This window comes from Microvirga sp. BF8 (assembly GCF_059888585.1).
In genome coordinates, this window is sequence record NZ_CM187619.1 from 3,800,092 (window position 1) to 3,857,762 (window position 57,671).

Genomic DNA, 57,671 nt, shown 5'->3' on the forward strand with positions numbered 1-57,671 from the left:
GTCCGAGCGAGTCGAAGCGGCTCCAGCGCAGGTAGCGCCGGATGGCCGTAACCTGCATCGGACCGGCCTCGGCGAAGCGCCGCTCCAGCGCGACAACCTCCCCGGTCGGCAGGTGTTCGAAGCGCGTGTCGGCGGGGGCGTTTCCCTCCTTTGTGCTGCGGATGATGCGGCCATGACCATCGCTCTCGAGCCGGGCGAAGGCGCCCGCGTGGGGACTCCCGGTCTTCACGTTCTCGGCATCCCAGACGTCCACCGTCAGTCCGTGGTGGTCGCGCCGCAGCAGAACCTCCCCCATGTTGCCGCGGCTGATGGCTCCCAATCGACCGAGCTCGTACGATGCCACCAGGGCCGCAGGCGCCCCGATCGTGCCCACGGGGAAGGCGCCGGGCGCTCCGTTGTAGAACCAGGGCCGGAACCAATGATCAGGCCTGCCGAGTAGATCGCGCGTGGGTCCGGGATCGGCGATCCAGGGGCCGGCGTCGCCGGCCCCTGGATCTGCCTGTGTGAGCGTCACAATCGGCTGCCCGAGGCTGTTCGCGTAGTGCCAGCTTTCCCGGTTGCCGGCGTCCGCCGACTGACGGGTGACCTTGACCCAATGGACCGGACCCTTGGGAACCGCCTCATATTCATAACTGACCTCCGGCAGGGTCGCCTGCGGGGTGGACGGGTCGGGTCCCTCGACCCCGGAGACGCGGCCGAGCAGGTCGTACCGGAAGATCGACCGCGACAGGCTTGGACTCGTCACGGACGTGAGCGCACCGAGCCCGCGGTCATAGTCGAGCATCGTCACCAGGGCGTCCTGCATCGCCCCGCAGCCGCTGACGAACCGCGTGCGTGACTGCGGCAGATCCATGTACGGTTGCGAATACGCGATGCGCTCGCACTGCCCGTCGGCCCCCTGGCTTTCAGTGACATTTCCATACGGGTCGTAGTCGAGGGTGAGGAGCGTGTGGGTCACGCCGTTGGTGGCGGCGCTGGCCGGCTCCGGCGCGATCGGGGTCGCCGAGCCGGACTCGTGCCAGCGCTCCAGGGGCAGCGCTCCGGACAGTGGTGCCTCGACCTTCCTCAGGCGGCCCGCGGGATCGAACGTGAACTGGACCTCCCGTGCGGGTCCGTCGGGTACGAGCGAAACGACCTGGCCTGTACCGTCATAGGCCGTGCGCTGCTTCGAGGGGCGATGGACCCCGGCACCCGCCACGAACTGCCAGTCGACATGGCTGAGGATCGGGCGATCGACCGGGACTGAGGTGGTCAGGACGACGCGCCCGTCATCCCACACATCGGTGAGGTTTCGCTCGCCGTCGTACGACTGCCGCTGCCTGAGGCGCACCGGCTCCGCGCGCAGCAGGACGGTGTCCGAGGTCGGCGGGAGCCGCGGGCCATGGTCGACGACGTTGATCGGCAATGGTTTTGGCGCTGGGACAAACGCCGCCGTGTCATAGAGGAAGGTGTTGACCTCCTGCGCATAGGTGAACACCTGCGGGGTGGCCGTGACGGAGCGATCATCGGCCCGGTAGGTGTAGCGCGTGGTCGAGGCATACTTGACGGGGTTGAGGTGCTCGACCTGGATCGGCAGGCCCTGCAAGGCGTCGCCCTTGTCGGTCTCCGGGTTCGCGCACGGCCGGCTCCGCGGCGTCTGGGGAAGCGCGGGCTCCCACCCGTCCGGGGCGAGGCAGCCGCCGAAGAGGAACTTGGTGTCGACGGAGTCGATGTCGACGGTGCTGCGGACCCGGCGGAATCCCCGGAAGCGCCCCCTCCAGGTGTCGAAGACCGGCTCGCGGTAGGCGAACGTGGTCTGGCTCCAGGTATCGTAGGGGCTGGGCGCGTTCGACTGGGTCGTGATGCGGGTTACCACCCGCAGAGGCATCGGCGAGTGGTAACGCCAGTCGCCCGTGTCAGGATCGTTTGGATCCTTGGGCCACACCGGAGCGGCGCCCGCCGCTCCGGCCTCAAGGCTCGCGACCGTGTCGTACCAGTACTCGGTGGTGGCGCCACCGCCATGGTTGATCCGCCGGAGGAGCCCCGGGGCCGGCCCGCCCCGCAGGCCTGGCCGGGTGACGCCTTGGCCTTCGGCGAAGTCGAACCCCTCGAGGTCGAAGAAGTACGCCTTGCTGGCGGACGGGTGGGGCACGCTGTTGATCAGCACGATGTCGTCGACGCCGTTGCCGTTCATGTCGGCGAACAGCAGCCGCCGAATGGGCTGCACGAACTGCGGGTTGTCGGGATAGAGATCCAGGCGGGCGTGGCGCAACGTCCGGCCGTCGAGGTTGAGGAAGACGTCGATCGCGGTCCCGGAGCTGGCCGAGATGAACGAGACCAAGTCGGCGCGGCCATCCCCGTTGACGTCGTGGAAGAAGATGTCATTGGCCCCGTTCTGGTACAGTCTGGGGAGGATGGGGTCCCCGGCGAAGCCTTTCAGGCGGACCTGCTTCAGGGCCGTCCCCGTTACGGGATTCCGGCCGGGCGGGGCCGTTGCGTCCTCGCAGCCGGTGTCCGGAATATCCTCGCATCCGAACGTCCCGTCGCCGCGGCCCGGCAGGTAGACGAAGTCGCCCGGATCGGCCGCTGGGTCGTGCGTGGTGACGTAATCGAGCAGCCCGTCGCCGTTCATGTCCGCCAGGGCGGCGTACCGCGGCGCGGGCCACTGCGACGAGGAGGCGTCCCCCACGCCCAGGGCGAGATTGCTGTCCACCTTTTTCGAGAAGGCCGCGACGGTTCCATCCACGTTCCGCAGCGAGAGCGTGGCCTCCGTTTTGATGGGTTTACCTATCTGGCTCGTGACGAGATGAATGGCATCGACGAGTCCGTCGCTGTCAAGGTCGCCGAGCAGATGGGGCGGAGGCAGCTTGGACGGCAGCGTGGGCGCACTGGGCGCGGTCGGTCCGGTTATCTTCCATTGCGGGGTACCGCCGACCGGCTGGTCCGGCACGATCCGCCGGAACTCCTTCGGGAAGCCGTCGTCGTAGGCTGCCGGCCCCCCTTTGCGCCGCAGGAACGTAAGCGGCCAGTGCTCGCCCCAGTACCCGAACGCCGTCAGTCCCTTCACCGGCGCGAAGGGGGAATCCTGGTTGAGGCCCAGCGCGGCACAGCTCATGTCTCTGTCACCGCTGACACCGTTCTGGGGCTTGTTCAGGAAGATGGGGTTCCCGGTGTAGTGCGACTGCACGATGTCGGCGAGCCCATCACGGTTGATGTCGATGAGCGCGACATCCTCCGCCCCGAGGAGGGGTTGATGACTGGGATGGGGGCAAGTCCACGGCAGGCGCAGCTCCTGTTGCCGGAAGCCGCCGAGAAGGATGCCGTCCTGGTAGGGCGGATAGTCCCTGAAATGCGCCTCCTCTGTGTAGTCGAACGTCGTGGGGGGCAGGTCGGCGCACGCGGTGTTGTCCTGGGGGAGCTGCCAAACATCCCGGTCATCCCCGATCGGCTGCTCGTGCACCCGTGTGCCGCATCGACCCCAGAGCTTGATGCCTGCCAGAAAGGGGCGTCCGCGCATCTTCATGTGCTCGGTGTGGTAGAGGAGCTCGTAGACGCGCACCCTCTGACGAGGCTCGTTCACGTCCCGGTCGCGGCTGGCGATCGCGATCCGCCTCAGGCGGGCGTCGGGCGCCCGCAGGGCCATCGGCGGCTGCACCTGCAACGGGATTCGCCGCTCATCGTAGTTCAGGTGGATGTGATGCGCGTACTCGTCGGTGCTGGTCAGGCTGCCCGCGGTTGGGGCGGTATAGTAGACGTCCTCCAAGCGGCCGCGGTCCTGGTCCTCGCCCGGGAGCTTGTGCTTCCAGACGTAGCGGACGACGTTGCGCGTGCCGGCCGCCGCGTCGGACTGGCCGACGATGTTCCAGCGCACGGCCCACTGGGATCGGCGATCCACATCGAGGGCGCGGTGATCGGCGGTCTGGGGCGGCACGCCGAATTCCGTGAAACCCCCATCTGGTTGAAGCACCCGCCAAGTGAGGGCGTCTGCCGACCTGAGCACCTTTGTCGAGGTGCGCTCGACCTGGAACCTGTAAAGCACCCATCCATCGGCCCAGGACGGGTTCCGGTCCGTGCGGCAATCGTCCGACGTGGAGATGGCTGGCGCCACCACCGTGCAGATCTCCGCCAACTGCGCGCCGGAGAGTTCGTAGTGATCGGACCCATCGAAGCGCGGGGGACGGCCTGCGATGCCGCGCAACTCGATCGCGGGGAGGCCCAACGACCATCCCTCGCCGGCCACGTCCGGCCCACGCGTGTGGACGTAATGGAGTCCGAGACTGGGCTGCACGCCGCCGCGGCCGGGCGGAAGCGCGAAGGGATAGGAGGCGGTGGCCGTGCCTGTGACCGAGTCCACGGTCCCGGAACCCGCGCCGCCGAAGGTCCCTTCGTCTCCGGTGATGGGGGCGCTGCCCATGATGTCGGCACGAACGGATGCGACGGTGCCTACCAGGCACACGAGCGCCCCGAGGGCGAGCTGCGTGAGAGCGGGTCGCGTGGAGCCCATCCCGCCTCCAGTCCAGGCGCTCAACGGTCAGGCACCCGGTCTTCGTCGGCTGAGGCTCAAGCTTACCACATTGTGCGCGACGAGACATGGTGGCCATGGGCTTCGCGGCGTTCATACCTCGCATGATCCAGCAGGATGTCGACCATGCTGTGATTGCGGATTACCCACGGGGTGTGCTGACCAGATGTTCGGCACAGGCGTTCGGGCAGATGGGTGAGCCTTATTGCTGTCTTTCCCACTGAAAGGTCCGGATCGGGTCAAACTCGGCCCTTAATCGCTGCCGTGTACAGGTCTGCTCGCCGCTAAAGTGCGGACGTTTGAGCTACGTCAGGGACATGCTGATGCTGCACTGGAAGCGGGTCCGGCGGGACGTCCGCGTCCCTGCCGGGGGCCGCTCCCATCCCGCCTATTTCGACGGCAGAGCGTGACCCAGCGTTAAATCAATCCGACATCTGCATGCGCCGCGGGCCGAGCTCCGGGAAGCATATTGCTTCAGGGTGTTGATCCACTGGGCCGCATGCTTAGAGTTCTTCCAGCTGGCCTTGTATTCGGCATAGACAAGCTCGGCGGCCTCGGCGAACGTCGGGATTCGAGCCTGTGCCTTGCGCTCGGCCAGGGGATCGCAACCCTCACGAGCCATTTTCCGATATGCCACGGCCTTCTCACGTGCGTCAGCGAGAGTGACCAGTGCAAGCCCTCCAAGACCGATATCGCGCCTTCTGCCGCGAACGACGGTGCGGAGGATCCAGCGCTTGGCCCCGGTGGGCTCAACGACAAGATAAAGACCATTGCCATCGGCGTATCGGCCCGGCTTGCTCAGCTGCCGAACACGGACTGCCGAAAGCGCCTTGTCTGGATGCCGCCCTGCCCGCTTCAACCTACGCCCCACAATCCAGCCCACAAACGTTACCGGATTGTACAGGACAGAATGAACAGCTTCGAACAGCCTCCAGCGCCTAAATTGCTAATATCTCTCAGGGATTTCGGACTGTATCGGACGGTATCGAACTGTTTGCAGGCGGACCCCCTCTCCGCCATTTCCCTCCAGAAGCCTGGTCCCAGCCTCAGATCCAAGCGCAGCTAGGATCCGTAACACTCTCCTGGTACAGAGAGGTGGTACAGAATGGCTCTCCCCATGGACCGTCTCTGGAAGTATCCCGCCCCTGGAATCTCCTTGCGCGAGTGGAGCCCTCTCGTCCACCGGCCGATCCTCGGAAGGGCGGTGGAGAAGAGCCGTTTCGGGGCCAGGGAACTGCAGGCCACCAAGACAATGCAGAGACAGGTTGCCGCCCCGGTCCAGGCCAAGTGGAGGCACAAACCCAGGACCGCCGCGACGTCCCTCGCTCACGATCGGATCCAGGTGCCCATAGAAGGAGCCGCCACCACGGCTGCCCACAGGGATGAGGCAGGTGCCATCGCGCGGCGGGCGTTCGGGTCCGATCAGGACCGCTTCGCCGCCCGGTCCGTTCCTTGCAAGCCGGACGTTTCCAAATGGCCCGATCTGAGCGCAGGAGGCCGTCATGAATGGCAATGAAAGAACAACCGGAGGCTTTCCGGTCTCAGCAGGCATCCTGTTCGGGCTCGGCCTCGGCGGGTTCTACGATGGCATCGTGCTGCATCAGATCCTGCAATGGCACCATATGCTCACCAGCGCCGGCTACCCGCCGGAGAGCGTAGAGAACCTAAAGGTGAACACCCTGTGGGACGGCCTCTTCCATGCGGGAACCTACGTCTTCACTGCCCTCGGACTTTGGATCCTGTGGCGTTATTCCCGCACCAACCATGTCCGGTGGTCGGGCAAGCTTCTGGCCGGCACGTTCCTGATGGGCTTCGGCCTCTTCAACCTCGTGGAGGGCATCATCGACCACCAGATCCTCGGCATCCATCACGTCAACGAGACGGCGCCGCGGGAGCAGTGGATCTACTGGGACATCGCATTCCTCGCCTGGGGTGCCGTGATGCTGATCGGCGGTTGGCTCCTGCTGCGGTCGGGTCGCAGGGAAACCGCTGACAGAGCCGCAGCCCCAAAACACCGTTCGACCTAACCGGTGCCACTACCGCCGGAACACGAGGCTGAGATTGTTGGCGGGCATCGGGATGCATTCCACGAGGTCGAGCCCGTGGGCGCGGGCATGCTCCGCCACCTCATCAAGATCGCGGACGCCCCACTCCGGGTTCCGCCGCCTGAGGTCCTGATCGAAGGCCTCATTGCTTGGAGCCGTGTGGGCACCGCTCTCCTTGTAGGCCCCGTAGAGATAGAGCACGCCTCCAGGCGGGAGCACCCGCGCTGCCCCAGCCAACAGCCCCAGTGTTGCCTTCCAGGGTGAGATGTGGACCATGTTGATGGCGACGACGGCGTCAGCCCCCGTGACCGGCCACTCCGGAGCGGCGGCATCGAGGGTGAGCGGCTCGAGAAGATTGGATAATCCCGAAGCGGCTCGATGGGCAGAGATGCTGTTCAGAGCCTGCTCGTCCTGGTCGGTGGGCTGCCATGTCAGGTGCGGCAACGCGGCGGCGAAATAGACGGCATGTTCCCCGGTCCCACTGCCAATCTCCAGAACCTTTCCGGCTGGAGCGAGGACACGTCTCAGGACGGTCAGGATCGGATCGCGGTTGCGCGCCACCGATGGTGACTCCAAAGCCTGGCTCGGGTTGTACGGGGTCGTCATCGCGGCCATTCCCTTCCGATCTGTATCAGAGCTGTCAAGTTCCCGCTCCGGACGCAGAGTGCCAAGTTCTCCCGTAGCGTAGTTCTACGTTGAGTGAGGGACAACAGTTCGAGTCACTGGCCGCTAGCTGGTTTGCAGGGCAGTTTCCGACGATTCCCACTCCAAGCCCTCTGCACCAGCGGCGGCGCATGAGGCGATCCGTTGTCGGACTGAACGGGCACAAGCCCGTCGAGACTGGCGACCGTCACCATCCCAATCTGGCCACCTTCGGCACGAGCCAATCCCGAAAGGCCTCCATTCCTTGGGTCAGGGCCCTGGACTTGAGCCACGTCAGCCAATAGGAGCCGGCCAAAACCTCGACCTCGAAAGGTTGCACGAGCCGCCCAGCCGCAAGAGCGCGCTGGAACATGCAGACCGGAACGAGAGCAACGCCCAGACCCTGCGCGGCAGCCTCCGCCATCGTCACGGAACTGTCGAACATCGGCCCGCGGATGGCAGGACATGGGGTCTCCGCCATCCCGAACCAGAGAGGCCATTCCTCAACACGGTACGAGCGCAGCAGAGTTTCACGTGCGAGATCCGAAGGATGGCGCAGGCGCTTGGCAGTCGCAGGCGCACAGATTGGCGAGAACGGTGTCGACAGGAGATGAACGGCTTCTGTTCCGTGCCATGATCCGTTGCCAAATCGGAGAGCGAGGTCCAGTCCATCGCCTGCCACATCGACCCGGTTGTTGTTGATCAGCAGGCGCAGGTCGATGAGGGGATGCCTGGCTCGGAACTCGTCCAGGTGCTGGAGCAACCATCCGTTCGCGAAAGTGCTGTTGCACCCGACCGTGACGACCTCCTCGATCTGGCCGTGTTCCAGCCGACCAAGGGTCGCACCGATCCGTTCAAACGCTTCCGTGAGCACAGGCACGAGCACCTGCCCTTCGTCCGTCAAAGCAAGACCTCGCGGCAGTCTGCGAAAAAGTGTGACGCCCAGCATTTCCTCAAGGCCTTTCACCTGATGGCTGATCGCGGCCTGCGTCACGCGCAATTCAAGCCCTGCACGGGTGAAGCTGAGATGCCGGGCGGAGGCTTCGAACGCCCGCAAAGCATTGAGGGGAAGATGCGGTCGGATCATGCCGAAGACCAAGTTTTTCTAATGGCTTCATCGAGAATTCCTCGTTTGTGGGAATCCGGTGCATTGGTCAAGTTCTGCCGGTCAATGGAGGAACTGCCATGATCACACGGCGATGGTTTGGAAGTCTTGCAGCCGCTTCCTTGTTCTTCGGCCCAGGGGTCCATGCCTCTGAGAGCGGCAGCCAGGATCGTCTCGTGCAGATCGTGAATGAAGCGATCCGGGCCGTCATGGAAGAGAACAAGGTGCCGGGCATGGCCGTGGCGGTCACGGTCCACGGCAAACGCCACTTCTTCAATTTCGGCGTTGCCTCGAGGGAGAGCGGGCAGAAAGTCACCGAGGATACGCTTTTTGAGATCGGTTCGATCAGTAAGACGTTCACTGCGACTCTCGCATCCTATGCGCAAGTGACGGGAGCCCTGTCATTTTCGGACAAGGCGAGCCGATATATGCCCGCTCTGGCGGGCAGCAGCTTCGACCAAGTCAGCCTTCTCGATCTCGGCACCTATGCGGCGGGTGGCCTGCCCTTGCAGTTTCCCGATGGCGTTACTGATCGGAACACGATGATCGCCTATTACCGAAGCTGGCGCCCGACCTATCCGGGCGGCACCCATCGGCAATACTCGAATCCCAGCATTGGTCTGTTCGGCCACCTCGCCGCCAGCAGCATGGGCAAGCCCTTCGACGACCTGATGGAACGCATGCTCTTCCCGGCGCTCGGCCTGAAACGGACTTACATCAGGGTCCCCCCGGACAGGATGGACGACTACGCCTACGGCTATTCCAAGGACGACAAGCCGATCCGGGTGACGCCTGGCATCTGGGACTCGGAAGCCTATGGCGTGAAGATATCGGCAGCCGACCTCATGCGCTTCGTCGAGGCGAATATGAATGGCTCGAGGTTGAACGAGACCATGCAACGCGCGATCGTGGCAACGCATACCGGATACTATAAAGTCGGGGAGATGATTCAGGGTCTGGGATGGGAGATGTATGCCTATCCGATGGATCTCGGCCGGCTGCTTGCGGGGAACTCCGTCCAGGTGATGTTCAAGCCTAATGAAGTCCGCAGGCTTTCGCCGCCACTGGCGCCTCAGGAAAATGTGCTGATCAACAAAACCGGATCGACAAACGGCTTCGGTGCCTATGTGGCTTTTCTGCCTGCCCAAAGTATCGGCATTGTGATGCTGGCGAACAAGAACCTCCCCGTCCCCGCCCGTGTGAAGGCCGCGCACCGGATCCTGACCGCGCTGGACAGCCAGTCCGGCGTGACGCGCCCGCACTGAGATCGCCCGCCTTTTGCAACTGTCCGAGAGGCGATGAAAGGTGCACGCCACGCGCATTGCATGCGCGTGGCGTGTCTGCGTGGTTTCTGAAGTGCGGGGATGCATGCCCGCGGGAGACGCCAGTTGGGACAATCGGCCCTATCGCATCGGGCCGGGCGGCCAGAACAATCCGTCGAGTTGCTCAGTAAGGACAGCTGATGAGACATATGGTTCAAATAGGGTTTGCTGCCCTCCTCACGCTGGCGGCAGTCATCCCGCCGGTCCAGGCCGTATCGGGGCGAGGCAGACTGGACAAGGGGCCGTTCGCGCCTGCCGAAATGATTCCGGAGAGACCCGCCCGCTGCCATGAGATCAAGGATGTGATCCAAAACGTTCCAAATCCGCCTGGATTGGATCGGGTCGACTTCAGCGCGGTCGGCGCTCTCAGCCTCGTGCACTTCGACGGGGTGCTCGCCTATATGGGAATCTGCACCGAGCCGGACGCGAAGGTCCTCTGTGTAACCTACAGTACGAACGACCTGAAGGTCGGCGATACCGTGATCATGACCGGAAGCTATCGCAAGATGGCTGCGAACTTTGTCATTCTTGATCCGTGTCTCACGAGTCGACCAGAGCCATAGATCACCGCCCGGAACAGCTTGGCACACAGTCCGAACGGCCGCTCTGACGAGATCGCCGCGAACTGCGTCGCGTCAGGAGGCAATGATCATGGCAATGGAGAAAGCTGCGATAGGGCTTGGCTGTTGGATTGTCCGGCGGATCAGTGGCTGTAAGAGGCACCCGGAGATGCGCCGTGTCCTGTTGACAGAGGATTCTTGCCTGTCCCGAGCAGAAAGACCAAGCTCAGGAACTGCGACGAGAAGGATGGTTCAAGCTCCACGACGGGTTCATTCTGTAGACGGGCGCTGTCGAAATCACGCGGCGGCGGAACTCGAACCGAATGCGACCCTGTGTGAGGAGCGGCCGTAACCCGCGCAGGATGTCGTCGCCAAGATCAAGCGTATCCCGCAGATCCGCCAGAAGTCGCTGTGCATGCTCGGTCCGGGCAGTCCCGGACGTGGTATTCGCGAGAGCCTCAATGTCCCGAAGCAAGGTGAGGAGACACGTATAGAAGCAGGCCACCTGCCGTGGAAGCGGGGGGTCGAGGCGATCGAGACGATCGGCCGTGCTTTCGTAGAGCGTCGCTGGCGGCAGGATCAGGACGGGGAGATTGCTCCCGACCTCCCCGTGTGCGATCCGTTCGAGGTCGGAGACGAGGTCATGCATCTCGATAGCCCGCAGGATGGCGGCGATCCCGCCGACCAGGGCGGAGGCGAGTCCCCGTCGACCCTGGCGGTTCCCCCCGACATGCAGGCTCCAAAGGCAGGCCAGGATCAGGCCACCTCCACCCAGCACCAGGGCTGCCATCGCGCTCATAGCATCTGCCTTCCGCCCCCGGCGCAGCATCATAGCACGAAGGTCACTTGCGGCCGCACCGTTGACGTTCACGGCACGATTTTCTACCTTTTCCAGGACAGGTCGAAGGGGATGGAGTCCCCCAAAACCGCCCATCCGGGCTGATGACTCCTGCCGCGTGGCGACATGCGGTGGGGATCAGCCATTAAACCCGCCGCCAGCGGGTTTTTTCACGCCGCCACGCACCCACTGGATCCGGCCACAGGCCGAGAGGAGAGGTGCAATGGAAAACGTCTGGCTGGATGCGCACGTCGTCGATAACCTGCTGGTCGCGGGTTACATGAGCCATTCTGCGCTCTGTAACCGTATCATAGGCCGCGCCACGGTCCGCCTCATGGAACTCGCGCCGTGTCAGGTCCTGGTGATCAAGCAATGATCGTCCCGCTCGGCCGGGGCAAAAGGGGGGCATGCCCATGATGTATCTCTATGTCATGGTGGGGAGCGCCCTCGGCGGCGGGGCGCGATATTGGTCCTCGGGCTTCGTCGCCACCCATTTCGGCGAGACATTCCCCTGGGGCACCCTCATCGTCAACGTCGTCGGTTCCTTCATCATCGGGTTCTTCGCGACGATTACGGGACCCGACGGCCGCCTGTTCGTCAGCACCGAGACCCGGCAGTTCGTCATGGTCGGCTTCTGCGGCGGCTACACCACCTTCTCGTCCTTCAGCGTCCAGACGCTCGCCCTGATCCGGGACGGCGAGGTCGGACGCGCCGGGGGCAATATCGTCCTCTCCTTCTTTCTGTGTCTGGTGGCGGTCTGGCTCGGCCATATCGCCGCTTCGTCCCTCAACCAGCTCAAAGGTGCCTGACCATGCAAATTCCCCGGAACGCGATGCTGCTGCGAATCTTCATCGGCGAGGACGACAAGTGCCAGGGCCGCCCACTCTACGAGGCCATTGTGCTGAAGGCTCGCGAGATGCACATGGCAGGTGCCACGATCCTGCGCGGTCCGATGGGCTTCGGGCATTCGAGCAGACTTCATACGACCAGGATCCTGCGCCTGTCCGAGGACCTTCCAATCGTGATTGAGATCGTCGACAGCCAGGAGAAGATCGATGGCTTCCTGCCCGCCCTGGACGAACTCATGGGAAGCGGGCTCGTCACCCTCGAGAAGGTGCAGGTGCTCCAGTACGGCACGGACGGCAACCTGACCGCCGGCACGCCTCCGACATCCGGCCCCAAGCCCTGATCCCATTCGTTCCGCAATGATGGAGAGGAGGATCGCCGTGGCGAGGTCGGCAGGACTCGTGCATATCTACGCATCCGTAAGCAATGCACTGAAGGGCTGGAGCTGGTCCGGATTTCCGAAGGTGGGCGCAAAGTTTGCTCGCATGGCCCGCCCGTACAGGTGCCTATGACATCTCTGCGATAGACTTGCGGAATCTTGCCAGAGAGAAGCTGAATAAGGCCGCGCCCAAAATCAGGAGCGCCAGGAATTGTGGCCAGACCACGGATAAGCCTGCGCCGCGATACAGGATGGCCTGCGCAAGCATGACAAAATAGGTTGTCGGGGCGATGAGCATAACATACTGGACAAGTTCCGGCATGCTCTCGCGCGGAGTTGTTCCGCCCGACAGCATCTCCAGCGGGATCATGACAAGGATGAGCAACATTCCAAATTGGGGCATGTTGCGAGCGACCGTGCCCAGGAAGATTCCCATCGATGTGGTGGCGAACAGATGTAGGAAGGCGCCGACCAGGAAAAGCGCAACGGAGCCTTCAATCGGAACCGCCAGAAGGCCCTGTACAATAAAAGCCAGCGAGAAGGCACAGGCTACGAGTACGACCAAGGCCATCGCCCATACCTTGCTCGCCATGATTTCAAGCGGCGTGACGGGCATGACGAGCAAATGCTCGATAGTGCCATGCTCACGCTCGCGGATCAGAGCGGCGCCGGTCAGTATGATCGACAACATAGTTACCTGATTGATAACCTCGATCACCGAACCGAACCAGGATTTCTCCAACTGCGGGTTGAACCGGGCCCGAAGAGCGAGGTCGACGGGAAGGATCGGCACGGAACGGTAACCCTCGGCAAAGGCGTTTATCTCGCCGTTCACGATAGCCTGTATATAGCCATTGCCCGTGAAGGCCTGACTCATGCGGGTCGCATCGACGTTAAGCTGAATCGCTGGCTGACGGCCGGCCAAAACATCTCGCTGGAAATTGGGTGGAATGTCGAGGGCGAAGGTATCCAGTCCAGCATCCATGCGAGCGTCCATCTCCGCCAGCGTAATCAATTCGGGCGGCAGAAACAATGGGGGATAGAAGGCACCGACAATGCGTGCCGACAGGGGTGAGCGATCCTCATCGACTATGGCGATGGGCGCCTTGTTCAGCGTCTCCGGCATCGCAGTGGCCCCGGCATAGACTGCGAACGTGAACGAATAGACGATGAGGAAAAGCATCATCGGATCGCGGGAAAGACTGCGCAGTTCCTTGATTCCAAGATTCAGGATGTTGGAAATGCGCATAAGTCAGGTCTCCTGCTTCTTCAGGAGCAGGACGCTTAGTCCTATGAGGACCGGCATGGCGATCAGCAGCGGCCAAAAGGAGCTCTGCAGATCGCCCAGACTTAGCGCCTTCGAGAAGGTTCCGCGGGAAATAGTCAAAAAATGCGTGGTCGGATAGATCCGGCCGATCAGGGCACCTGCACCTTCCAGCGAGGAAACCGGATCAATCATGCCAGAATATTGAACGGCAGGAATCAGAGTTGCGATGGCAGTGCCGAAGATTGCCGCGATCTGACTGCGCATGAATGACGAAATTAGAAGTCCCATCGCTGTCGCCGAGAAGGTGTAGACCAGTGCGCCCGCGGTTAAGGTCAGGAAGCTCCCATTGAGAGGTACATCAAAAACTGTGACAGCGAGCAGGGTCAGCAGCAGAAAATTGAGCATCGCAAGAGCGATATAGGGCAATTGCTTACCAAGCAGGAACTCTAGTTTGGTCACCGGCGTAACATAGAGATTGATGATCGAGCCAAGCTCTTTTTCGCGCACGACGCTAAGGGCGGCGAGCATGGCCGGAATGAGCAGCAGCAACAGCGGGATGACGGCCGGCACCATGGCCGGCAGGCTCTTGACGTCGGGATTATATCGGAAACGGGTTTCGATTGTTGCGAGACCTGCCATCGCCGTCTTACCGGCGAGCCATTGACTGTGCATGCCCTGAACATATCCACGCACGGTCTCGGCGCGCATTGGCATGGCGCCATCGATCCAAGCGCCGATCTCGACCTGTCGCCCGCGCGCGATATCACGTCCGAATCCCGGAGGAATTTCGAGCGCCAGCGTAAGCTCCCCCGCCCGCATACGCCGGTCGAGATCGTCATAGTCCTTGATCGGAGCTTGTTCGATGAAGTAGCGGGATCCAGCCAAGTTCAGCGTATAATCGCGGCTGGTCGTCGTCTGGTCCCGATCCAGAACCGCAAAGGACAGGTTCTCGACATCGAAGCTGATGCCATATCCTATGATGAACATCAGAATGATGCTGCCGAGAAGTGCCAGGGTCGCACGGATGGGATCGCGTCGCAGCTCAAGCGCTTCCAGCATGTTGTAGCTGAACATACGCCTGACACTGAAGAACCGGTTGGTCCTCCGAATCCTCGCAGGACTGGCTGGGATCGGCGTCGACGGAGCTGCTTTTTCCTCTACTGGCAGCAGTGGCAGCTGCAGCCCCGTCTCAGTGCGTGCCTCGACGCCTGCTCGATTTGCAGCAACGGCATCCTCCAGATAGCCGACAAACGCCTCCTCCAGGGATGTGGCGCCACGTTTCTGGACAAGGGCGGCGGGCGTATCGCTCACGAGGACGCGCCCCGCATGCATCAGAGAGATGCGGTCACAGCGCTCGGCCTCGTTCATGAAGTGAGTTGAGATGAAAATCGTGACGCCATCCTTGCGGGCGAGATCGATCATGATCCGCCAGAATGCGTCGCGCGCGATCGGATCGACACCCGAGGTCGGCTCGTCGAGAATCAACATCGCAGGCTCATGAATGGTTGCGACCGCCAGTGACAAGCGCTGCCGTTGACCGAGAGGCAGCTTGTCCGGCAAAATGTCCAGGACATCAGACAAATCGAACCGTCTTGCCATTTTCTCGATACGACCGGGAATAACGTCGTCCGGCACCTGGAACAACTTGGCGTGCAGCTCCATGTTCTGCCGAACCGTCAGCTCCGCGTACAACGAGAAGGATTGCGACATGTAGCCGACGCGCCGTCGGGTTCCGAGGTCCTGCGCATTAACGGGCTGCCCGAAGAGCCAGGCCCGTCCATCGCTCGCCTGAAGGAGCCCCGTCAACATTTTCATGGTCGTTGTCTTGCCGCAACCATTGGAGCCGAGAAATCCGAAGATCTCGCCACGTGGAATCTGAAAGCTCACATGGTCGACCGCCACGAAGTCGCCAAAGCGCATGGTCAGATCCTCAGCTTTAATAGCGATTTCCGCATCACTTTCAGAGCGCGGCACTATCTCTACCAATCTGTGATCGCGGCGCTTGTCCTCGGGCAATAATGCGATGAAGGCTTCCTCTAACGACGACGTCCCGGTTCGATCGCTCAGGTCTTGGGCGGTGCCGGTAGCCAACACGTGTCCTTCATCCATGGCCACGAGCCAGTCGAAACGTGCCGCCTCTTCCATGTAGGCAGTCGCCACCACCACGCTCATTCCAGGCCGATCGGACCGAATCCGATCAATTAACTCCCAGAACTGGCGGCGCGACAGGGGATCTACTCCAGTCGTCGGCTCGTCAAGGATCAAAAGGTCGGGATCATGGATAAGCGCACAGCACAGGCCGAGCTTCTGCTTCATTCCACCGGACAGCTTGCCCGCCGGACGGTCGACGAACGGTGCCAAACCGGTGCTCTCCACCAAAGCAGCAATTCGGCGCTTGCGTTCGGCCTGGTCCTGTCCGAACAGGCGGCCGAAGAAATCGATATTCTCAAATACCGAGAGCGTGCGATAGAGATTCTTGCCGAGCCCCTGGGGCATATAGGCGATGCGCGGGCACACATCCTGGCGGTGGCGCGCAAGGGCCATATCGCCACCGAGCACCTCGATCCTGCCAGTTTGCATGGCACGGGCCCCCGCCAGCACGGATAGCAGACTGGATTTTCCGACACCGTCGGGGCCGATTACGCCGACTGTACGGCCGGCCGGGAGATCAAGACTGATATGGTCGAGTGCGCGAGTCGCGCCATAAACGAGACTGACATCGCGGACCTGGGCAACGAAGGCTGAAGCTGCGCTGACCATGGCCCTTGTCACTTCAGAATATTCTGCAGATTGGACGGCCATTCGGCTGCTGGATCGATCTTGACGTACGCCACGCCGGGCAGACCAGTCTTCACATCGCGGATATATTTGCGCAATAGGTCGGGACCGATTCGCGCCTTGACCCGGAACATCAGTTTCTGCCGTTCGCTGGCTGTTTCGACCGTCTTTGGCGTGAACTGGGCGACATCTGCCACGAAAGAAGTCCTGGCTGGAACAACATACTGAGGCGCCGCGTCGAGGACGATCCGGGCCTCTGACCCGATCGCCACGCGCCCGGCCGCCTCCGTCGGCAGGAAAAAGGTCATGTAGACGTCACTGAGATCGACCATGTTGAGGACTCGGCCACCGGCTCCCAGGACCTCGCCGGGCTGAGCGACACGAAACTGCACCCGTCCGTCCCGCGGCGCCTGCAGGATACTGTCCCTGATATCGGCCTGAATTCGCTCGACCGTCGCTATTGCAGCGTCGACGGCCGCCTGCGCATTGATGACCTGGGCCTCAGCCGTACTGACAGCGGCATCCGCTGCCGCGACCTGAGCCTCGGCTGCGCTGACAGCCGCCTTCGCACTTTCGAAGCCGGCCCGGTCATCATCCAGCACCTGTTGCGAGGTCGTGCCCCGCGACGCGAGCTCCGTGGATCGAGCGAAACGCCTCTGTGCGGCATCTCGTTCGGCATCGCGCTGGGCTACCAAGGAGAGAGCGGCCTGTTTCTCGGCCTTGCGCTGCACCACCTGATGCCGTGCCGTCTCTACGCTCACGACGGCCTGCTGCCGCTGGGCTTCAGCCTGCTTGAGTTGAGCTTGAAGGGCATCGGTGTCCATTCGGGCGAGAACCTGACCCGCCTTGATAAAATCACCCTCGTCGACGAGAATCTCCCGGACGCGGCCTGCCGCCTTTGTCGCAATATCGATCTCGACGGCCTCGATGCGCCCGTTGCCACTTGCCAGACCTGCGGGCAATGCCTTTGGCTGGAGAAACCACCATGCCCCATAGATGGCCCCGGCGGCGGCCACGGCGGCCACAGTTCTGAGCAGCCACTTCTTCGACGTCATCATTGCTCAACCGATCCCACTTCCGGCAGGCTCGCAGACCTTCGGCCTCTCGCTTCAACGGGCTCCTCGTTCAAAAAGACAAGGCGCAGCCACACGAAATACAGCGTTAATCCATAAAGCAGATGAAGTGGAGTGGAAAGCTTGCGAGATGTTGTCCAAGTGTACGCGATGCCATTCCGCCCTGGTCGATGGCCGGCCACGGGTGTTACGGTGGAGCGAGGCCTTGCCGCGAAAGTGCCGCGGGGGCGTCAGGAAACGGGAGAGATCGATCTCGACCCCTTATTCTCATCTGACTGCCGTCGAACCATCATGGATTGAATTTTCTCCGCAAGATCCGTGACGCGATATGGCTTATAGAGGAGTTCGAACTGATCGACCTTGTCCACATTTTCGACATAGCCCGTCGTCAGCAGAACTTGCACATCGGGCCTCTCGTTACTGATATAATGCGCAAGGTCAACTCCGGTGACTTCTCCCGGCATACGAACATCGGACAGCACCAGTCGGACTTGGTCATTCGATTGCAGGACATGGACCGCTTCATCGCCGGTCTCAGCCTCGAGAACATCAAAGCCCAAGGAGCTGAGCGTTGATGTTGCAACTTGTCGGACCGATGCATTATCTTCGACAACAAGAGCTGTCTGTCCCGAGCCGAAAGGGCTGACTGGATCCGTTTGCGCGCTTGCCGGAATCTCGCTGCTCTCCTTTGCCCGCGGCAGGAAAATTCGAATTTCCGTTCCCTTATTGGGAGCGCTGTCAATCTCGATATGACCATGAGATTGCTGGACAAACCCATAGACCATGCTCAGTCCGAGCCCGGTTCCCCTGCCGCTTTCCTTTGTCGTAAAGAATGGTTCGAAGACTTTCTGAAGGACGTTCGGTGACATCCCGATGCCTGTGTCGTTGACTGCTAGAACCACAAACTCGCCAGGAGGATGGCTTTGTCCCTCCGCGACCGCTTGGTTTTCGACCGTGATAGTCAGGTCACCACCATCAGGCATCGCATCGCGGGCATTCACGGCGAGATTGAGAAGGGCTGCCTCAAGCTGCGCCCGGTCGACTGCGATAGGCCAAATATCCTGTGCCATCTGGAGATTTGCGTTGATGTGTTCTCCAAGAGTACGGCGCATGAGTTCCAGAAATCCGGGCATCAGCGTCGTCACATTGACCGTGGAGACCTGCAATGGCTGACGACGTGAAAATGCCAAGAGCCGGTAAGTAAGATCCGCGCAATGCTGAGCGCTATCGATAGCCATTCGAATCCGTCGTTCCGCCTTCTTGTTTCCCCTGAGGGTGTTCTGCAGAAGATCGAGATTTCCGATCACAACACTCAGCATATTGTTGAAGTCGTGAGCGATTCCTCCCGTCAGGCGCCCGATCGCCTCGAGCTTGCTGGTATGAAGCAGATCCTGCTCCATCTGCTTGCGCTCCGTGATATCGAACCACATGCCGAAAACTTCGCCAAATCCTCCATCTCCGTCGCGCATGAGAACCGTTTGATCGAGAAAGTGACGTTCCACGCCGTCGGCACAGAGCCAGCGGTATTCAAGCGTGACGCTACCTTCTTCTCTCAGGCGTTGAAGCTCCTTAAGCACTCGTTCCTTGTCGTCGGGGTTGAGACGGGAAGACCAGAGCTCCGGATCGTCGGCGAAGGATTCAGCCCGAAATCCCGTGATTCGCTCAATGCTCTCATTAGTGAACTGGAGCTGACGACTATCCCCACCTACAGTTGAAGTATAGAGTGCGATTGGGAGAGATTGAAGGACGATGGACTGATGCTCTTCGCGCCGCCGCAGCGCTTCCTCTGTCTTCAGCTTTTCGCTGCGAACCCGCAAGTTTTCCATGAGGAGTCGTCGCTCCTCTTCTCCCTGGCGCCGGATTTCCTCGGTCTTTCGGTACAGGTCCACGAAGATGTCGACCTTCGACTTCAGGATCAAGGGCTCGATGGGCTTGAAAACATAGTCGACAGCGCCGGCAGAGTAGCCACGGAATACGTGAAGGTCATCCTTGTTATAGGCTGTCAGGAATATGATCGGGACCCGAGACGAACGGGGCCGCTTGCGTATCAGGTCAGCCACTTCATATCCGTCGAGGCGAGGCATTTGCACGTCGAGCAGAATGACCGCAAAGTCATCCTGAAGCACATGGCGAAGCGCAGCCTCGCCCGAATCCGCCAGGACGATCTCTATTCCGGGAGTGTTGAGGATCTCTGCGACCGCTCTGAGATTCCGGGAGTCGTCGTCCACAACAAGAATCTTGGCAGAGACCAAGTCCTGGATCGTGCGCGTCGGTACCGGTAAAAGACTTGCCGAGCGCGACTCGTGAGGCTTGAACCGCTCTTTCATGATCTCGACCTGGATTGCGCTTCACCATTGGGGGCAGAATGCCCATCTGCGATGTGGGCACTTCGACCGAGTTGAACCCGGAGAACTGCGAGCAGTTGATCGATGTCGATGGGCTTCGAGACATAATCCGTTGCCCCAGCTTCGAGGCATTTTTCCCGGTCTCCCTTCATAGCCTTGGCCGTAACTGCGATAAGCGGCAGGTCGCGGTAGCGCTCAAGTTTGCGGATCTGGCGCATAGTCTCATAGCCGTCCATTTGGGGCATCATGATATCGACGAGAGCAAGGTCGATCCTGGGCATCGCTTTGAGCTTCTCGATCCCCTCCTCTCCATTCTCAGCGAACGCTACCGACATTCCCTGCTGCTCGAGAGCGCTCGTTAATGAAAAGATATTGCGCATATCGTCGTCGATGATCAGAACACTTCGTCCCTCCAAGGAACCGTCATTCCGGCGTTCGACAATTATCGGACTTTGCTCGGACACCAAATTGATAGCACGGTGCAGGAAGAGCGCAGTGTCACCGAGGAGCCGTTCCGACGAGCCCTCTCCCTTCACAATGACAGTTGCGGCAATCCGTTCGAGACGCCGCTCCTCTGTCCTGGTCAGATCCTTACCGGTATAGACAACGATCGGCAGCTCTTCGCCGCCTGGCGTCCTGCGAATGCGCTCAATCAGCTCAGCTCCTGAGATGTCCGGCAGTCCAAGGTCGACGATTGCACAATCGAAACGCCGGGCCTGGATCGCCTCCAGAGCGCCCTCGGCGGTCCCGACGGCCGTCACATCGACTTGATCATCGCGGACGAGTTCAGTGATGCTCATGCGTTGATTGTCGTCGTCTTCTACGAGGAGAAGCTTCTTGACCGGGCGATCGATGAATTCTTTCGTCCGGTTGAGGGCTCCCATGAGTGCGTCTCGGTCGACCGGCTTTTCTAGGAAGCCGAACGCCCCGGCTCTCAGACCGCGCTTCTTCTGGTCGTCCACCGAGATCACATGGATGGGAATATGGCGTGTTCGCGGGTCGTGCTTCAGAAGGTCGAGCAGCGCCCAGCCATCCATATCGGGGAGTCCAATATCAAGCGTAATCGCATGTGGCTTGTAGCGATGCGCAAGGGCTAGGGCAGCTGCCCCATCCATCGCGATGAGGCCTTTGAAACCTTCCTCGCGCGCAAGTTCGAGAAGCACCGAGGCAAACATGGCATCGTCTTCAATGATCAGAACGATACGATCCCCGGGAACGATTGAGTGTCGATCATCGAGAGATGCAGAAAGCGCCATGGCAGCGGGGGGCTGACGGAGAATGGACGAGCTCATGTCATTGGCATTCGTCGGCTCCCCTTCGGCGCTTACGCCAATTTGCGTACCGGACGATGCAGCAGGCACTATATGATTTGCAGGCGGCTTTATCGGAAGGAACAGAGTGAATGTCGCGCCCTTTCCCAGCGCGCTCGACACGACGATCTCGCCTCCGAGCAGGCGTGCAATCTCGCGGCTGATGGAGAGTCCAAGTCCCGTTCCACCGTATTTGCGGCTCGTGGTGCCGTCGGCTTGCTGGAAGGCTTCGAAGATAATTCGCTGCTTCTCCTTTGGAATACCGATGCCTGTATCGGTCACGGACAAGGCTATCCATTCGCTTCCCGCCCGCAATGGCGAGCCCTCTGCCGAGCCGATTTGGAGGGTGACTCCCCCTTGCTCGGTAAATTTGAAAGCGTTTGAAAGGAGATTTCTAAGCACCTGCTGGAGACGCTTTGTATCCGTCTGGATCGCTGGTGGGAGACTGGGATCGACCTCGATATGAAAATCGAGACTTCTCTCCTCAGCGATTTGGCGAAATGTCCGATCCATGTGGTCAACGAGATCCTTGAGGTCAACGCTGGAAATCTCCAGACTGACAGTTCCAGATTCTATCTTCGACAGATCGAGAATATCGTTGATCAAAGAAAGCAGATCGGATCCCGCTGCATGAATCGTCCTGGCAAACTCGCACTGTTTGTCCGACAGATTTCCTTCCGAATTCTCTGTTAGGAGTTTCGAAAGGATGAGGAGGGAGTTTAGAGGGGTCCGAAGCTCGTGACTCATATTCGCGAGAAACTGTGACTTGTAACGTGATGTAAGCGCAAGTTGCTCGGCCTTCTCCTCCAAAGCGGTCTTCGCAATAGAAACCTCTTGGTTCTTGACCTCAACTTCCCGCTTCTGCAACTCAAGAAGGCGCGCCTTCTCTTCCAACTCTTCGTTCGTCTTCTGCAATGTATCCTGCTGCTGGCGGAGAAGCTCTTCGGACTGGCGCAGGGTCGCAGCCTGCTGCTCCAGCCGATCATTAGTCTTCTTCAATTCCTCCTGTTGGCTCTGTAGCTCCGTCGTCAAGAGTTGGGACTGCTTCAGCAGGCCCTCGGTGCGCATATTTGCAGCAATCGTATTTAGGACGATGCCGATCGATTCCGTCAGCTGATCCAGAAAAGACTGGTGAGTTTCTGAGAAGCGATTGAACGAAGCAAGCTCGATGACGGCCTTCACCTCCTGCTCGAAGAGGACCGGCAGCACGATAATGTTGAGAGGAGTCGCCTCGCCGAGAGCTGAGCTGATCTTCACGTAGTCGCCCGGCACATTGGTCAGAAGAATCCGGTTCTTCTCGTAGGCGACCTGTCCGACAATTCCCTCCCGCAGGCGGAAGCGGTTCGCGAGATGCTTTCGTTCTGTGAAAGCGTAGGATGCCACAAGCTCGAGAACTGGTTCGCTGTCGTCTGTCTCCACCGTATAGAATACACCATGTTGTGCATTCACGAGCTGCGCAATCTCTGACAGGATCATATTGGAGACAGTCGAGAGATCCCGTTCCCCTTGCAGCATTCGAGTGAATTTCGCGAGGTTAGTCTTCAGCCAATCCTGCTCCGCATTCTTCAGTGTCGTATCGCGCAGATTGCGGATCATTTCGTTGATATAGTCCTTCAACGCCGCCACCTCGCCCGAGGCCTCGACGGTGATCGACCGCGTCAGGTCACCTTTCGTAACCGCGGTAGCCACGTCCGCAATGGCGCGGACCTGAGTCGTGAGATTCGCTGCCAGCTGATTCACATTGTCCGTTAGATCCCGCCATAGACCTGCAGCGCCAGGAACCCTTGCCTGCCCACCGAGCTTGCCTTCGACCCCCACCTCCCGGGCGACATTCGTCACTTGGTCGGCAAAGGTCGCTAGCGTATCGATCATTTCGTTTATTGTGTCGGCCAGCGCCGCTATCTCTCCTTTGGCATCCACAGTCAGCTTTCGCTTGAGGTCGCCTTCGGCGACTGCGGTGACGACACTGGCGATCCCCCGAACCTGACCTGTGAGGTTGTTCGCCATCATGTTGACGTTGTCTGTCAAATCCTCCCAGACGCCGGCAACGCCTCGTACTTGTGCCTGACCTCCAAGCTTCCCTTCGATACCGACTTCACGTGCGACACGCGTCACTTCGGAGGCGAAGGAGTTGAGCTGGTCCACCATGGTGTTGATGGTGGATTTCAGTTCCAGGATTTCTCCGCGGACATCGACGGTGATCTTCTTCGACAGGTCACCGTTCGCGACCGCGGTCGTCACCTCGGCGATGTTGCGCACCTGGCCGGTGAGGTTCGCCGCCATCAGGTTGACGTTGTCGGTGAGGTCTTTCCAGGTCCCGGCAACACCCTCGACCCGCGCCTGACCGCCGAGCTTGCCCTCAGATCCCACCTCTCGCGCGACACGCGTCACTTCGGAGGCGAAGGAGTTGAGCTGGTCCACCATGGTGTTGATGGTGGATTTCAGTTCCAGGATTTCTCCGCGGACATCGACGGTGATCTTCTTCGACAGGTCACCGTTCGCGACCGCGGTCGTCACCTCGGCGATGTTGCGCACTTGGCCGGTGAGGTTCGCCGCCATCAGGTTGACGTTGTCGGTGAGGTCTTTCCAGGTCCCGGCAACACCCTCGACCCGCGCCTGACCGCCGAGCTTGCCCTCAGATCCCACCTCTCGCGCGACACGCGTCACTTCGGAGGCGAAGGAGTTGAGCTGGTCCACCATGGTGTTGATGGTGGATTTCAGCTCCAGGATCTCACCTTCGACGGCAACGGTGATCTTCTTCGACAGGTCGCCGTTCGCGACCGCGGTCGTCACCTCGGCGATGTTGCGGACTTGCGCCGTGAGATTTGCTGCCATCATGTTGACGTTGTCGGTAAGGTCCTTCCAGACCCCACCGACCCCGCGCACTTGTGCCTGACCGCCGAGCTTGCCTTCTGTGCCTACCTCGCGCGCGACGCGCGTCACCTCTCCCGCAAACGAATTGAGTTGATCCACCATGGTGTTGATGGTGGATTTCAGCTCCAGAATCTCACCCTTCACATCGACGGTAATCTTCTTCGACAGGTCGCCGTTCGCGACCGCGGTCGTCACCTCGGCGATGTTGCGCACTTGGCCGGTGAGGTTGGCCGCCATCAGGTTGACGTTTTCCGTGAGATCGCGCCATACGCCGCCGACGCCTTCTACGCGCGCTTGGCCGCCGAGCTTTCCCTCGGTACCCACCTCGCGCGCAACGCGTGTCACTTCCGAGGCGAAGGAGTTCAATTGATCGACCATGGTGTTGATGGTGGACTTCAGGGCGAGGATCTCGCCCTTCACATCGACCGTGATTTTCTTCGACAAGTCACCGCGGGCAACCGCGGTCGTTACCTCGGCGATGTTGCGCACTTGGCCGGTAAGATTCTCTGCCATCATGTTGACATTGTCGGTGAGGTCCTTCCAGACCCCGCCGACCCCGCGCACCTGTGCCTGGCCGCCAAGCTTACCCTCGGATCCCACTTCCTTGGCGACGCGAGTCACTTCCGAGGCGAAGGAGTTGAGCTGATCCACCATGGTGTTGATGGTATCTTTCAGCTCCAGGATCTCACCCTTCACATCGACGGTAATCTTCTTCGACAGGTCGCCGTTCGCGACCGCGGTCGTCACCTCGGCGATGTTGCGCACCTGGCCGGTGAGGTTCGCCGCCATCAGGTTGACGTTGTCGGTAAGGTCCTTCCAAGTGCCGGCAACACCCTTGACCTTTGCTTGGCCGCCGAGCTTACCCTCAGATCCCACCTCTCGCGCGACGCGCGTCACTTCTGCCGCAAAACTTCCGAGCTGGCCAACCATCGTGTTGACGACCTTACCGATCCGCAGAAATTCGCCCCGCAGGGGGCGTCCATCGGTTTCCAGCTCAATAGCCTGACCGAGATCACCCTTGGCCACAGCGCCAATAACGCGCGCCACCTCGATGGTAGGCTGTACGATATCGCCAATCATGGCATTGACAGAGTTGATACACTCGTCCCAGCAGCCTGTCGCCCCAGCGAGTCGGCCTCGCTCGCCGATCCGGCCCTCCTTTCCGACAACTTTTGCCACCCGGTCGAGTTCATTGGCGAGACCTTGGTTCAGGTCGGCAATGTCGTTGAACGCTTCGGCAATCTCGCCATCGATGCCGATCAAGTCAGTCGGCAGCCGGACGGAGAAGTCGCCTTTACGGAAAGCGCGCAAGGCCTTGAGAAGCAGCCTGTCGTCAAGCTGCGGAGCGAAAGGTTCGACTTCAGGCATAGGCCCCTCGTGATATTATTTCAAATTGGTACAGCCCGGATCCTAAATGCGCTTCAATGGTCTCGTCGACTTCCCCGTGCGGATACCGGCGAAACATAACGGACAAAGGACGAAATGGTTCCGCTCAAATGAACGTTATGGGCGCAGGAGTGATACGCCAATAACACCGGATCCATACTGTTATAGAAACCGGCGAAGGGGGCTGATCCTGCTCTAGGGACCTGCTCAGCTCCCAGCATGTCTCGCTGCGATGTCTGCATCGATTCACGAAGCGAGTTCAGCGACATTCCCGTCACTCGCTTCATCCTGGCCCTGCTATCCAACCTCAGGACATAAAAAGCCCCACCAAATGGCGGGGCTTTTCTTCTTCAGGAGAGTGCTCCGAGGTTGGACATTAGCAACGCTCACCCTTCAAGATCGGGGCTTTCCATGAGGATTTCGCGCTTTCCGGCGTGATTGGCCGGGCCGACGATGCCCTCCTTCTCCATCCGCTCCATGAGCGAGGCGGCGCGGTTGTAGCCGATCTGCAGCCGGCGCTGGATGTACGACGTCGACGCCTTCTTGTGCCGGACGACGATGGAGACAGCCTGGTCATAGAGATCTGCCGATCCGAAACTCAAGTCCTCATCTTCGGGCGCATAAGCTTCCTCTGCATCGACCTCCGTTTCGTCCTCTGCTGTGACGGCCTCAAGATAGACTGGCTTGCCCTGGCGTTTGAGGTGGGCGACGACCTTCTCGACCTCCTCGTCGGAGCAGAACGGCCCGTGCACGCGGGTGATGCGCCCACCGCCGGCCATGTAGAGCATGTCGCCCTGGCCGAGGAGCTGCTCGGCGCCCATCTCGCCGAGGATCGTGCGTGAGTCGATCTTCGAGGTCACCTGGAACGAGATCCGCGTCGGGAAATTCGCCTTGATCGTGCCGGTGATCACGTCCACCGACGGCCGCTGGGTGGCCAGGATGACATGGATGCCCGCCGCCCGGGCCATCTGCGCCAGGCGCTGGATGGCGCCCTCGATCTCCTTGCCCGCCACCATCATCAGGTCGGCCATCTCGTCGACGATGACGACGATGTAGGGCAAGGGCTCGAGGTCCATGACCTCGTCCTCGTAGACCGCCTGGCCGGTCTCGCGGTCGAAGCCCGTCTGCACCGTGCGGGTGATGACCTCGCCCCGGGCCTTGGCCTCCGAGACCCGGGCATTGAAGCCGTCGATGTTGCGCACGCCCAGCTTCGACATCTTCTTGTAGCGGTCCTCCATCTCCCGAACCGCCCAGCGTAAAGCAATGATCGCTTTCTTCGGGTCCGTCACGACGGGCGTGAGAAGATGCGGGATGCCGTCGTAGACCGAGAGCTCGAGCATCTTCGGATCGACCATGATCAGCCGGCATTCCTCGGGGCGGAACCGGTACAACAACGACAGGATCATGGTGTTGATGGCGACCGACTTGCCCGAGCCTGTGGTGCCGGCGACGAGCAGGTGCGGCATGCGCGCCAGGTCGGCGATCACCGGCTCGCCGCCGATCGTCTTGCCCAGGCACAGCGGCAATTTATGCTGCGAGATCTCGAAATCCTGGCTCGCCAGCAGTTCGCGCAGAAACACGGTTTCGCGCTTGTGGTTCGGCAATTCGATGCCGATGGCGTTGCGGCCGGGAATGACGGCAACACGGGCCGACGTTGCGCTCATGGAGCGGGCAATATCATCCGATAAGGCCATAACACGCGACGACTTTGTCCCCGGTGCCGGCTCCAGCTCGTAGAGCGTTACCACGGGACCAGGATGGACATGAATCACATCCCCTTTCACGCCGAAATCGCGGATGATCTTCTCAAGCCGACCGGCTGTCTCTTCGAGAATGTCCTCGGCCATGATTGGCTCTTGGCGCTCAGGCGGCATTGCAAGGTAGCCAAGCGCCGGCAGTTCATAGCAATCCGTGATGGCAGCAAGGGCGCTCGGACTGGAACCATCTTTCGCCGAAGCGAGAGCAGCGCTGGTAGGACGCTCCTCTAGGAGCGGCGTGCGAGAACCTGACTCGAGAAGAGCCTCAAGGTGTGCTGCTCCAAAGTCTTCAACAGGATCGGCTCCCACGGTCGGAGCCGCTTCGGGAACTGCAACCGCGCATTGAGCCTTCTTAGTCCTGCTGATTGAGGGCGCAAGGACCAGATCGGCATAGAGAGCCAGATATCCCTGGTCAATCGGCTCACTCTCGTGTTCTTCGAGGCAGGAACCGTTCCGGTCCCCTTGCATCGAAAGCTGAATCCCCCTTGCTGGAGGAGCCGCCGAAACACCGCTGGTCCTGTAGAAACTGTAGTGCCAATCTGAATAGACAACTTGGGGAGAAACGAACAGGACCTCGTTGTCCATAGTCTCCGCCTCGAGCCCAGATGGGCTGCGAACAGCCTCCTGCGACACGTCCGCTACATCCTGGACAGAAGTTGTGTCGGCTGGGACTTCATCGATAGATGCGTTGACATCACTGACCTGGCAGACGGGCTCCAATTTCATTGAATCGGTAGCCGCGTTGGCATCTCGGAACGTTTCGTCCAGAGGTGCAGGATAAGTCGCCAGTAGTGTCGCCATTTGCTTCCGTACAGCTGGTTCTTCCTCTCCCGGGGAGTGATGATCTACCTGAACCTTGATCGATTCACCGTTCGACTTTGCGCGGACGGGTGGCATGGACGATTGCGTCGTGCGTTCGACCGCATTCTCCGGTCGGCTGCTTCCCCGAAGAAATCTGTCTGGGGTGCGCGTACATGTAGCACCAGCAACCACAAAGGCCTGCCACCAGGCTGGCTGAACTGTGGGCGTCTGCGCAGCTGGAGAGTTGGGCACCGCTTCCGGCAGGTGGGCGCCGGCACTTCGTTGCCGCGGCGCCTCCATATGCCGGGACGGCTGTGTCACCTCGTCTCGCATGACGCGAACCGGGGCGCGACCGAGCCTGGAACCGGCGGCTTCAGGCTCATGAGTGTCTTGAAGGTGTGATTGTGCAAACGGGGTAGGTCTGGTCGGACGCATCTGATCTACGAAATTTGGAGACTCTCGCCTCACGATGGACGTTGATGCGCAATGTGGGTCGGACAGGTAAAGAGAGGGTTAGGCTGCAGCGAGACAGGGCCTTTTCCGAGCCACTGAATCGAAGGAATTGTCCATGAACGCAAGGAACTAGCAGGCATTTGCCGTTGTCTAAAAATCTTCTGTGATTGGATACCTTCCGCAACGGCATGGCTCGCCGTTCCAGGGGCCGTCCGAACGAAGTTCGGCTGATTCTTCGAAATTCGGATTTGGCAAGACATCGATTCACGCGGTGGTGATTAAACGGTTAATTGCTGTGGCAACACGACGTGCTGGGCACGTCAACGCCCTAATTCAGGCGATATCACTGCCTGCTTGGCGTTTCCGCTGCAGCTGCTTCCGAAGCTTGCCGGTCAAAAAGCCTGTACCCATCGAAGGGTATAGAACGGGCCACCAGAGCCGGTTCTATTCTCGGCACAACGGGGAAAGTGGGCGGGCTCGGTAAGCGTGCCGCGCACATTATGTATAATCCGGACATCACTGCGACATGTATAATCCGGACATCACTGCGACACGCGTCGCCCGATCTCTGCAAGTGTCGCTCCCTTGACCGGTATCGACGACCTTTGCTTGAGGAGAAGCGCATCATGCCGGCAGAGCACGTCATCCACAGTGGAGCATCGAACTTGGCGGCGTTCCGTCCTCTGGCCACTTTGGCATAGTACATCGTAATCCGCACCGTGCGGACACAGCCCTTGATTGGCCGTGTGGGGAACGTGCGGCGGCCCCTCTCTAGCCTGCGATCGAGGGCGGACGGCTTCAGCAGACATAGCTAACCCTTACCGCGACAAGCCTTCCGACATTGCCCTGTTTATACTGTTACCTAGCACTGCAGTCTGGAATATTAGAACAATATAGGAACGGACGTAATTTTTGTGGCGTCAAACTGGGATGCGGGAACTGTTTTCCCTCAAAAGGCATATAGAGTGCGGTAAAATCCGATCGAAGTGGAAAAGCTACTTCGCTTCACGAGCATTTGGAGACGAGCGATGATCAAGTCGGCTCTCCTTATCGGCACCGCTTGCATGGCGGTCACCCTCGGCACCGTTCAGGATGCGCAGGCCCAGCCTCGGTTCCGAGGAGGCGGATTTCATCCCGGCGGCGGATTCTACCGGGGCGGATTCGGCGGCTGGAGGGGCGGCTATTATGGCGGCTACGGTTATCACCGCGGCGGATGGGGAGGCGGTGGAGCACTTGCCGGCGGTCTGATCGGAGGCGCTATCCTGGGCGGTCTTGTAAGCGCAGCAGCAACCCCCGCGTATGCGTATCCCTATGGGGGCTATCCCTATTACGGGGCATATTCCTACGGCTATCCTTATGGCGGAACCTACTACCGCACAGCCTACTCCTATCCGTATTATGGCTACGGCTACGGTTATACGCCGTATGCTTATTCCTATCCCACCTATGCCTATCCACGCTACGGGTACCGCTACGCGTATCCTGTCGCAAATTATTACCCGGGCGGTTACTACAGACGTTATCCGGCGTACCGTGTCCGCACCGTTTATCGGGCACGCCCGGTCTACGGCAGAGTACGGCCGATCGCATCGGTTCGTACGGTCGGCTCGATCCGTACAGTAAGACCGGTCGCACATCGTCCAATGCGCGCGCGTGTGAGGTGACGTGTTCGCACATCGAGCCGCGGGCGTAACGCAGTCGCTAGGATAAGAGGGCCATTTCAACGCTTGCCGCGACTTCAAGCAGCCGTCGATCTTGGCCATTGCGCGCCATGAGCATCAAGCCAACGGGCCGCAACGTGTTGGGAATTGGCAGCGAGATCGCCGTGAGATCGAACTGATTTCCAGGCGTCGTGTTGCGTAGGATCAAGGTATCCGCTCTATTGTAGAGCTTCTCCTCGGCCACGAGCGGGGCCATAAGAGGTGCTGTGATGGCCGTCGTCGGCAAGGCGAGCACATCGAACGGCACGAGGCGCTTGTCCATTGCCGCTACCAAGTCGCTACGCTTCCGTATCATCCGGATATAGGATGGGGCTGATACGCTTCGCCTCAAGGCGATCCACTTTTGCACCCGAGGGTCAATTTTGTCGCCTCGTGACTCGATCCATTCCGCATGGATGGCAGCAGCCTCGACCGATGCAATTGACGCATCCGAGGTAGCCTCGGCCATTTGTTCGAAGAGGTCCTCCAGGTCACATTCGACAATGCGCGCTCCGGCGGCTGACAACTTGCACAAGCACTCCTCGAAGGCGTCTCCTACTAGCGCCTCGGTCTGCGAGAAAAGGCGACCTCGTGGTATGCCGATACGCATGGCATGGATCGCAAATGGCTCCAGCGGAAGCGGCTCCTCACCTGCCATGATGGCGTCGGCCGCCGCGCAATCGGATACAGTCCGTGAAAGCGGTCCGACCGAATCGAGACTGTACGACAGTGGAAATGCACCGCCGATTGGTATGCGTCGTGCCGTTGGCTTGAAACCCACAACGCCATTGAAGGCAGCGGGGATGCGAACCGAACCACCGGTGTCGCTGCCGATGGAGACGTCACTCGTTCCTTCTGCAACCGCCACACCGGCTCCGGAAGACGAACCGCCGGGAATGCGATCAGGATCCGTCGCATTGCCAGGGGTTCCAAAATGCGGATTGAGTCCAATTCCCGAGAATGCGAATTCCACCATATTCGTCTTGCCGAGAACGATGGCACCTGCCTGGCGCAATCGCCGGACGATAATAGCGTCTTGCTCAGCGGGAGCATGATCTCTAAAAGCAATGGATCCTGCGGTCGTGGCCTCGCCTGCTACATCAAAAAGATCCTTGATCGAGGCAATGACCCCATCGAGGGGCCCTAAGGTCAAGCCATCGCGCCTTCGGGCATCTGCGGCATTGGCGGCCGAGCGTGCAGCATCTTTGTAGATTTTCAGATAGACGCGCTCATCGTGGGCACGGCTTTCCAAACGTTCGAGAATTGCCTCGAGCCTGTCGCGAACGCTCATCGTCACTATCAGTCTATCCCGGGAAGAACGCTCGGCATCGCGGATGCAGAGCACTATGCTTGTCTAGTATGCAGCAAGCTCACCGCACTGTCACGCCGCGCCTCACATCTCAGTTCGGCCATCGCATGAGAGCCTCGACGCGCCGGTTGCGCCGCCGCTCGATGGGCGTTGTAATTATCTCGTTTGATTGGCGGGCCTTTTCCAGTTCTTCGACCAACCTTCGGGCGACGACGCTTTCCTGACCCGGGTGAAGATTACAGGGGTCCATATAGAAGAATCCGTGCTCAATCTCATGATCACGGACCACAATCGGTGTCGGTCCGGATGAGAGCGCATCGGCCAAGTCCCAAGCGGTGATATGTGCCTCCTGCGGCTCGACGAAAACCTTGAGACGATCGAGCGGGTTGTGGGTGGGATCGGGCTCGATCACGGCTGTCACACCCGGGCGACCGTCGAGCGTGTCGCGCCAAAGTCTGAGATAGCCATCCTCCCGCGCACGAATGGCAACGTGATCGCGCTTGTCCCACGCCTCGAGCGCGGCAATGGTGCCGGCCATGCCCTCCTTGCCGATCTTCATGCCGCGGCCGATTCCCGAATTCTGGAGATAGGCGGCCCGGACGAGTTCCGTCCTCCCGGCGACAATGCCCCCCGTAGGACCTCCCAAAAACTTGTGCGAGGAATAGAGGGCGATATCCGCGCCCATGGCAAGGAATCCCTTAAGATCGTACTCCGACGCCGCATCGACGATCACTGGGACCCCCCGGCCGTGGCAGACAGCGACGAATTCATCGAGCGGGATCAGGCCATACTGCACCGTATGGTGCGACACCACGTAGATTGCGGCTGCCGTCATATCGGTGATTGCGCCGTCGAGTTGATACGCATGTGCCGAGGTGGCCTGGCCAACAGGAACGACCTTTGCGCCAGAGAGCCGGATCCCCTGCTCTACGGGAGCGCCATAGCTCACCATATGGCCGGTCTGAATCAGGACTTCGTTCTTGAGCCCTGTGGTCTCTGGCAGACGCTCGATTGCGGCAAGGTTTGGACCCGTCATTGCGCCAGCAACGGCCAAAGTAATTCCCGCAGAACAAGAGGCAGTCACAAAGCCGGCTTCACTGTTGCACAATTTCGCAATGACTTGGCTTGCCCTCTTTTGCAGATCGTCGATTTCCACGAACTGCGGAAGAATGGCTGCAACGGCGTCGATGGCTTCAGGAACCACGATCGAAGCTCCGAGTGACGTCATGGTCCCCGAAACGTTGATGACCTGGCGAAGGCCAAGCTCGCGGCGAATGTCGTGCTGGTCCATGAAGTAAGTCCTTTTTTAGCGGGAGCGCCGGGGATCTATTCCATTATTCAGGAAGTTACTTTATTGTAATGGGACCCTTTTGATGCCCCAGGATGCCAGGAGTTGCGACCGTGGATGCCAAGACGCCAACTGGAACGCGCTTCTCCGCCGGCACCAAGCATATTCGCGGCGCCCGCGTGAGCGGCATCGACCGCGCGATTCAGATTCTCGACTATCTTCGTGACAACGAGAGCCCCGCGAGCGCCTACGCCGTTGCCAAGGCGATCGGCGCTCCGCTCTCGACGGTTTACGCGATCATTGACGACCTGGTCGACAAGCTTCTTCTGCAGCGGAGAAGCGATGGGAGTCTCTGGCTCGGTCCTCGGCTCTACCATTACGGCTTGGCTTATGCGAGATCCCTTGATTTCCTGGATGTTGCCACCCACGAAATGCAGGAGCTTTGCCGCGAGGTCGAAGAAACGGTCCAGATTTGTGGACGCGACGACGACCATATGGTGGTCATGGCCATGGCGGATGGACCAGGGCACTTCCGCGTGATTTCCCGCGTCGGAACCCGAGTGCCGTTGAACTGGACCGCATCGGGACGCCTGCTGGTCAGTCATCTGCCGGACGCCGAACGTCTTGCCCTCTTCCAGCGGGCGGCGCGCGTTTCCCCGACAGGTCATGCCCAGGTCGATGCGAAGACTTTGTCCGACGCCTCTAGGGTGGCGCTGAAAGAACGCCTCTCGGTTCAAATCAGCGAATCCGACTTTTCCGTTGCCTGCATAGCCTCGCCAATCTGCAACCCAGAAGGAGCCTGCGTCGCGACGATGTCCATCGTGCTTCCCGAGCACAAGGTCATGCAATCCCGAAAGCTCTATGCAGACGCTGTTCGCGCAGCAGCTGCGCGAGTCGAGACAATTCTGGGCTGGCGTTGACATCGCATTCAATCCCTGACCGCAACGACAGCTTCAATTTCAACGGTGATGTTATTAGGAAGCGATCCGAGACCGACAGCCGATCGAGCATGCCTGCCTTCCTCGCCGAAGACTGCAACCATGAGGTCTGAGCATCCGTTGATGACTTGCGGATGGTCCCTGAAGTCTGCTGTGGCGTTGACCATGCCGAGGAGCTTCACGACCTGCTTGACCCGCTTCAGGTCACCCAAGGCATTGTGCATGACGGCAATGAGGTTGATCCCCGTCAATCGAGCGTGCTCGTATGCGGCGTCTATACTGACATCGGCGCCGACCTTGCCACTATGGAGGAACCCATTCACCTCCTGCGGCCCTTGGCCGGACAGAAAGAGCAAGTTTCCTTCGCGCACATGCGTGACGAAATTGGCGATGGGAGATGGCGCCTCCGGGAGCACGATCCCTAACCGACTCAGGCGCGTGTAGGGGGTGTCGTGTCCGACTTCTCGTATTTGGCTCACAGCCTATTTCCTTGAGCAATGATATCGGGGTCGTCCCGGCGAATACATGCAACATAATGCTCGGGTGCGACGGGATCGAGCGACGGCATCAATTCACCACAAGCCTGAACAGAATAGGGGCAGCGGGTGCGGAAGACACAACCAGACGGCGGGTTCATCGGACTTGGAATATCTCCCTGCAGGATAACCCTCTGCCGGTGAGCCTTGGGGTTCGGCACCGGCGCAGCAGACAAAAGTGCCTGGGTATAAGGATGACGCGGCAACGCATAGATACTGCGGCTCGGGCCTCGTTCCATCACGCGCCCGAGATACATCACCACTACCTCGTCGCAGAGATACTCCACAACCGATAGATCGTGGGCGATGAACAGCATGGTGAGGGCAAAGCTCTGCTGCAGATCCTGAATGAGGTTCAGAACCTGCGCCTGGACAGATACATCGAGCGCCGAAACCGGCTCGTCCGCGACAATGAACTCGGGCTCGACTGCAAGCGCGCGAGCGATACCAATGCGCTGCCTTTGTCCGCCGGAGAACTCGTGCGGATAGCGTCTGCCATGCTCTGGATCGAGGCCAACTCGAGCCAGAAGCTCTGCAATACGAGCGCGTCTCGCCGTCCCCTTGGCCAGACGGTGCGTGTCGATCGCTTCTCCGATGATGTCCTCCACACGCATTCGTGGGTTGAGGCTGGAATAGGGGTCCTGGAAAATGATCTGCATGCGACGGCGGTAGGATCGCATTTCGCGATCGGACAGAGCGACGAGATCCTTGCCATCGAAGATAATACAGCCTGAACTGGGTTCGATCAGGCGCAGCGTACAGCGGCCGGCGGTCGTCTTGCCCGAGCCGGACTCGCCGACGAGACCTACAATGGTCCCGCGCCTCACTTCGAAGGAAACCCCATCGACAGCTTTGACCGAGCCCGACCTCGTTGGGAAGTGCTTGCTGAGATTATCGACCCGGAGAAGAATGTCGGAGGAGGTCATAGCACCTCATGCCTCCAGCAGCGGCTCAGATGGTGAGGCTCGGCATCGAGCAGTGGGGGATCATTCTCACACTTCTCGACCTTCAATGGGCAGCGCGGCGCGAATCTGCACCCCTCCGGCAGCGCCAGAATACTTGGAACATTGCCGGGGATGGGATTGAGACGCAGGCGGTCGCCACCGGGACCTCTATCCCTGGACGCATTGGGGATGCAGGCCAGCAGACCTCGCGAATAGGGATGTTTCTGCCGCTCGAACAGCCGCTCGGAGGGCGCCTGTTCCACCACGCGGCCAGCATACATTACCACGACCTCGTGGGCAATTTCAGCGACGACACCGAGATTGTGAGTGATGAAAAGTATGCTCATGCCGATCTCGGCCTGCAGCCGACGGAGAAGATCAAGAATTTGAGCCTGAATCGTCACATCGAGAGCCGTCGTCGGCTCATCGGCGATCAGGAGCTTCGGATTGCACGCAAGGGCGAGCGCGATCATAGCTCTTTGCCGCATGCCCCCTGACATCTGGTGCGGATACTCGTCCAATCGCCGCTCTGCGGCCGGAATCTCGACGAGTTCCAACATGCTCCTCGCGCGTTTCCGCGCCTCTTGCCTGGACAGCGGCTCGTGGAGCCTGATCATTTCGACGATCTGATCCCCAATCGTGTAGAGCGGGTTGAGACTCGTCATCGGTTCCTGGAAAATCATGGCAATCTCTCTGCCACGAATACGTTGCATGTCCTTGCGAGACAGCTTTGACACGTCCATCACGCGATCGTCGCTCGCACGATAGAGAATTTCTCCATCAACGATCCGTCCTGGTGGAGATAGAAGCCGCATGATCGAAAGACTGGTGACTGATTTACCGGAACCGGATTCGCCCACGACAGCAACGGTCTCACCACGCTTCACGTCGAAGCTGACGTCGTCAACGGACTTTGCGACGCGAGTGCCCAGTTGAAAGTGAGTACGAAGGCGGTCGACCCGTAGGACGATATCAGCCGGCAACAGGCTCATTGCGCCCCAACCCATCCGCAATGCGGGCAGCCGGAGCTCTTGAGCGAGTATGTGCTCTTGGGTTCATAACGGCTCGCCTGAATCACCTCGCTTCCCACAACCGCCCATCGCGGCACGATCATACGCTTGAGATGCGCCTCATCTCCCATCGAGTCGCGAATTTTGATATTACTGTCCTCGACCTCGAAGATCGTCAGCTCTGCGGTTGTGCCAGACGACAGTAAATCGTTCGTGGGAAGGCCGATCACCGACATCGGCGCGAGGGTCGAAGCTTCAATGACAGCCTCGAAGGGCATTCCGACTGCGAGCAACTTCGACATTGTCGTGCCCATATCCCAAACGGGACTTTCGAGGGACCGATTGTGAAGGTCAGTCGAGATGGAGAAAGGCAGGAGTCCTCGCGCAATTGCAGTCTGAGCGACTCGAAACGAAAAGGAGGCACCGCCGTGACCGACATCGAGGCGGATACCCTCGCCGGCGCAGCGCTCAGCCAACTGAAAAAGGTCCTCGTCCTCCATGAGGCTGCCACCAGCCTTGCCATTGAAGCAATGCGTGATCACGTCCCCAGGGCCAAGGATTTCGAGAACCTCGTCATAGAGCGGGGGCGGTTCGCCCACATGGACCATTAGCGGCAGCTTAAGGATCTTTGCGAGCTTCTTCGCGATCTTGACCGGAGTGATGCCCCAGGACCCCAGTATGACGTGGCTCGCCCGTACCTTGATGCCGACGATCACATCGCGATTCGCCTCGACGCAGGCGATAGTTCTATCGAGATCGATGGAGCGGATATCGATCAACTCGCTGACGCGATTACAGGCCACGAGGCCGATGGAACCAACATTGAGAAATGCCTTGATGCGCTCCCGCGCAGGCTCGATGACGAACTCCCGGAAGCCACGGAAATTGGCCTCACCGGCAGACCCTGCGTCGACGATCGTCGTGACGCCTCGCTTCAGACCGCAGAGCTCAGGTCGGATGGAAATGTCGGTGCCGCCGTGCCAGACATGGGCATGAAGATCGGTCCATCCTGGGGACACAAATGCGCCATCGGCATCAATCTGCCGAAACCCCTCGGGCCTATTGAGGTCTGATCCAACAGCCTGAATTCTTCCGTCACGTCCGATCTGGATATCGAGGAGTTCCCGTGGCGATCCAGGCCCAAAGCCGACAGGCCTCACCCGCGTGACTAGCAGGCCGTTCGATTGTTTTGCGGTAGCAAGCATCGGCTCAAAGATCCTTTCTAAAGCGTGGATCGAGGAGATCCCTCAAACCGTCCCCCGCCATCTGCAGCGAAAGAACGGAGAGAATGATGGCTACGCCGGGAAACAGGGTCATCCAGTCCGCACGGCCGATATACTGGCGGCCGGCCGCGATCATCGTCCCCCATGTTGGCACTTCGGGGCTGACGCCCAGGCCAAGAAAAGAGAGGCCTGCTTCGGCTAACATGGCATACGCGAAGATAAAGGTCGCCTGAACCAAGATAGGTGAAACGAGATTTCGCAGCACATGCCGCGTCATGATCCGCCACGTCGAAACTCCCAGCGCCCGCGCGGCTTCGACATACGGCAGCTCGCGGATGACAAGAGTCGAGGCGCGGACAATGCGAGCAAGGCGTGGCGTATATACAATCCCGAGCGCAACGATGACCGTTCCCAGAGAGGGGCCCAGTGCCGCGACAAGCGCGATTGCGAGGAGAATATCTGGAAAAGCCATCATTGCATCGATCAGCCGCGCCGTCGGCGCGTCGAGGCGTCGGAAGAAGCCGGCTACAAGGCCCAGCGCGATGCCAAAGATTGAGGCGAAGCATACTACTGATGCGCCAACAAGCAGCGACAACCGGCCGGCATAGATCGTGCGACTGAAGATGTCGCGCCCGAACTCATCCGTTCCGAACCAGAAGGTTCCGCCAGGCGGTTTCAGCCGGTTGATGATGGAGAGCTTATTGGGCGCATAGGGAGCTATGACCGGGGCAAGGATCGCAAGGCACGCGATCGTCGTGAGAATGGCAAGGCCCGCGAGGACAGTCCTGCGGCGGATTAGGAGAGAGAAGAGGCTCGCCTGATCCGGTATGGAAGCAGCAGCGGCCATCAGTAGCGAACCCGGGGATCAACGACGAGGTAAAGCATGTCGATCAGGAAATTGATGAGAACATAGAGTGCTGCAATGATCAGAAGCGCTCCTTGAATGATGGGATAGTCACGTCGGAGTACGGCTGAGACGACAAGGCTGCCGACTCCTGGAAGGCCGAATACCGTCTCTGTCACCACGGCTCCAGAAACCAGGAGAGCCGCCGTCAGACCGATAACTGTCAGGACGGGGATGAGTGCGTTCTTGAAAGCGTGCTTCATAACGACGCGGAACTCGCCCATCCCCTTCGAGCGCGCCGTGCGCACGTAATCATCACTCAGAACATCAAGCATACTGGCGCGTGTGAAGCGCAGGATCAACGCCGAGGAGACGATTCCGAGGGCAAATGCGGGCAGGACGAGATGAGAGAGTCTCAGTCCAAAGCTGGCGCCCGGGCCGCCATAACCCGAGACGGGGAAGAGACTGAACCGCACAGCAAAGAACTGGATGAAGAGAAGGCCAAGCCAGAAGCTCGGAATGGAAGCGGCAAGCATGGCAAGCGTGGTCGCAGTCTGGTCGAAGAAAGAGCCGCGCTTATAAGCTGAGAGCACACCGATCGGAATCGCAATTCCGGCTGCGATAACGATGGAAAACAGGGTGAGAAAAAATGTCGGCTCCGCACGCTCGGCGATAGCCGACAGAACCGGCTGGTTGAGAAAAATGGATTCCCCAAGGTCGCCGCGGACGAGCTGAGCAAGGAAGAACGCATACTGAACCAAAAGCGGCTGATCGAGTCCGAGACGTCCGCGGAGAGCGGCTATGTCCTGCGCTGTGGCATCGGGACCGAGCATAACCGCAGCAGGGTCGCCAGGGGCAATTCGCACAATCACGAAGACGATTGTCACGACAATGAACATCACCGCGAGCATGCCGAGCAGGCGTTTAAAGACGTAGCGACCCATTCCTGGCTCTTTTCGATGTGAACGGGGCCAGGAAGCGCCGGCAGGCGCCTCCTGATATTAACGGCTATTTCCTGGCGGACACATTCCAGAAATACGGCCACGGCGCCGGCACCACCCCTTCAAGGCTCGGGGACTGAGCAGCAAGCGCATTGAAATCACCGATCTTGATGCTCGGCGTTTCGTCATACATTACCTTCTGAACGCTGGCCCAGAGCGCTGGTCGCTTCTGCGGGTCGCTTTCCGTATTGAAAGCGTCGACTGCCTGCTTGCGCGCCGGAGTAGACCACCAGCCGGGTGAGCTTTCTGAAAGCTGGCCGATCAGGGCAGGCTCCGGAAGGAAGGGACTGTGTGTAATATAGATATCCCATAGCGCAGGGTCAGCGCGGCGTTGTGTAAGCGTCGCCCAGTCCACCACCTGCATGTCTACTTTGAAGCCTGCCTGCTTCAGATATTCTGCGGCGACCTGGGCCATCTTGTAATGGAACTCGTATTGGCGGCTTGTAAGAATCCGTACCGGGGCACCGTCATAGTTGGCTTGCTTGAGAAGGGCTTTGGCCTTGTCGGCATCGGCCACGTTATACTTGCCTTCCGTGCCCGCGTCCGTGTGCCAGACAAATCCTTCCGGATACATGGCGGCATCCAGGCTGTAGAAGTCTGTGCTGCCGAAGGCGGCGGCAAGCATATCTTCCATGCTGAGCGCCATCCGCACTGCCATGCGGGTATCGGAATTGGCCATGACGCCCTGCTTCGTATTCATCACGAAAACAGGCCAGCCGAACGGCTTTAGAACGACAGGCTTCGCAGACTTCTGCCCCTTGAGCCGATCATAGGCTTCCACTGGCAATGCATCGACATAATCGAACTGGCCAGAGATCGCGCCCTCGATCCGCGTGTTGGGATCCGGCACCGGAACGAACCGAATCTCGTCGAGGATAGGTTTACGTGCGCCGCCGTAGCCGTCGGGCTCGCCCTGCCGCGGCTTGTAGCCATCATACCGAACAAGTTGAATATACTGGTCCGCTTTGCGCTCCTTCAACATGTAAGGACCGGTCCCGATCGTCTCCTTGAGCGGATTCTCCATCTTCTTGGCCGGCATGATCACAGCTGCCGAGTTGTTGAAGGCAAGCAGAGCCAGGAGGGGTGCATAGGGCGCCTTCAGCGTAATGCGGACGGTCGAAGGGTCGACGACATCGACCTTGTCGATGTTGCCGGACGTCTGTTTTCCGCGGGAGGCGAGTTCCATCCAGCGCTTGAGGGAGGCCACGACATCGTCCGCCACCATTGGCGTACCGTCATGGAATGTCACGTCGCGGCGGAGCTTGATGGTGTAGACTTTTCCAGCGTCCGTGATTTCCGGCATGCTCTCCGCGAGGAGCGGCGTCACTTTCCAGTTTTTGTCGAAGGTAAACAGTGTCTCGAAAAAATGCTGCGTCACGATCCCGACCAGGTCGGCCGTGGACACCATTGGGTCCAGTGTCGGTGGCTCGCCAATCGTTGCGACGTTGATGACGCCTCCGGATGCCTGGACGGGTACAGGACTGAGTCCGAGGGCAAGGAGCCCCGGAAGAAGGACACGACCGACAAATTTCATGGCTTCCCCTCCTTATTCCATATTTATAGAATATGGACCTTAGTTATGTCATAGTGCTGGAGATTGCGCAGATCGTCAATCGACTGGGCCTTGATGCCGTCCGGACTTTTTCATGCTGCAGAAAATTACGTCGCATTTGGTGAACCTGGGCAGTGGCCCGGTCGTGCTTGGATTGAGCATTTCTGGACCCCGAGGTCCCCTGTTAGCGACCCGATAGGTCACACCAATGCAAAGCGAGAGCCGAATTTTCCGTCAGAGCACATGGCTCGCCATGGACTTCACAAGCAGATTCGCGATGTCATGACAGTGAAATCGGCTCTAGCGATCTGCGACACTATCCCTGACCACGAGTTCCGTCTCAAGGCGAATGCGAAGAGGTGTTACTCGGTCCTGCAGAAGAGCGATCAGGGCAGTGGCGGCGGCACGACCCATTTCGTTTCGAGGCTGACGAACCGTCGTCAAGGAGGGCTCCGCTACTGCGGCGAACTCAATATCGTCGAAACCCGCTACGGAAATATCATACGGGATACGAATACCCGCGGATCGAAGCGTGCGTATCAAGCCGATAGCCATCTCATCGCTGGTGCAGAACACAGCCGTGGGGCGATTGCTGCTTTCCACGACGGTCTGGCCGGCCCGCATTCCAGATTCAATGGTGTAGTCTCCGGAAAGAACCAACGCCGGATCAAAGGAGATGCCGGCTTTCTGTAACCCGTCCCGATAGCCCTGAAGGCGCTCGCGCTCCAACACATTTCCGGATGGCCCGCTCACATAGAGAATATGACGATGCCCGCGCCCTGCGAGATATCGTGTCATTTGCTCTGCCGCAGCGCGATTGTCGATTTCGATCTGCGGGATATTTGCCGCCGGAATCGCTTCGCAGAGCGCGACGATCGGGATATCAATGTTGGCAGCCTTCCCCCGTCCATCCCGGCTTTGGCCGAAGAGATGCCCGTTCAGAAGAATGGCCCCGTCAACTCGCCCTGCAGCCGTGAACGCAGCAAAGTGCGCCTCCTTTTCAGGAGAGCCGTCCAGATCACCGATGATCATGCCGTAGCCAGCCTCAAACAGCGTTTCCTCGATCCCCTGCAGAATCTTGGAGAAAAAAGTGTTTGCCAAGTCCGGCAGCACAACCAGGACCATGCCGGTTTTTTGCGAGCGGAGGGAACGCGCTGCCAAGTTGGGCGTGTACCCGGTCCGTGCGATAGCCTCGAGCACACGGGCACGCTTCTCGGGTGAGACTCGCTGCGGCGTCGCCAGAGCACGGCTCACCGTCGCAGTCGACACCTCGGCGAGCTTCGCCACGTCCTGAATCCGCGGCGCACGATAGGGAGCTCCCCGGCGTTTCGGACGTCGCTTGTGCCCGACCTCGTCCATCCTGACCCTTCCTGTTGGAAACCCCTGTTTGACAGAACCGTCCATTTCGGTAAAGTTTATGTAATCGATTACAACGAGGCGCCTATAAAGGCGCAAGGAAACCTTGTCATCGAAGCTCCCATAAGAGGATGCAAGAATGACGTGGGAGGAAATCATGCTGTACTCGACTCCGCCACGCTGACCTCTGGGCGCCCGAGCGCCCGACCGCCGCCGCAACCCAGTAGCGGGCCCACACTGTCGACCACGGTCCGGAGCAGTTCATGGCCTCTGTTCTGCGTGCAGACAAAATCTCGAAGACTTTCGGCTCGATCGAAGTCCTGAGCGATATTTCGCTCGATCTCCAACCGGGCGAGGTGCATGCCGTCATCGGAGAAAACGGTGCCGGAAAATCCACGCTCATGCGCGTCCTGTCCGGGCATCAGTCGCCGACGAGCGGGACAATCCATCTCGACGGAAAGCCTGTCTCCTTCACCGGGCCTGTCGAAGCGGAAGGCCGTGGGATCGTCCTCGTACATCAGGAAATCCTTCTCGCCGACGACCTAACAGTCGCGCAGAACGTGTATCTGGGGCGTGAGATAGACCGGTATGGCTTCGTCGATGATAAGGCGATGCGCGAAAATACCCGCGTCATTCTTGCAGATCTCGGCACAAGCATTGAACCGGATGCTTATGTTCGCGACCTCTCCATCGCGGACCGCCAACTCGTTCAAATCGCCAGAGCACTCCTCGTGCCGCATCGGGTGGTAGCGTTTGACGAGCCGACTGCTGTGCTGACGCCAGTCGAAGCAGAAAGTCTTTTCGCTATCATTCGGCGGCTGAAGACCCAAGGGGTTGCAATTCTCTATATCTCACACCGGCTGAACGAGGTGAAGGCGATTGCCGACCAGGTGACGATCCTGCGCGATGGCAGGCTAGTAGCCTGCCGAACGAACGACGGGCTCGAGCCGTTGGAGATGGCACGCCTCATGGTCGGACGGGACGTGTCCAGACTCTATCCGGAGAAGCAGGAGGCTTCCGCGGAGGATGTCGTGCTATCTGTCCGAGATTTCTCCGTCCCCAGCCACGTGAGCAACGCGTCGTTCGCACTCCGGCGGGGTGAGATCCTTGGATTTGGTGGCCTGATCGGCGCGGGACGGACAGAGCTTTTCGAGGGCATTGTCGGCCTGCGACCAGCCCACGGCTCAGTACGCGTCCACGATACCCCTGTTCGTTTCAGGGACCTGCGTGGAGCTATGGCCGCTGGCATCGTCTACCTGTCGGAGGATCGAAAGGGCAAGGGCCTTCTGCTGCAGCAAAACCTACGCGTGAATCTGACTCTCGCCGCTCTCAGAAAGTTCACTCACGCCACCGTTGTAGACAGGAGTGCCGAGGAGGACGCACTAGATGGAGCTATCAGAAATTTCGATATTCGCACTCGGAATCATCGCATGCTGGCCGGCCAGCTCTCCGGCGGCAACCAGCAGAAGCTCCTTCTCGCCAAGATGATGCTGGCCGATCCCCAGATCGTCATCATCGACGAGCCGACCCGAGGTGTGGATATCGGCACGAAACAGCAAATTTACAGGTTCATTGCCTCGCTTGCCGAGACGGGCCGGTCCGTAATCGTCATCTCATCGGAATTGCAGGAACTGATCGGCCTGTGCCATCGCGTTCTTGTAATGCGCAATGGTCACATCGTCGGCGAGATCAGCGAGCCTGATTTATCGGAAGATTCGATCGTCTTTCTCGCAACTGGTGTTCACGAGGAAAGGGCGGCGGAAATTGCCGCGGGCCATGCATGACCGAAACCGCTCTCCGCAGGTCTCCTCGTCGCACATTTGTGGACATCCGGGCTCTTTCCCCCTTCATCGCACTCATCATCCTCGTGATCGCGGGTACGCTTATCAATCCCGACTTCCTCACCACCTCCAATCTTCTTAATGTCGTGACCCGATCCGCATTCATTGCGATCATCGCGGTCGGTGCGACGTTCGTCATCTCGGGAGGAGGGCTTGATCTCTCGGTCGGCTCCATGGCGGCCCTCGTCGCGGGTGCCATGATCCTGGTCCTCAACAGGATCGGAGGCGCAGACATAGGCACACTTGCCTTAGGCATGGGGTCAGCTCTCGCACTCGGAGCACTCGGCGGGCTTTCGAATGGCCTGATCGTCACATTTGGGCGTATCGAACCCTTTATCGTCACGCTCGGTACGATGGGGATTTTCCGCTCTCTGGTAATATGGCTTGCCGCCGGTGGAACAATTACGCTGCGCAACGGCGATTTAAGAGAGCTATATCGTCCGGCATATTTCGGGACCTTTGCCGGAGTTCCCATACCGATCCTGGTATTCCTGGCGGTAGCGGCCGTTGGCGCGCTCATTCTCTACAGGACTTCGTTTGGGCGCCACGTCATCGCTATAGGGTCGAACGAGGATGTCGCCCGCTATTCCGGTGTTCCAATCTGGCGTGTGCGAACTCTCACCTATGTCATCCAAGGTATCTGCGTCGCCATCGCCGTTCTCGTCTACGTGCCACGGCTCGGCTCGGCGACACCGACAACCGGCCTTCTGTGGGAGCTCCAGGCTATTACCGCAGTCGTAGTCGGCGGAACGGCGCTCCGAGGCGGTATCGGCCGGATTTGGGGAACGGTCGCCGGCGCCGTCATCCTCGAACTTGTCGCGAACATCATGGTTCTCTCCAACTTCGTTTCTGAATTTCTCGTCGGCGCCGTTCAGGGCGCTATTATCATTATCGCCATGCTCGTGCAGCGCTCGTTCAGGCGCGGGCGATGAGGCCGGTTCGAGCCTGCTGATCCAATGGGGCTCAACGATCCATGAGGGAGGGAAACATGAAGAGAACAGCTCTGAAACTCGCAGCTGCGGTTGGCGTCCTCGCCAGCATTGCAATGAGCGCCATGGCGCAGGACAAGAAGAACGTTACCATCGGCGTGTCCATTCCCGCCGCAACGCACGGCTGGACAGGCGGCGTCGTGTACCACGCACAGGAAGCCGCGAAGCAGCTGGAAAAGACCTATCCTGGCCTCAAGGTTGTGGTAAAGACGTCCCCAGACGGTGCCTCGCAGGCCAACGCGCTCGATGATCTCGCCGCGCAGAAGATCGATGCCCTTGTCGTCCTTCCCTTCAACTCTGACGAGCTGACAGATCCGGTGCGTTCCGTGAAGAAACGCGGCACATTCATCACGGTAGTTGATCGGGGATTGAAGGATTCCTCCATTCAAGACATCTACGTTGCGGGCAATAATCCGGAATTCGGTCGTGTCGCCGGAAAGTATGTCGCAGACACACTTAAGTCAGGCAACGTCGTGATCTTTCGTGGCATCCCGACAGTCATCGACGAGGAGCGCGTTTCCAATTTCGAGAAGGCACTCGAGGGCTCCGGTGTAAAAGTGATTGACAAGCAATATGCCAACTGGAACCGCGACGATGCCTTTCGCGTGATGCAGGACTATCTCTCCAAGCATCCCAAGATCGACGCGGTATGGGCGTCCGATGACGATATGGCGCTGGGTGTGCTGGAAGCGGTCCGACAGGCGAAGCGCGAAGACATTAAATTCGTTCTCGGCGGTGCCGGCATGAAGGAAATGATCAAGCGGGTCATGGACGGCGACACGATGATTCCTGCCGACGTTTCCTATCCCCCGGCCATGATTGCAACTGCTATGAATGTGACAGCCGCTCATTTCTTCACGGACGCACCGATGCGTGGCACCTACGTGCTGAATGCCCAGCTGATCACCAAGGATAATGCGAAGGAGCACTACTTCGCCAACTCACCCTTCTAGAGTCTCATCTTGAAAGGTGGGTAACGGTTTCTTGTCTGAGAACGCGACGCGCCAAAGACGTCGATGCGTGTTTGCGGCTCCACGACAGCGAGAACGACTGTGACGGTAGATCTGCCCCTCCCTGCAGGAGGGAGGGGCACCCTTCTGCTAAAGGGTGGATGATTCAGGCTGCGGCTTCGCATGCGACGAGAGAATGGGAGACTTTCCATGAAGACCATGAAAGGACCGGGCCTTTTCCTTGCTCAGTTTGCGAGCGATATGCCTCCCTTCAATACGCTCGACTCAATCTGCCGGTGGGCGGCATCACTTGGCTATAAGGGAGTCCAGATTCCGACCTGGGAAGCCCGCCTTTTCGATCTTACAAAGGCCGCCCAGTCGGACGACTATTGCGACGAGATCCAAGGGGTCGTGCGGTCCCATGGTCTCTCGATCACCGAATTATCGACTCATCTCCAGGGGCAGCTCATCGCCGTTCATCCGGCCTTCGATGAGGCGTTCGACGGTTTTGCGATTCCTGCCGTGCGAGGAAATCCACAAGCGCGGCGGGAATGGGCCACAGATCAGATGCTGATGGCCGCGAAGGCCTCCCGTCGACTGGGCCTGAAGGCGAGCGTCACCTTCTCGGGTGCATTGGCGTGGCCCTTCTTCTACCCGTGGCCACAGCGGCCTGCAGGATTGATCGAGACCGCGTTCCAGGAGCTGGGACGTCGCTGGCGTCCGATCCTCGACGCCTACGAGGACGCGGATTGCGACCTCGCCTACGAGATCCATCCGGGCGAGGACATTCACGACGGTGCGACCTTCGAACGGTTCGTCGATGCGGTCGGCGGACACTCGCGGGCCGGCATCAATTACGACCCGAGTCACTTTCTGCTTCAGCAGCTCGACTACATCTCCTTCATCGATCTCTACCATGAGCGCATCAAGGCATTTCACGCGAAGGATGCCGAGTTCAACCCGACGGGGCGCACGGGCGTCTACGGTGGTTACGAGAGCTGGATCAACCGCGCGGGCCGCTTCCGTTCGCTCGGTGACGGACAGGTGAATTTCAACGCCATCTTTTCAAAGCTGGCACAGTACAATTACGCGTCCTGGGCCGTGCTTGAATGGGAATGTTGTCTGAAGCACCCGGAGGACGGTGCCCGCGAGGGCGCGCAATTCATCGCGAACCACATCATTCGTGTCACGGAAAAAGCATTTGACGATTTTGCGGCAGGTACAGCCGACGAGACATCCAACCGCCGGATGCTCGGCCTCGAGAGCCTGTCCAGGGCGGCAGAGTGAACGCGCATGACAATCAAAGGCTCGGACAATCGAAAGCTCGGCCGGCGGCTCCGCCTCGGCATGGTCGGCGGCGGCCGCGGCGCCTTCATCGGCGCAGTTCATCGCATGGCCGCCCGCCTCGACGACCGGTGGGAGCTCGTGGCAGGTGCCCTATCCGCAGATCCCGATCGCGCACGGCTTTCCGGCAAGGATCTACTGCTCGTCGACGACAGAATCTACCGTGACTTCAACGAGATGGCCCGCCGCGAGCGACGTCTTAGGGAGGGCATCGACGCAGTGGCAATCGTGACGCCCAATCACGCCCACGCCGCAGCGGCACGTGCATTTCTCAAGGCGGGCATTCATGTCATCTGCGACAAGCCGCTCACAACTACCCGGCGGGAAGCCGATCATCTTGCAAGGCTTGCCAGAGATTCCGGCCTCATTTTTGCGGTTACGCACAACTACACGGGCTACCCCTTGGTACGTCAGGCCCGCGCGATGGTTGCTGCGGGCGAACTTGGCGCAATCCGGGTCGTGCAGGTCGAGTACGCGCAGGACTGGCTTGCAACGGACCTCGAGGAGACCGGCAACAAGCAGGCAGAGTGGCGGACGGACCCGGCCCGTTCCGGCCCAGCTGGCGCTGTCGGCGATATCGGAACGCATGCTTTCAACCTCGCCGAATTCATCACGGGCGCGCAGGTCAAGTCGCTCTCCGCCGACCTTCATACTTTTGTTCACGGGCGCAGGCTCGATGATAATGCGCATATGATGCTGCGCTTCGACTCCGGCGCGCACGGCATGTTGTGGTGCAGCCAAGTGGCAGCAGGCCAGGAGAACGGTTTGCGTATCAGAATTTACGGCCAGAGAGCCGGACTTGAATGGAATCAGGAGAATCCGAACGCCCTGATCCATTCTCCCCTTGGCGAACCGCCACGCCTTATCCGGCGCGGCGGAGCCGGCACGACAGCCGTGGCACAGGCGGCCTCACGAATCCCGGCCGGACATCCAGAGGGCTACCTCGAAGGCTTTGCTCAACTCTACAGGGACTTGGCTGAGCAAATCACCGCTCGCCTCGAGGGACGAGAGGCTGAGCCCTTCTCGCTCCAAGTTCCGACAGTGGAAGATGGGGTTCGTGGTGTCCGCTTTGTGGAGGCGGCAATCCGCTCATCTAGGAAGAAGTCGGCCTGGGTCGACCTGTAGCCCTGTTCTGCGCACGTCCTTTGTCATTCGGCCGAAAGCCAGGGTGGCAACTGCCGGCCATTCCGCCTATATGTATCCTGAATGGCTGTGGTCAGGCTCCCGGTTTGCCCGGTGAGAACAGTGCCGACCAATCTGCAGTCGGCCGCCTGCCCGTGTCACGGAGTTCCTGTTCCGCATGATCTCGACTCATCACCATCCTGCCGTCGAGGGCTTGAACGAGACCCAGAAGCGTGTGCATCGCATTCTCGTAGCGGCACAGAATCCCCTTTCCGCTTATGACGTTCTCGACAAGATGCGGGCAAAAGGTGCGGTAACGCCGCCGACGGTCTATCGATCGCTTGAGAAACTGATCGAGAAGGGTCTGGCCCATCGGCTTGAGAGCCTGAACGCCTATATTGCCTGCAGGCACCCCCACCATCATGACATGGCGGCCTTCGCCATCTGCGAATCCTGCGGACTGGTCATGGAATTTACGGACGCCCAGATCGACGCGCGGTTGACTGGTTGGAGCGATGCTCATGCTTTCCGTCCCAAGAAAGTTACGGTCGAGGTTCGCGGCATCTGCGGCGGATGTTGCCCCGAGTAGACTTTCTCACTATATTGTTGCAATTCCTAGCCTTCATCCCTCCGATCGCTGCCTTACCTTGGGTTACTTTCGCGCATGAGCATAGGTCTCTATGCAACATTGCAAGTAGAAATTGCAACGATACCACATTGTGCAAGCGAGGCTTTACCTATATGAACGTATAGGTTTTGAAATTACAGGAGCCAGGTATGAACGCCCGAGCCCATCGGAAAGAAGAGGAGGAGATGCTCCTCCAGCGTGCAGATGATCTGTGCCGAGCCAACAATCTCCGTCTGACGCCAATTCGCGAGCGCGTTTATCGCGAACTCGTTCAGAGCGGCGGCCCCGTCGGCGCATATGACCTCGTTGACCGCCTCAGCAGCGACAAGAAGCGACTTGCTCCGGTAACCATCTACCGGGCGTTGGACTTCCTCCGCGATGCCGGGCTCGTGCATCGGCTGGCAACACAGAACTCCTACATCGTGTCGCACGGCCAGCCGGAAGTGAACGCGATGAAGATCATGTTTGTGTGCACCAAAACGGGACAGACAGTTGAGGTCCACTCGAAGGAAGTTGCCGAAGCGGTCAAGAAAGCCGCCGAGGAAGCGGGCTTCAAGTCCCTGTCACCCTTCATCGAAGTCGAAGGCGAGATGGTTCGCTGACCCGCGGGCAGGACATCTACTCTTTCTATCGAGGCAACGAAACAGAAAGGCCGGGCTGATGCCCGGCCTTTCTTGTTATTCAGCAGCCAAGGCCCGGTGGGAAATCGGACTTGTCTGCTTGTCTCCTGACGCAACCTTTTTCGTATCGCGTGAAATGAAGGTGTAAAACATCGGGACTACGAACAAGGTAAAGATCGTCCCGATCGACATGCCTGCGGCGATCACGAGACCCATGGAGAAGCGCGCGGCCGCACCCGCGCCACTGGCATAGAGGAGCGGCGCCACGCCAAGCACCATCGCGGCAGTTGTCATGAGGATCGGACGCAGGCGCACCCGTGCCGCCTCCTGAATCGCCTCTCGTCGGCTATGGCCTTGCTTCTCCTTGAGATCGTTGGCGAACTCGACCATCAGGATTCCATGCTTCGTGATCAGGCCCACCAGTGTGATCAGCCCGACCTCCGTATAGATGTTCAAGGTTGAGAGACCCAGATTGAGGAAGATCATGGCGCCGAACATCGAAAGCGGCACGGACATCATAATGATGAATGGGTCGCGGAAACTCTCGAACTGAGCCGCGAGCACGAGATAGATCACGATGATTGCAAGACCGAAGGCAAGCGCGATGGAGCTTCCCTCCTGGACTTCCAGACGAGACTGTCCAGCATAGTCCTCATAGAAGCCCTGCGGCATGATCTCCTTCGCCACAGAACGGATGGTTTGAAGGCCCTCGGACGTCGTCACACCCGGAAGCGGAAGTGCTGATAGCGTGGCCGCGTTAAGCTGATTGAACTGCTCAATTGATGCCGGCGATGCATCCGTCTTGATGTGAACAAGGGCGGACAGCGGAACCATCGAACCATCGGACGCACGGACATAATACTCACCAAGCCGCTCTGGGTTCAGGCGATCCGCCTGTCGCACCTGGCTGATGACATCATAGCTTCGGTTATCGCGGTCGAACTTGGAAATCGGAGCACCGCCGACGAGCGCCCCGAGCGTATTACCGATTTCGCTGACGGGCACGCCCATTGCCGCGGCCCGGTCACGATCGACCACGATGCGCGCACGAGGGGTTTGATACGAGACGGAGTTTTGAACAATGATGAACTTGCCCGTCGCCATCGCCTTCTGCTTGACCTGCTCCGCAACCTCGTAGGCTTGAGCGGGATCGCCGATCGTACGCAGGACATATTGGATCGGCAGACCGCCGCCTGCGCCGGGCAACGATGGCGGCGCAAAAACGAAAGCCTGAACGCCTGCATTCTCATTCAGAAGATTCTGAATCTCCTGCTTGGTGACGGCGCCCTTCTTCTTCCGCTCGCTCCATTCCTTGAGTTTGAAGCCGACGAACCCACCTCCGCCGCCGTCAATTCCGACGATCAGGAAGGAATCGTCGATCTCCGGAATCTTCTCGGCAGCATTGGTGAACTGAGAGGAGAAGGCTTGGGTATAATCAGCCGTTGCGTATTGCGGCGCGTTGACGAGGCCGAGATAGGCACCCTGATCTTCTTCTGGCGCAAGTTCGGACGGCGTCTTCATGAACAGGAACACTGTCGTGCCCAGAAGCACTGCCACGATCGTCAGCGCGACAAACCGATAGTCAAGCGATCCCTTCAGCCTTCTCGAGTACCAATTCTCCACGCGGGTGAAGGTGCGATCGACAAAGCCGGCAAACCCCTTTTGCCCACCGTGACCATGGGGCTTCAACAACTTCGACGACATCATCGGTGACAGGGTGACGGCAATGATGCCCGAGATGATGACCGATCCGGCAAGGGTAAAGGCGAACTCACGAAACAGCGTGCCCGTGAGGCCCTGCGTGAACCCGATTGGCGCGTAAACGGCCGCAAGAGTGATGGTCATGGAGACGATCGGCAGGAAGATTTCCTTCATGCCGACAATGGCGGCGTCGACTGGCTTAAGGCCCTCCTCGATGTGCCGGTGGATGTTTTCCAGCACCACGATGGCGTCATCGACCACAAGGCCGATGGCGAGAACCATTGCGAGGAGGGTCAGCAAGTTGATCGAGTAACCCAGCGCAAAGAGTACGAAGCAGACACCAACCAACGACAGCGGAATCGTCACGATCGGGATCAACACCGAGCGGAACGATCCAAGGAAGAGCAAGATCACGATGATGACGATCAGGGCCGCTTCGCCGATGGTTTTGAACACCTCTTCGATGGACGCCGAGATGAAGTTGGAAGCATCATAGACAATCTGGACCGTCATGCCCTTCGGCAGCGTCGGCCGGATGTCATCGATGGCTTTCGTTACTGCTGCGGCAACGGTCAAAGGATTGGCGGACGGCGTTGGCGTGATACCGATGAAGGTGCCTTCCTTACCGTTGAAGCTGACCTTGGTATCTGTGCTTTTTGGACCGAGGGCCACATCGGCCACATCTCGCAAACGTACGACTTGGTCGCCATTGGAGCGGATCGGAAGCGTTCCGAAGGACTCAGGAGTCTGGAACGTGGTCTGCATCTCGAGCGCGTATGCCACGAACTCGTTCTGCGTCTTGCCTGGCGCTGCCAGGAAGTTGCTCGACCGAACCGCGGCCATAACGTCGCCAGCAGTGACACTGCGCGCCGCAAGGCGCACCGGATCGATCCAGATCCGCATCGAGAAGTCACGCCCACCGAGGATCTCGGCCGTCCCGACGCCTTCCAGGGTAGCGAAGCGCGGCTGCACCACGCGCGTCAGAAACTCAGAAACCTGCTCGGGATTCATCTCGGAGCTGGCGAAGGTCAGATACATAAGAGCGAATGTCTGGCCGGTGCCCTTTACGATAACAGGATCCTCAGCATCCGTGGGCAACTGCGCACGCACGGTCTGTACCTTGGCGGTCACCTCCGTGAGCGCCGCATTCGGATCCGTATTCAGACGCATGCGCACCGAGACCGTGCTCAGGCCAAGGCGACTTTGGGACGTAACGTAGTCAACGCCTTCCGCACTTGACACAGCCTTGGCAATCGGCGTGCTGATGAAGCCCTGCATCAGATCCGCGCTGGCACCCGTGTAGGTGGTCGTGATCGTGATCGTGGTTTCCTCAACCTCCGGGTATTGTCGGACCTGAAGGCTCATCAGACCCTGTGCACCAAGCAGCAGGATCAGGAGACTCACCACCATGGATAGGACCGGGCGGCGAATGAAGAGTTCTGTGAAACTCATGGGATACAGCCTATTCGGTCGCGAGTTTTGACGTGTCGATCTTCGTCAGATCGATCGTATTGTTGATCTTGACTGTCGATCCTGCCTGAAGTTTGTTCTGCCCGGATGCGACGATCTGCTGGCCTGGCTCGACGCCGGACAGGATCTCCACAGCGCTGCCGCGACGACGGCCTATCTTGACGAAGACCTGCTTTGCCACATCCACCTTCTCGCCACCCTTGTCTTCGGGCTCGATGGTGTAGACGTAGTCGCCATAGAGGCTGGTGATCACCGCTGTCTGCGGAATGGTGATCACGTTCGGCTCCGGCGGGAGAATCGCTTCGACATGCAGGAACTGCCCCGGCAGGATTTCGCCATCCTTCCCAACGCTGACGACTGCCTGAACAGAGACCAGCCGTGTTTTGGGGTCGACGCGTGGATCCTTACCGGTGACGTTTCCTGTAAAACGGAGATCGTTAGGCGCGACGCCGACGCGGATGTCCTGGCCGAGCTTGATCTTGCTCGCATCCTGTTCGGGAACGGTAAAATCGACCTTCATCGACGATAGGTCCTGGAAGCTTGCGATAACGGTACCAGGCTGGAGATACTGACCAATATCAATTCGCGGAATACCGATGACGCCCGAGAAGGGTGCCTTTAATGCCTTCTGTTCAATGGTTGCTTCGATGCGCGCCAGCCGCGACCGCGCCGCAGCGAGAGCTGCGCTGGCCTGATCGAAGTTTGCTTCCGTTCCATATCCACGGGAAGAGAGGGTCTTCGCGCGCTCGAAATTGCTCTCACCGACCTTCACTGCAGCCCGTACATCCTGCAGATCGGCGCGTTCGACCGCGTCGTCGAGCTGGACCAGGACCTCGCCCGCGCGAATCTCCTGGTTCGCCTTGAACTTGATTTCCTTCACGATACCGGGCGTCTCGAACGACAGTTCGACGCCATTGGCTGCCCGGGCCGTTCCGATTGCACTGACCGCAGGGGTCCATGTCCTGGCTTCCACTTTCGCCGATGAAATCACCTGGGGCGGTGCCTTCATGTTGGCAAAGAAGTCCTTGATCATCTTGTCTTTGAAAAAGTTGAACCAGATCAGACCAGCGCACAGTCCAACCGCAAGAATGAACACAAGAGAGACTACAATGCGCCGCTTCATGGGCCTGTCCCGAAGTTTGCAGGTCCGAAGAATCGGATCCTATCTGAAAATGGAGGTGCGGCTTAGCGCAACTTCCCCTTGACGCCAATGCCACCGCGCCATTTATATACCGTCTGGACGGTTTAGTGCAAGAGGTGGGAATGTTCGCATGTATCCGGGGCCGAAAGAGTTCACGAGAAAAAATTCTCGATGCGGCCGCTGAACTCGTTGGCGAAATCGGCGCAGGGCGACTGACCCTGGATGCCGTTGCCGAACGATCCGGACTCAGCAAAGGCGGACTTCTTTATAATTTTCCGAGCAAGGACGCACTCCTGCAGGCAATGATTCAGCGCCTTGTGGATGAGGTATCCTCCGAGAAAGCGTCTCTTCGCAAGGAATTTTCTCCCGGACGTAACCTTGAGGCCCGCCTTTGCACGGCAGCTCTTCTCAAGATGTGCGGCACCGGCAAGATGAAGGAAATAGCCACCGGGATGCTGGCAGCCTCGTCCGAAAATCCGCGCCTTCTGGAGCCGGTACGGAATGTGGTCAGGGAGACCCTAGAAAAACTGAGGACAACCTCGGAGGACCTTGATGCCAGCCTGCTGGCGTGGCTGGCTGTCGAAGGCCTGCGCAGCATGGAAATGCACGATATCAGCCCCTTTTCGGAAGACGACCGGAGCCGCATTGTCGGTGCTATAGACCGTCTGCTCGACAAGGGCATCGCCGAGCAAGCTCCCTGACAAGCGCTTGCTCAGGCCATCCAGGAAGGATCGCCGAGGACTTCGTCCGTATGCTCTCCGAGGCGTGGAGAGGGCCGCCCAGCGGCCATGGGCTCACCGTCCATGACAATAGGTGACCTTACGGACGGGATGGCTCCGCCCTTGGCTCCGGGCGCTGGCAGATCGATTTTCATCCCGCGTGCAATCACCTGCGGATCCGCGAAGACATCGGCCACCGTGTTGATCGGGCCGGCCGGAACGCCCTCGACCTCGAGACTGGACAAAAGCGCCTGCCGCGTTGTTCGAAGGGTCAACTCGGTGAGAATGGGTGTTAAGTCGGCGCGGTGGCGGACCCGCCCTGCATTGTTCCTGAACCTTTCATCCTCGGCGAGATCGGGGCGGCCCAGAACTCTTACGAATCTGGCATATTGCCCATCATTCCCGACCGCTACGATCACATGCCCGTCGGAGACGGGAAATACCTGATAGGGAACGATATTGGGATGAGCGTTGCCCATGCGCCGGGGCGCTTTGCCAGAAGCAAGATAGTTCATAGCCTGGTTGGCAAGAACGCTCGTCTGAACATCAAGAAGCGCCATGTCGACGTGAGCGCCCTCCCCGGTTTCGTCTCGGCGACGCAAGGCAGCGAGCACGCCAACGACGGAATAGACCCCGGTGAAGATGTCAGCAAAGGCAACGCCAATCTTCTGAGGTTCGCCCTCTGGGTCGCCCGTCAGGTCCATGATGCCGCCCATGCCCTGGATCATGAAATCGTAGCCTGCCCGCGCAGCATAGGGGCCGCTCTGACCGAAGCCCGTAATAGAGCAATAGACGAGTCGCGGATTGACGGACCGGAGGCTCTCATAGTCGAGGCCATATTTCTTCAGTCCGCCGACCTTGAAATTTTCGATAACCACGTCCGCATGAGCGGCAAGCTTGCGGATGAGAGCCTGCCCCTCCGCCGTCTCGAAATCGACGGCAATGGAGCGTTTGCCACGATTGCATGAATGGAAGTAGGCCGCCGAGAGGTCGCCTCCATCGGCAGCCTCGATGAAGGGCGGCCCCCATCCGCGGGTGTCGTCACCTACGCCTGGCCGCTCGACCTTGACCACATCCGCGCCAAGGTCGGCGAGAAGCTGGCCAACCCAGGGGCCGGCCAGGATTCGGGCGAGTTCGAGGACCTTGAGCCCTTCAAGCGGCTTTATCATCACGTATCCCGTATGGTTCAGAAGAACGCCTGCAACCCGGTCTGCGCTCGGCCGAGGATGAGGGCATGCACGTCGTGAGTCCCTTCATAGGTGTTGACGGTCTCCAGATTCTGCGCGTGGCGCATCACGTGGTACTCTTCCTGGATCCCGTTGCCGCCATGCATGTCGCGCGCCTGCCGGGCGATATCGAGCGCCTTGCCGCAGTTGTTGCGCTTCACGAGCGAGATCATCTCAGGCGCCATGCGGCCCTCATCGAAGAGGCGGCCGACGCGCAGGGATGCATGGAGGCCGAGGGTGATCTCGGTCATCATGTCCGCCAGCTTCTTTTGCACAAGCTGCGTCGCCGCGAGCGGCCTGTCGAACTGCTTGCGATCGAGGGTGTATTGGCGCGCCCGATGCCAGCAATCCTCAGCAGCACCCATGGCGCCCCAGGAAATGCCGTAGCGAGCCCGGTTAAGGCAGCCGAAAGGGCCCTTCAACCCGGACACGTTCGGCAGCAGCGCCTCCTCCGGCACCTCGACGCCATCCATGACGATCTCGCCAGTAATCGAGGCACGCAGCGAGAGCTTGCCGCCGATCTTCGGTGCCGAGAGACCCTTCATCCCCTTGTCGAGCACGAAGCCACGGATCTGGTTGTCGTGGGCCGCCGATTTTGCCCAGACGACGAACACGTCCGCGATGGGGGAGTTCGAGATCCACATCTTGGTGCCGGTCAGGCGGTAGCCGCCGTCGATCTTCTCGGCACGGGTCTTCATGCCGGCCGGATCCGAGCCGGCATCCGGCTCGGTGAGGCCGAAGCAGCCGACGAACTCGCCCGAAGCCAGCTTCGGCAAGTACTTCTTGCGTTGCTCTTCACTGCCGTAGGCATAGATTGGATACATGACGAGGGAGGATTGCACGCTCATCATGGAGCGGTATCCAGAATCGACCCGCTCGACCTCCCGCGCTACGAGGCCATAAGCTACGTAGGAGGCACCCGCACAGCCATATTCCTCCGGCAAGGTGACCCCGAGAAGGCCGAGTTCTCCCATCTCGTTGAAGATCGCGCGGTCCGTGCGTTCCTCACGATAGGCCTCGATAACCCGTGGCAGGAGCTTGTCCTGGGCATAGGCACGGGCGGTGTCTCGGATCATACGCTCGTCGTCGGTGAGCAGATCCTCGATCAGGAGTGGATCGTCCCACTGGAGTTTTGCGAGTTCGTGTGCGCCGGCCATGGTTCCGATCCTTCCTCTGTGGCGCCGCGGAGGCCAGCGACGCCGGGATGCAGTTGATGAATTTGGGACGGAAAATCGCCCTGGACAGCTGGGAAGTAAAGCGACATCTTCGAAGCAGGTTATTCGCAATTGGAATGAATTGGTGTTCAAGCGCGGCTTTCTTCCCAGCGTTGGCAACCTTCTCGCCTTCGAGGCGACAGCCCGGCACGGCAGCGTCTCACGGGCTGCGGAAGAGCTGAACCTGACCCAAAGTGCCGTTTCCCGGCAGATCCAGCAACTGGAAGACGCCCTCGGCGTATCACTGTTCAGCCGCACCCGGCAGCGAGTGGTGCTCACCGATGTCGGGCGCATCTATGCAGCCCATGTCCGCAATACGCTTGGCGAGCTCTCGGATGCCACGCGACAGGCGATCGCCCTGTCTGGGACTAGCGGGGTTCTGAATCTGGCAGTCCTGCCCACGTTCGGCACCCGCTGGCTCATACCGCGCGTGCCCGAATTCTTCGATAAACATCCCGACGTCACCGTGAATTTCGGTGTAAGGCTGGTCCCATTCGATTTTGCGGCAGAACCTTTCGACGCTGCCATCCATTTCGGCCAGCCTCATTGGCCCGGTGCCCGGTGCGATCATCTCCTGGACGAAGAATGTGTCCCGGTTTGCAGCCCGGACTATCGACGCCGGGAACAGATCCAAGCTCCGGCGGATCTCGCCCGCGCTACTCTTCTGCAGCAGAGCACCCGCTCCACAAGCTGGTCGGAATGGTCCATCGTCGCAAAAGTGGA

At 59.7% G+C, this 57,671-nt stretch carries 41 protein-coding genes, 2 pseudogenes and 1 riboswitch (2 of these 44 only partly in view); of the genes and pseudogenes, 18 read left to right on the top strand and 25 right to left on the bottom strand.

All coding sequences use genetic code 11. From position 1 onward, the window contains the following. Both AC522E_RS18010 and AC522E_RS18015 read right to left on the bottom strand, forming a co-directional pair. A protein-coding gene (locus AC522E_RS18010) for an RHS repeat-associated core domain-containing protein (protein ID WP_500747603.1) crosses the window boundary here: on the bottom strand, positions 1 to 4,483 show its 5' portion. Its footprint begins 2,954 nt before the window's first position; the window shows 4,483 of its 7,437 coding nt (coding positions 1–4,483); the start codon lies at positions 4,481 to 4,483; its stop codon lies beyond the left edge, outside the window. A 406-nt stretch (positions 4,484 to 4,889) separates the two neighbouring features. Continuing rightward, positions 4,890 to 5,360 (bottom strand): Arm DNA-binding domain-containing protein, encoded by a 471-nt coding sequence (locus tag AC522E_RS18015; RefSeq protein WP_500747604.1) that lies wholly within the window; start codon positions 5,358 to 5,360, stop codon positions 4,890 to 4,892. Positions 5,361 to 6,003: 643 nt separating this feature from the next. Here AC522E_RS18015 and AC522E_RS18020 point away from each other — a divergent pair. Then, positions 6,004 to 6,528 (top strand): DUF2243 domain-containing protein, encoded by a 525-nt coding sequence (locus AC522E_RS18020; protein ID WP_500747605.1) that lies wholly within the window; start codon positions 6,004 to 6,006, stop codon positions 6,526 to 6,528. Positions 6,529 to 6,537: 9 nt separating this feature from the next. On the opposite strand, the gene AC522E_RS18025 is transcribed toward AC522E_RS18020, so the two are convergent. Beyond that, a complete protein-coding gene (locus AC522E_RS18025) occupies positions 6,538 to 7,152 on the bottom strand; it encodes a DUF938 domain-containing protein (RefSeq protein WP_500747606.1) in 615 nt (204 codons plus the stop codon). Between the two features lie 244 nt (positions 7,153 to 7,396). Next, complete coding sequence (locus AC522E_RS18030) at positions 7,397 to 8,275, bottom strand: LysR substrate-binding domain-containing protein (protein WP_500747607.1); 879 nt, start codon at positions 8,273 to 8,275, stop codon at positions 7,397 to 7,399. A 98-nt stretch (positions 8,276 to 8,373) separates the two neighbouring features. Between AC522E_RS18030 and ampC the strand changes: the two genes are divergently transcribed. Both ampC and AC522E_RS18040 read left to right on the top strand, forming a co-directional pair. Continuing rightward, a complete protein-coding gene (ampC, locus tag AC522E_RS18035) occupies positions 8,374 to 9,558 on the top strand; it encodes a class C beta-lactamase (protein ID WP_500747608.1) in 1,185 nt (394 codons plus the stop codon). Between the two features lie 206 nt (positions 9,559 to 9,764). Continuing rightward, a complete protein-coding gene (locus AC522E_RS18040) occupies positions 9,765 to 10,178 on the top strand; it encodes a hypothetical protein (RefSeq protein ID WP_500747609.1) in 414 nt (137 codons plus the stop codon). Between the two features lie 223 nt (positions 10,179 to 10,401). Here the strand turns inward: AC522E_RS18040 and AC522E_RS18045 are convergent, their stop codons facing one another. After that, positions 10,402 to 10,974, bottom strand: a complete 573-nt coding sequence (locus AC522E_RS18045) for a hypothetical protein (protein WP_500747610.1) — start codon at positions 10,972 to 10,974, stop codon at positions 10,402 to 10,404. Between the two features lie 98 nt (positions 10,975 to 11,072). Then, positions 11,073 to 11,134: riboswitch (Fluoride riboswitch) on the top strand. Positions 11,135 to 11,236: 102 nt separating this feature from the next. Between AC522E_RS18045 and AC522E_RS18050 the strand changes: the two genes are divergently transcribed. Genes AC522E_RS18050 through AC522E_RS18060 form a run of 3 tightly spaced genes read left to right on the top strand, consistent with a single transcriptional unit; the run spans position 11,237 to position 12,202 of the window. Beyond that, positions 11,237 to 11,389 (top strand): hypothetical protein, encoded by a 153-nt coding sequence (locus AC522E_RS18050; protein ID WP_500747611.1) that lies wholly within the window; start codon positions 11,237 to 11,239, stop codon positions 11,387 to 11,389. Between the two features lie 37 nt (positions 11,390 to 11,426). Then, positions 11,427 to 11,822, top strand: a complete 396-nt coding sequence (gene crcB, locus AC522E_RS18055; RefSeq protein ID WP_500747612.1) for a fluoride efflux transporter CrcB — start codon at positions 11,427 to 11,429, stop codon at positions 11,820 to 11,822. A gap of 2 nt (positions 11,823 to 11,824) precedes the next feature. Next, positions 11,825 to 12,202, top strand: a complete 378-nt coding sequence (locus AC522E_RS18060; protein ID WP_500747613.1) for a DUF190 domain-containing protein — start codon at positions 11,825 to 11,827, stop codon at positions 12,200 to 12,202. Between the two features lie 163 nt (positions 12,203 to 12,365). Here the strand turns inward: AC522E_RS18060 and AC522E_RS18065 are convergent, their stop codons facing one another. From AC522E_RS18065 to AC522E_RS18090, 6 genes and pseudogenes are all read right to left on the bottom strand, one after another. Then, positions 12,366 to 13,487, bottom strand: coding sequence for an ABC transporter permease (locus AC522E_RS18065; protein ID WP_500747614.1), 1,122 nt, complete (start codon positions 13,485 to 13,487; stop codon positions 12,366 to 12,368). 3 nt (positions 13,488 to 13,490) lie between these two features. Beyond that, positions 13,491 to 16,265 carry a ribosome-associated ATPase/putative transporter RbbA gene (gene rbbA / locus AC522E_RS18070; RefSeq protein WP_500750752.1) on the bottom strand — a complete coding sequence of 925 codons (2,775 nt, stop codon included), beginning with the start codon at positions 16,263 to 16,265 and terminating at the stop codon, positions 13,491 to 13,493. A gap of 8 nt (positions 16,266 to 16,273) precedes the next feature. Beyond that, a complete protein-coding gene (locus tag AC522E_RS18075) occupies positions 16,274 to 17,341 on the bottom strand; it encodes an HlyD family secretion protein (protein ID WP_500747615.1) in 1,068 nt (355 codons plus the stop codon). Between the two features lie 245 nt (positions 17,342 to 17,586). After that, entirely contained in the window at positions 17,587 to 19,683 is a 2,097-nt protein-coding gene (locus AC522E_RS18080) for a response regulator (protein ID WP_500747616.1), read from the bottom strand. Continuing rightward, positions 19,680 to 25,253: a hybrid sensor histidine kinase/response regulator gene (locus tag AC522E_RS18085; RefSeq protein WP_500747617.1), complete on the bottom strand. Its 5,574-nt coding sequence runs from the start codon at positions 25,251 to 25,253 to the stop codon at positions 19,680 to 19,682. The genes AC522E_RS18080 and AC522E_RS18085 overlap by 4 nt, the downstream gene beginning before the upstream one ends. Before the next feature lie 404 nt (positions 25,254 to 25,657). Then, a pseudogene (locus tag AC522E_RS18090) lies at positions 25,658 to 27,175 on the bottom strand (DNA translocase FtsK); the annotation flags it as partial. A 2,135-nt stretch (positions 27,176 to 29,310) separates the two neighbouring features. On the opposite strand from AC522E_RS18090, the gene AC522E_RS18095 reads away from it, so the two are divergent. Further along, positions 29,311 to 29,946 (top strand): hypothetical protein, encoded by a 636-nt coding sequence (locus tag AC522E_RS18095; RefSeq protein ID WP_500747618.1) that lies wholly within the window; start codon positions 29,311 to 29,313, stop codon positions 29,944 to 29,946. A 37-nt stretch (positions 29,947 to 29,983) separates the two neighbouring features. On the opposite strand, the gene AC522E_RS18100 is transcribed toward AC522E_RS18095, so the two are convergent. Next, entirely contained in the window at positions 29,984 to 31,273 is a 1,290-nt protein-coding gene (locus AC522E_RS18100; RefSeq protein ID WP_500747619.1) for an amidase, read from the bottom strand. Between the two features lie 109 nt (positions 31,274 to 31,382). After that, a complete protein-coding gene (locus AC522E_RS18105; RefSeq protein WP_500747620.1) occupies positions 31,383 to 32,582 on the bottom strand; it encodes an aminotransferase class V-fold PLP-dependent enzyme in 1,200 nt (399 codons plus the stop codon). Positions 32,583 to 32,692: 110 nt separating this feature from the next. Here AC522E_RS18105 and AC522E_RS18110 point away from each other — a divergent pair, with 110 nt between their 5' ends. Next, positions 32,693 to 33,499, top strand: coding sequence for an IclR family transcriptional regulator (locus tag AC522E_RS18110; protein WP_500747621.1), 807 nt, complete (start codon positions 32,693 to 32,695; stop codon positions 33,497 to 33,499). Between the two features lie 8 nt (positions 33,500 to 33,507). On the opposite strand, the gene AC522E_RS18115 is transcribed toward AC522E_RS18110, so the two are convergent. From AC522E_RS18115 to AC522E_RS18150, 8 genes are all read right to left on the bottom strand, one after another. After that, positions 33,508 to 33,996 carry a RidA family protein gene (locus AC522E_RS18115; RefSeq protein ID WP_500747622.1) on the bottom strand — a complete coding sequence of 163 codons (489 nt, stop codon included), beginning with the start codon at positions 33,994 to 33,996 and terminating at the stop codon, positions 33,508 to 33,510. Continuing rightward, positions 33,993 to 34,979: an ABC transporter ATP-binding protein gene (locus tag AC522E_RS18120; protein ID WP_500747623.1), complete on the bottom strand. Its 987-nt coding sequence runs from the start codon at positions 34,977 to 34,979 to the stop codon at positions 33,993 to 33,995. Before AC522E_RS18120 ends, AC522E_RS18115 begins: the two co-directional genes overlap by 4 nt. Further along, a complete protein-coding gene (locus AC522E_RS18125) occupies positions 34,976 to 35,989 on the bottom strand; it encodes an ABC transporter ATP-binding protein (RefSeq protein WP_500747624.1) in 1,014 nt (337 codons plus the stop codon). Before AC522E_RS18125 ends, AC522E_RS18120 begins: the two co-directional genes overlap by 4 nt. Then, positions 35,986 to 37,212, bottom strand: a complete 1,227-nt coding sequence (locus tag AC522E_RS18130; RefSeq protein WP_500747625.1) for an amidohydrolase/deacetylase family metallohydrolase — start codon at positions 37,210 to 37,212, stop codon at positions 35,986 to 35,988. The genes AC522E_RS18125 and AC522E_RS18130 overlap by 4 nt, the downstream gene beginning before the upstream one ends. A 4-nt stretch (positions 37,213 to 37,216) precedes the next feature. Further along, positions 37,217 to 38,077 (bottom strand): ABC transporter permease, encoded by an 861-nt coding sequence (locus tag AC522E_RS18135; RefSeq protein WP_500747626.1) that lies wholly within the window; start codon positions 38,075 to 38,077, stop codon positions 37,217 to 37,219. Further along, positions 38,077 to 39,018, bottom strand: a complete 942-nt coding sequence (locus AC522E_RS18140) for an ABC transporter permease (RefSeq protein ID WP_500747627.1) — start codon at positions 39,016 to 39,018, stop codon at positions 38,077 to 38,079. Before AC522E_RS18140 ends, AC522E_RS18135 begins: the two co-directional genes overlap by 1 nt. 64 nt (positions 39,019 to 39,082) lie before the next feature. Next, positions 39,083 to 40,609 (bottom strand): ABC transporter substrate-binding protein, encoded by a 1,527-nt coding sequence (locus AC522E_RS18145; RefSeq protein WP_500747628.1) that lies wholly within the window; start codon positions 40,607 to 40,609, stop codon positions 39,083 to 39,085. Between the two features lie 318 nt (positions 40,610 to 40,927). After that, a complete protein-coding gene (locus tag AC522E_RS18150; protein ID WP_500747629.1) occupies positions 40,928 to 42,142 on the bottom strand; it encodes a LacI family DNA-binding transcriptional regulator in 1,215 nt (404 codons plus the stop codon). Between the two features lie 104 nt (positions 42,143 to 42,246). On the opposite strand from AC522E_RS18150, the gene AC522E_RS18155 reads away from it, so the two are divergent. The 7 genes from AC522E_RS18155 (at position 42,247) to AC522E_RS18185 (ending at position 49,459) form a co-directional block, all read left to right on the top strand. Beyond that, positions 42,247 to 43,767 carry a sugar ABC transporter ATP-binding protein gene (locus tag AC522E_RS18155; RefSeq protein WP_500747630.1) on the top strand — a complete coding sequence of 507 codons (1,521 nt, stop codon included), beginning with the start codon at positions 42,247 to 42,249 and terminating at the stop codon, positions 43,765 to 43,767. After that, entirely contained in the window at positions 43,764 to 44,756 is a 993-nt protein-coding gene (locus AC522E_RS18160) for an ABC transporter permease (RefSeq protein WP_500747631.1), read from the top strand. Before AC522E_RS18155 ends, AC522E_RS18160 begins: the two co-directional genes overlap by 4 nt. A 56-nt stretch (positions 44,757 to 44,812) precedes the next feature. Next, positions 44,813 to 45,766: a substrate-binding domain-containing protein gene (locus AC522E_RS18165; RefSeq protein ID WP_500747632.1), complete on the top strand. Its 954-nt coding sequence runs from the start codon at positions 44,813 to 44,815 to the stop codon at positions 45,764 to 45,766. Between the two features lie 207 nt (positions 45,767 to 45,973). After that, positions 45,974 to 47,050 (top strand): sugar phosphate isomerase/epimerase family protein, encoded by a 1,077-nt coding sequence (locus AC522E_RS18170; RefSeq protein ID WP_500747633.1) that lies wholly within the window; start codon positions 45,974 to 45,976, stop codon positions 47,048 to 47,050. Between the two features lie 6 nt (positions 47,051 to 47,056). Beyond that, positions 47,057 to 48,232 carry a Gfo/Idh/MocA family protein gene (locus tag AC522E_RS18175; RefSeq protein ID WP_500747634.1) on the top strand — a complete coding sequence of 392 codons (1,176 nt, stop codon included), beginning with the start codon at positions 47,057 to 47,059 and terminating at the stop codon, positions 48,230 to 48,232. Positions 48,233 to 48,407: 175 nt separating this feature from the next. Further along, the gene (locus AC522E_RS18180; protein WP_500747635.1) at positions 48,408 to 48,818 is read left to right on the top strand and encodes a Fur family transcriptional regulator; all 411 of its coding nucleotides are present in this window, start codon (positions 48,408 to 48,410) and stop codon (positions 48,816 to 48,818) included. 188 nt (positions 48,819 to 49,006) lie between these two features. Beyond that, positions 49,007 to 49,459 carry a Fur family transcriptional regulator gene (locus AC522E_RS18185; RefSeq protein WP_500747636.1) on the top strand — a complete coding sequence of 151 codons (453 nt, stop codon included), beginning with the start codon at positions 49,007 to 49,009 and terminating at the stop codon, positions 49,457 to 49,459. Between the two features lie 75 nt (positions 49,460 to 49,534). Here AC522E_RS18185 and AC522E_RS18190 read toward each other — a convergent pair whose 3' ends face one another. Both AC522E_RS18190 and AC522E_RS18195 read right to left on the bottom strand, forming a co-directional pair. Beyond that, positions 49,535 to 52,630, bottom strand: a complete 3,096-nt coding sequence (locus AC522E_RS18190) for an efflux RND transporter permease subunit (RefSeq protein ID WP_500747637.1) — start codon at positions 52,628 to 52,630, stop codon at positions 49,535 to 49,537. Positions 52,631 to 52,640: 10 nt separating this feature from the next. Beyond that, complete coding sequence (locus AC522E_RS18195) at positions 52,641 to 53,771, bottom strand: efflux RND transporter periplasmic adaptor subunit (RefSeq protein WP_500747638.1); 1,131 nt, start codon at positions 53,769 to 53,771, stop codon at positions 52,641 to 52,643. Positions 53,772 to 53,911: 140 nt separating this feature from the next. Here AC522E_RS18195 and AC522E_RS18200 point away from each other — a divergent pair. Continuing rightward, positions 53,912 to 54,082 (top strand): annotated as a pseudogene (locus AC522E_RS18200) (TetR/AcrR family transcriptional regulator); the annotation flags it as partial. 9 nt (positions 54,083 to 54,091) lie between these two features. After that, a complete protein-coding gene (locus tag AC522E_RS18205) occupies positions 54,092 to 54,490 on the top strand; it encodes a hypothetical protein (RefSeq protein WP_500750754.1) in 399 nt (132 codons plus the stop codon). A gap of 11 nt (positions 54,491 to 54,501) precedes the next feature. Here the strand turns inward: AC522E_RS18205 and AC522E_RS18210 are convergent, their stop codons facing one another. Next, entirely contained in the window at positions 54,502 to 55,677 is a 1,176-nt protein-coding gene (locus tag AC522E_RS18210; protein WP_500747639.1) for a CaiB/BaiF CoA transferase family protein, read from the bottom strand. 17 nt (positions 55,678 to 55,694) lie between these two features. Beyond that, positions 55,695 to 56,891: an acyl-CoA dehydrogenase gene (locus AC522E_RS18215; protein WP_500747640.1), complete on the bottom strand. Its 1,197-nt coding sequence runs from the start codon at positions 56,889 to 56,891 to the stop codon at positions 55,695 to 55,697. Positions 56,892 to 57,033: 142 nt separating this feature from the next. On the opposite strand from AC522E_RS18215, the gene AC522E_RS18220 reads away from it, so the two are divergent. Beyond that, positions 57,034 to 57,671 carry the 5' portion of a LysR family transcriptional regulator gene (locus AC522E_RS18220; protein ID WP_500747641.1) on the top strand. The gene runs 310 nt beyond the window's last position, so only the first 638 of its 948 coding nucleotides appear in the window; its start codon is at positions 57,034 to 57,036; its stop codon lies off the right edge, out of view.

What these genes read in the sequence shown, in the direction of transcription:
- AC522E_RS18020 (WP_500747605.1), top strand. Translation starts at nt 6,004, where the DNA reads ATGAATGGCAATGAAAGAACAACCGGAGGCTTTCCGGTCTCAGCAGGC.
- AC522E_RS18025 (WP_500747606.1), bottom strand. Translation starts at nt 7,152, where the DNA reads ATGACGACCCCGTACAACCCGAGCCAGGCTTTGGAGTCACCATCGGTG.
- AC522E_RS18030 (WP_500747607.1), bottom strand. Translation starts at nt 8,275, where the DNA reads ATGATCCGACCGCATCTTCCCCTCAATGCTTTGCGGGCGTTCGAAGCC.
- ampC (WP_500747608.1), top strand. Translation starts at nt 8,374, where the DNA reads ATGATCACACGGCGATGGTTTGGAAGTCTTGCAGCCGCTTCCTTGTTC.
- AC522E_RS18040 (WP_500747609.1), top strand. Translation starts at nt 9,765, where the DNA reads ATGGTTCAAATAGGGTTTGCTGCCCTCCTCACGCTGGCGGCAGTCATC.
- AC522E_RS18045 (WP_500747610.1), bottom strand. Translation starts at nt 10,974, where the DNA reads ATGAGCGCGATGGCAGCCCTGGTGCTGGGTGGAGGTGGCCTGATCCTG.
- AC522E_RS18050 (WP_500747611.1), top strand. Translation starts at nt 11,237, where the DNA reads ATGGAAAACGTCTGGCTGGATGCGCACGTCGTCGATAACCTGCTGGTC.
- crcB (WP_500747612.1), top strand. Translation starts at nt 11,427, where the DNA reads ATGATGTATCTCTATGTCATGGTGGGGAGCGCCCTCGGCGGCGGGGCG.
- AC522E_RS18060 (WP_500747613.1), top strand. Translation starts at nt 11,825, where the DNA reads ATGCAAATTCCCCGGAACGCGATGCTGCTGCGAATCTTCATCGGCGAG.
- AC522E_RS18065 (WP_500747614.1), bottom strand. Translation starts at nt 13,487, where the DNA reads ATGCGCATTTCCAACATCCTGAATCTTGGAATCAAGGAACTGCGCAGT.
- rbbA (WP_500750752.1), bottom strand. Translation starts at nt 16,265, where the DNA reads ATGGTCAGCGCAGCTTCAGCCTTCGTTGCCCAGGTCCGCGATGTCAGT.
- AC522E_RS18075 (WP_500747615.1), bottom strand. Translation starts at nt 17,341, where the DNA reads ATGATGACGTCGAAGAAGTGGCTGCTCAGAACTGTGGCCGCCGTGGCC.
- AC522E_RS18080 (WP_500747616.1), bottom strand. Translation starts at nt 19,683, where the DNA reads ATGAAAGAGCGGTTCAAGCCTCACGAGTCGCGCTCGGCAAGTCTTTTA.
- AC522E_RS18085 (WP_500747617.1), bottom strand. Translation starts at nt 25,253, where the DNA reads ATGCCTGAAGTCGAACCTTTCGCTCCGCAGCTTGACGACAGGCTGCTT.
- AC522E_RS18095 (WP_500747618.1), top strand. Translation starts at nt 29,311, where the DNA reads ATGATCAAGTCGGCTCTCCTTATCGGCACCGCTTGCATGGCGGTCACC.
- AC522E_RS18100 (WP_500747619.1), bottom strand. Translation starts at nt 31,273, where the DNA reads ATGAGCGTTCGCGACAGGCTCGAGGCAATTCTCGAACGTTTGGAAAGC.
- AC522E_RS18105 (WP_500747620.1), bottom strand. Translation starts at nt 32,582, where the DNA reads ATGGACCAGCACGACATTCGCCGCGAGCTTGGCCTTCGCCAGGTCATC.
- AC522E_RS18120 (WP_500747623.1), bottom strand. Translation starts at nt 34,979, where the DNA reads ATGACCTCCTCCGACATTCTTCTCCGGGTCGATAATCTCAGCAAGCAC.
- AC522E_RS18125 (WP_500747624.1), bottom strand. Translation starts at nt 35,989, where the DNA reads ATGAGCCTGTTGCCGGCTGATATCGTCCTACGGGTCGACCGCCTTCGT.
- AC522E_RS18130 (WP_500747625.1), bottom strand. Translation starts at nt 37,212, where the DNA reads ATGCTTGCTACCGCAAAACAATCGAACGGCCTGCTAGTCACGCGGGTG.
- AC522E_RS18135 (WP_500747626.1), bottom strand. Translation starts at nt 38,077, where the DNA reads ATGGCCGCTGCTGCTTCCATACCGGATCAGGCGAGCCTCTTCTCTCTC.
- AC522E_RS18140 (WP_500747627.1), bottom strand. Translation starts at nt 39,018, where the DNA reads ATGGGTCGCTACGTCTTTAAACGCCTGCTCGGCATGCTCGCGGTGATG.
- AC522E_RS18145 (WP_500747628.1), bottom strand. Translation starts at nt 40,609, where the DNA reads ATGAAATTTGTCGGTCGTGTCCTTCTTCCGGGGCTCCTTGCCCTCGGA.
- AC522E_RS18150 (WP_500747629.1), bottom strand. Translation starts at nt 42,142, where the DNA reads ATGATTTCCTCCCACGTCATTCTTGCATCCTCTTATGGGAGCTTCGAT.
- AC522E_RS18155 (WP_500747630.1), top strand. Translation starts at nt 42,247, where the DNA reads ATGGCCTCTGTTCTGCGTGCAGACAAAATCTCGAAGACTTTCGGCTCG.
- AC522E_RS18160 (WP_500747631.1), top strand. Translation starts at nt 43,764, where the DNA reads ATGACCGAAACCGCTCTCCGCAGGTCTCCTCGTCGCACATTTGTGGAC.
- AC522E_RS18165 (WP_500747632.1), top strand. Translation starts at nt 44,813, where the DNA reads ATGAAGAGAACAGCTCTGAAACTCGCAGCTGCGGTTGGCGTCCTCGCC.
- AC522E_RS18170 (WP_500747633.1), top strand. Translation starts at nt 45,974, where the DNA reads ATGAAGACCATGAAAGGACCGGGCCTTTTCCTTGCTCAGTTTGCGAGC.
- AC522E_RS18175 (WP_500747634.1), top strand. Translation starts at nt 47,057, where the DNA reads ATGACAATCAAAGGCTCGGACAATCGAAAGCTCGGCCGGCGGCTCCGC.
- AC522E_RS18180 (WP_500747635.1), top strand. Translation starts at nt 48,408, where the DNA reads ATGATCTCGACTCATCACCATCCTGCCGTCGAGGGCTTGAACGAGACC.
- AC522E_RS18185 (WP_500747636.1), top strand. Translation starts at nt 49,007, where the DNA reads ATGAACGCCCGAGCCCATCGGAAAGAAGAGGAGGAGATGCTCCTCCAG.
- AC522E_RS18190 (WP_500747637.1), bottom strand. Translation starts at nt 52,630, where the DNA reads ATGAGTTTCACAGAACTCTTCATTCGCCGCCCGGTCCTATCCATGGTG.
- AC522E_RS18195 (WP_500747638.1), bottom strand. Translation starts at nt 53,771, where the DNA reads ATGAAGCGGCGCATTGTAGTCTCTCTTGTGTTCATTCTTGCGGTTGGA.
- AC522E_RS18205 (WP_500750754.1), top strand. Translation starts at nt 54,092, where the DNA reads ATGATTCAGCGCCTTGTGGATGAGGTATCCTCCGAGAAAGCGTCTCTT.
- AC522E_RS18210 (WP_500747639.1), bottom strand. Translation starts at nt 55,677, where the DNA reads ATGATAAAGCCGCTTGAAGGGCTCAAGGTCCTCGAACTCGCCCGAATC.
- AC522E_RS18215 (WP_500747640.1), bottom strand. Translation starts at nt 56,891, where the DNA reads ATGGCCGGCGCACACGAACTCGCAAAACTCCAGTGGGACGATCCACTC.